This window comes from Streptomyces sp. NPDC046977 (assembly GCF_040644455.1).
In the GTDB taxonomy this organism is placed as follows: domain Bacteria; phylum Actinomycetota; class Actinomycetes; order Streptomycetales; family Streptomycetaceae; genus Actinacidiphila.
Window position 1 is genome coordinate 57672 of the sequence record NZ_JBEYWO010000015.1, and the last position, 57671, is coordinate 115342.

The following is a 57671-nucleotide window of genomic DNA, read 5'->3' on the forward strand; positions in this document are numbered from 1 at the left end:
GGCGGCGCTGAAGGCGTACACCGGGACCCGCTACGGCGTCGACGGGCTGTGGGTGCCGGAGACCATGGGCTGGGACGGCAACGCCCGCGGCACCGTCAACAGCGACTTCACGAAGAACATCTGGTCGACGGGCACCGAGGCCGCGTACAACATGTACCTCCAGTACGCGTACACCAACGACTCCGCCTACCTGCGGAACACCGCCTACCCGTTCATGCGGGACGTGGTGAAGTTCTATGCCGCGAAGCTGTCCTTCGACTCCGCGTCCGGGAAGTACTACGTCGCGAGTTCGAACGCGCACGAGACGTACTGGAACGTGCAGAACGCGATCACCGACCTCGCCGCGGTGCGCACCCTGTTCCCCCTCGCGATCAGCACGTCCCAGTCCCTGGGCCTGGACGCGGACCTGCGGCCGCAGTGGCAGCGGATCGTGGACAACCTGATCGCCTACCCGTCCACCGCGGACGTCTACCTGCCGCACACCCCGCCGCTCGCCCAGACCCGCAACGGGGAGAACGTGGCGGCCGAACTCATCTGGCCCTACGACCGGACCGGCATCGGCGCCCCGGACCAGCAGAAGGCCGTGAACACCTTCAACGCCCGTCCCTTCCCGTACGGCAACGTCTGGGCCAACGACGCCGTGCAGGCGGCCCGACTGGGGCTGGGCGACCAGGCGTACCAGGGCATGAAGACGATGCTCCGCAAGTACCAGACGTATCCCAACGGCATGACCGACAACACCAACGGCGTCTTCGAGTACCTCGGGGTGCACCTCGCGGCCCTCAACGAGTCGCTGCTCCAGTCCTACAACGACAAGATCCGGGTGTTCCCGGCGGTGCCGAGCGACTCCTCGTTCACGGGACGCTTCACCCTGCTCGCCAAGGGCGGCTTCACCGTCAGCTCCGAGCGTGAGGCCGGCGAGGTGAAGTACATCGGCATCAAGAGCCTGTACGGGAAGACGACGCGGGTCGTGAACCCGTGGGGGACCCAGCAGGTGAGGGTCCGCGACGTCACCGGCGGCACGACGGCGCTCACCACGAGCGCCGCCGAGTTCGACCTGCCGACGGTCGCCGGCAGGGTGTACGTGGTGGAGCGCACCGCCAAGCCGCTGTCGTCCTACACCGCCGTCCGCCTCACCGGAACCGCGAACCAGGGGGAGAAGGCGCTGAGCGGCACCACCTCCACCCTGGGCATGGCCCAGACGCCCAACCCCATGGTGAACGACAGTCAGTTGACCTACGACAGCAACTGGTACGGCACCAGCGGGCGGGGTTACGGCGACTACAACGACGACACCCACCACAGCACGACGGTGAACTCCGTAGCCCAGTACACCTTCACCGGAACGGGGGTCGGCTACATCTCCGAACGCAACGGCGACATGGGGCCGGTCGACGTCTATCTCGACGGTGCCCTCCAGGCGACCGTGGACCTGCGGGTCTCCGGCGCGCGCCAGGCGCAGCAGACCGTCTGGCAACGCACCGGACTGACCCGGGGAACGCACACCATCCGCATCGTCAACCGCAGCACCTCGGTGGGGATGGTGGACGCCCTGCGCATCACACCGTAGGACGTCCGCGGCCCGGGGGCGGCAAGCGCCCCCGGCCGGGTGCCATGGGCTGGGCGGAGGTCCGGCCCGGCCCATGGCGCCTCCCGGCTCCGCGTACGGCGCGGTCGATCATGACTTGGATTTCATTTTTAAAGTCAGCTAGTCTGCGTCGCATGTCAGACACACAGCAGTTCCACGTGACCGAGGTGTCGCCGTCCCACTGGGACGTGACCTTCTCCAACGGTCCGGTCAACCTCATCGACGTCGACACCATCGAGCAGCTCGCCGCTCTCGTCGACCGCATCGAGCAGGCGCCCGATCTGACCGTGGTCGTCTTCCGCAGCGACAACCCGGACTTCTTCATGGCGCACTTCGACTTCCTGGCGGACGGGGCCAGGGTGGCCGCCATGAAGCCCGGCCCGACGGGACTCCACCCCTACGCGGACAACTTCGTCCGCCTGGGCAAGGTCCCGGCCGTGACGATCTCCGCGATCAAGGGCCGCGTCCGCGGCGCGGGAAGCGAGTTCGTGCTGGCCACGGACATACGCTTCGCCGGGCACCAGGCGATCCTGGGGCAGTTCGAGGTCGGCGTGGGCGCCGTGCCCGGGGGCAACGCGACGGGGCGCCTGAGCAGGCTCGTGGGCCGGGGCCGCGCGATGGAGATCCTGCTCGGGGCGGACGACTTCACGGCCGAGCTGGCCGCCGAGTACGGCTATGTCAACCGTGTCGTCCCCGACGACGAACTGGACGCCTTCGTCGACGCGTTCGCCCGCCGTATCGCGGGGTTCGACAAGACCGCCGTGGCCCGGATCAAGGCCCTCGTCGACGAGAGCGCCCCGATCTCCGACGAGGAGGCCGGATCGGCGTTGTCGGCCTACTTCCAGACCGCGGGACGGCCGGAGAACGCGGACCGCGTCCGTCGTCTCTTCGAGCGCGGCCTGCAGAAGCCGGACGGCGTCGAACTCGACCTCGGCAAGCGGGTCGCGGAGAACGACTGAACTCCGCGGACGTGCGGGACCCGCGGCGGCCCGGTCCCCGGGGCATCCTGAGCCCCGGGGCCCGGGCCGCCGCGGCGCACGCGAAGCCGGCCCGGTCCTGATCGCTTCGCGACGTCCGTGCCGGACGCCCGGGAGCGAGTAAAAGGATTCAACAATGCCGAAACCCGATATTCGTGGGTTCGGCGGAGTACCGGTTGGATCGTGATATGTCGCCGTCCTGCCCGCGACCGGGAGACCCTTACCGCCGGCTCCGCGGCCCTGTGCCATATCGCTTCGGCCGGCAGCGTCGCCGCGGGGCAGAACGGGTGAGACCCGCCCAGACCCGGCGCGACCTTATCCGGGCATCACGGGCGTTCCGCCTGCTTCAAACACCCTCTTATCCGCCGAACCCGGCACCTTTTCCCGCAGGGTCGCCACCCTTCGCCGTCCATCTGTCCGCCAGGGGTGTTTCGGGCATGTAGGGGTGCCGATTAGGGGTACTCCGCCGCTTGATGCCTCTGCTAGACATGGCGCCGTGAAGGAAACGTGTTCATGCCGTCGCGGCATCGAGCGCGCGATCGCGTCCCGACGTTGAGTGGAAAGTTTCAGTCAGTTGGCAGAAAACATGGCCTCGAGTCGCTGGATCCGCCGCTACCACCCGTCGGAGGGGGGCCAGGTCCGACTGGTCTGTCTGCCGCACGCCGGCGGCTCGGCCTCCTTCTACTTCCCGATGTCGCAGGCGCTCGCTCCGGCGCTGGACGTGCTCTCGGTGCAGTACCCCGGCCGCCAGGACCGCAGGGACGAACCCGGCATCACCGACATGGCCCGCTATGCCGACGAGTTGACCAGGGAACTCCTGCCGTGGCTCGACCGGCCGCTGGCCTTCTTCGGGCACAGCATGGGCGCGGTCCTGGCCTTCGAGGTCACGCGGAGACTGGAGCGCGACCACGGTGTCACCCCCGTGCGGATCTTCGCCTCCGGGCGCCGCGCGCCGTCGAGTCACCGCCACGAGACGGTGCACCTGCGCGACGACGACGGCGTCGTAGCGGAGATGCGTGAACTCAGCGGGACGGATTCGAGGATTCTCGGGGACGAGGAAATCCTCCGCATGGTGCTGCCCGCAATTCGCACCGATTACACCGCGATCGAGAACTACCGGGCCACGCCGGAGGACGTCGTGCGCACGCCCATCACGGTGCTGACCGGAGAAGCGGATCCGAGAACGACCCGCGAAGAGGCGGAGTCCTGGGAAAAGCACACGACCAGTGATTTTGAAATTCACTGTTTCCCTGGGGGTCACTTCTTTTTGGCGAACCATCAGGAGCGCATCATGAGAATTGTTTCAGAGGGGTTGACCGCGGACGCTCGGACGAACTGAACCAAGCGCTTCGGCACAACGGGGGATCGCGTCCGACAGGCCGCGAGTTCGAGTGCCCGCCTCCGCCTGACGGCGGGGGCGGAAAGCCGCCGGACATCGATGTCCTGGCGGACGACCGTATGGGGCAGGGCCGCACAACGGCCTGGGACGAGCCCCGCGGTGCACAGATGACAGGACGGCACTGCACGGGCCCACCGGCACGGCGCGCAGTCGTCACGTCCTCCGTAGACGTGTGGTAGCGGGAGGGGAAACTCCGTGTCGGCAAGGCTGTTCGAGCGCGGGAAGCAGCTGGACACCCTGAGCGAACTCCTCGGCAGCGCGATGCGCGGCCGGGGACGGGTCGCCGTGATCAACGGGGCTGTCGCCAGTGGGAAGACGAGCCTTCTGGAGAGATTCACCGACGAGGCGATCTCCGCCGGCGCACTGGTCCTCGAAGCCTCCGGTTCCCGCTCCGAACGCTTTCTCCCCTTCGGCATCCTGCGCAGGATCCTCGACAGCGCGGGCCACCACTCGCCGGAGGTCCACGCCTACGCCACCGAACTGCTCGACGCCGCCTCGGAGGAGACGGCACAGGCCGCGGACGGCACCGAGGCGGGCATGCGCATCATGCCGCACCTGTCCACCGCGGTGCTGCGACTCGCCCGGAACAGGACCGTCGTCATCGCCGTCGACGACGTCCACCACGGCGACGAGCTCTCCCTGCACTTCCTGCTCTGCCTCGCCCGCCGGGTGCGCCAGGCCCGGGTGCTGATCGTGCTCACCGAGGCGGTGCGGCTGCGACCCGCCCAACTCGCCTTCCACGCCGAGCTGCAGCGCCAGCCCAACTGCACCAGCATCCGGCTCCGCCTGCTCACCCCCGAGGGCACCGCGGGGGTCCTCGGCGACCACCTGCCCGAGGCGGCGGTCGGCCGGCTCGCGCCCGAGATCCACCGGACGACCGGCGGCAACCCGCTGCTGCTGAAGGCACTGCTGGAGGACGGCACCTCCGCCGTCCCCGGTGAGACCTTCCAGCAGGCCGTCCTCAACTGCCTGCACCGCGGCGACCCCGAGATGCTGACCGCCGCCCGCGGCGTCGCCGTCCTCGGCGACGGCTGCTCCGCCGGCCAGCTCAGCCACATCGTCGACCTGCACGTCAAGCCCACCGAACAGGCCCTGCAGGACCTCGAACGCTGCGGCGTCCTCCACAAGGGCGCCTTCCGCACCCCGGCCGCCCGCGAAGCCGTCCTGGACGCGGCGCCGCCCGCCGCGCTGTCCGCACTGCACCTGCGCGCCGCCAAGCTGCTCCACCACGAGGGCGCGGCCGCCCTCGACGTGGCCCGCCACCTCGTGGCCGCCCGCAAGAACGTCGAGGAGTGGGCCATCCCCGTCCTCAAGGAGGCCGCGGAGTACGCGCTCGTCGAGGACGAGGACGAACTCGCCCAGCAGTGCTGGGAACTGGCCGTCGCCTCCTGCCCCGAGGGTCCGCAGCGCGCCGCCCTCAAGTCCCGCCTGGTGAGCCTGGTGTGGCGCAGCAGCCCCGCGGCCGCCGAGAGCCACCTGCGGCAGCTGTGCCGCGAACTCGCCGCGGGCCGGCTCGCCGACCGGGACGTGATCCAGGCCGTGTCGGCGCTGGTGTGGATGGGACAGACCGAGGGCGCGGGCGAGGCCCTGCGGCACCAGATGACCTCCGCGGCCCCTGCCTATGCCCAGGCCAGCATCGCCACCGCCCGGACCTGGCTGACGACGATCAGCCCGCCGCTCACCGCGCTCTTCGCGGACGCGGACATGGAGACGGGTACCGACACCCCTCCGTCCGGTTCCGCACGGCCCGGCGGCGGTACGCACATGCCGACGGCGGTCGCGACGGCGGTGGCCCCCTACGACTCCGCGGACTGCGCCTACGTCCAGGCCGCCGGCGCCGTCCTGACCACCCTGCGGGAGCGCCGGACGGACGCCGCCGTCGCGGAGGCCACCCAGGTCCTGCAGCGCTACCACCTGGGCGACCGGACCATCCAGCCCCTCGTCTTCGCCCTGCTGACCCTCATCTACACGGGCCGCCTCGACCTGGCGCTCGCGTGGTGCGAACGGCTGCTGGGCGAGTGCTCCGCACGCAACGCCCCCGCCTGGCACGCCGCGCTCGGTGTCGTCCGCGCCGAGATCGCCCTGCGCCGGGGCGACCTGCCCGGCGCGGCCGCCCAGGCCCGCCAGGCCCTCTCGCGGATCTGCACGCAGAGCTGGGGCGTCGGCATCGCGCTGCCGCTGGCCATCCTGATCGAGACCGAGGTCCAGATGGGCAACCACGAGGAGGCGATGAACCTTCTCGAACAGCCCGTTCCCGAGGCGATGTTCTCCACGTTCCTCGGTCTGCAGTACCTCAGGGCGCGGGGCCGCTGCCACCTGGCCACCGGGCGCTACCACGCCGCACTGCGCGACTTCCTCACCTGCGGCGAGCTGATGCAGGCATGGGACATGGACGCCGTGGAACTGGTGCCCTGGCGGCTCGACGCCGCCGAGGCCTGGCTGGCCCTCGGCAACACCGGACGCGCCCGCGAGTACGCCGAACAGCAGAGCCAGCGTGACACCGGACTCGAGGGCAGCCGCTCCCGCGGCGCGCTGCTGCTCATGCTCGCCCGCACCGGAGGCGACCTCACGTACCGGCTCAAGCGCCTCACCGAGGCCGTGGACATCCTGGAAGTCGGCGAGGACCGCCTGCAGTTCGCCGTGGCCCTGGGCGAACTGGGCCGCGCCTACCGGGCGCTCGGCGACTTCAACCGCGCCCGGATCCTCGTCCGCAAGGCCTGGCACGTCGCCAAGGCCTGCGGCGCCGAGCCGCTGTGCGTGCAGTTCATGCCCGGCGGCCAGGCCGGCACCGAACCCGCCGAGGCGACCGGCCGAGAGGCGGCCGAACCGCCCAAGGAGACCGAGGTGCTGTCGGAGGCCGAGGCGCGCGTGGCGCTGCTGGCCGCTCGCGGGCACACCAACCGGGAGATCGCGACCAAGCTCTACGTCACCGTGTCGACGGTCGAGCAGCACCTGACCCGCATCTACCGCAAGCTGCACGTGAAGCGGCGCCGGGACCTCCCGGCGCGGCTGTCCGACCTGAGCCTCACCGGGGCCGCCTGAGCCCGCGACCGGCCGAGGAGGCGGAAGCAGTGGACAGCACGCACGACGTCGGGCTCAGGCCCCCGCGCCACCGCGTCGACCGGCGCGCCCTGGGCTGGTGGACGCTCCAGTCCGCCGTGTTCGCCCTCCCGCTGCCCCTGGTCTTCGGAGCGCTGTACCTCTTCATCCCGCCCGCCCGGTTCGTCTTCGTCTGGCTGTTCCTGGCCTTCCTGGTGCCCGGCGTCGCGTACATGGCCGTCATGCCGCTCTGGCGCTACCGGGTCCACCGCTGGGAGGTCACGGACCAAGCCGTCTACGCGGCGTCCGGCTGGCTGTGGCAGACCTGGCGGGTCGTGCCGCTGTCCCGCGTGCAGACGGTGGAGACGCTGCGCGGCCCGATCCAGCAGCTCTTCGGGCTCTCCGGAGTGACCGTCACCACCGCGTCGTCCTCCGGCGCCGTACGGATCAAGGGGATCGACCGGCGGATCGCCCGCGATCTCGTCGAGCACCTCACACAGGCCACGCAGGCCACACCGGGTGACGCCGCGTGAGCCCGCAAGGGGTTGAGCGGGCGGCCTCCGCGGAGGACGGCGGGTGGCGCCGCCTCAGCCCCCGGCTGCTGCTGGTCAACCTCGGCATGCTCAGCGGGCCGCTCGCCCTGTTCGCCCTCACGCTGCTGCTGACCGGCGCGAACCTCCAGGCCCTCATCTCCCTCGGGTCCCTGCTGACCACCTTCCTGGTGATCACCTGGATCGGCACGATGCGGCTGCTCACCACCCGCTTCCGGGTCGCGCACGGCCGCGTCGAACTGCGCTCCGGCCTCCTCTTCCGCAGCCACCGCTCGCTCCCCGTCGACCGGATCCGCAGCGTCGACATCCACGCCAAGCCCTCGCACCGCCTCTTCGGCCTCGCGTCCCTGCGGATCGGCACCGGCGGACAGGGCTCCCCCTCCGGCCGGGAACTGCGGCTGGGCGGCGTCACCCGGAGCCACGCGGAGGACCTGCGCCGGCTGCTGCTCGACCCGCACGGGCGCACCGGCGCCGGATCGCGGACACCGGAATCCGGCGAGGAAGGCGACCGCCTCGTCGCCGAGTTGGACTGGGCCTGGCTCCGCTACGCGCCGCTGAGCCTGTGGGGGCTCGGCGCCGTCCTCGCCGGGGTCGGCACCGTCGCGCGCGTCCTGGGCGAGATGAAGATCAACCCCCTGGACCTCGCCGTCGTCGTGTACGTCCGCGACCGCTTCGGCTCCGTGCCCTGGTGGTTCGGCATCCTCGTGACCGTCGTGGCCCTCCTCGTCGTCGGAGCGGCGCTGTCCACCGCCGCCTTCGTGGAGGGCTGGAGCGGCTACCGGCTGGAGCGGGAGGGGGACGACACGTACCGGGTCCACCGCGGACTGCTCGTCCACCGCTCCGTCACCCTGGAACGCCGCCGGCTGCGCGGCGTCGAGATCATCGAGCCGATGCCGCTGCGCCGGGCCGGTGCCGCCCGCCTCGACGCGGTGGCCGGCGGCCTCGGCAGCAGCGAGGAGAACCGCAGCCGGCGCTCCCTCACCCCGGCCGTTCCGCGGCAGGAGGCCCTGCGCGTCGCCGCCGATGTCCTCGCGGAGGGACGGTCCCCGACGGAGACTGCGCAGTTCCTCGCGCATCCCCGGGTCGCCCTGCGCCGGCGGATCAACCGCGGACTGCTGGTCCTCGCGCCCCTCGTGGCCGTTCTCCTGGGGCTCGGGCCGTGGCTCGGCCCCGCCGTGGTGCACGCGGCCTGGATCACCGCGCTCCTCGGAGTGCCGGTCGTCCTGGCGCTCGCCCACGACGCCTACCGCGCCCTGGGTCACGGCCTGCGCGACCGCTATCTCGTCGTCCGCGCGGGCACGTTCGCGCGCCGCACGGCCGCCGTGCAGCGCGACGGCGTGATCGGCTGGAAGATCACCCGTACCGCCTTCCAGCGCCGCAAGGGGCTGCTGACCCTCGGCGCGACGATCGCCGCGGGCGACGGCTGCTACAAGGTCCGGGACGTCGGGGTCACCGACGGGCTCGCCCTGGCCGAGGAGGTCGTGCCGGGGCTCCTGACCCCGTTCCTCGAACGCGACCCGGAGGGCGGGGCGGGGCCGCGGGGCGAAGGGACGTCCACGGGTAACGGAAGGCGTTCCTGAAGCCCATTTTCCCGTACCCGCGGACACGCCTCGCGGGAATTCCGGCCGCAGTTTCCATTCTTTCTTGCAATTGCCTCCCCTCTCCGCGCATCCTGGTGCAGTCGCACGTCAAACGGCTGTACCCAGGGCCAGGTCAACCGCTTACCGCCTAGGGGCCCGTAGGGGATTGGTAGGGGTTTCTCGCCCCTGTCTCCCATGCGAGAGTGACCCCTGGTCTTGGGTTCTTGTCCGGGGGTAATGGAGCGTGCGATGGTGAATGAGTCCGGAGAATTCCCTTCCGAGATCCACGCCGTTTCCGAATCCGTACCCGATGCCTTCCAGGACGCCTCGCCGGACGTGGAGTCGGACGCGGGGCCGGACGTACGGCCGGACGCCCCGTCATGGCGCGAGCGGCTGACCCTCCTGACCGACGCCGAGCAGCACGCCGCCCTGCTCGAATGGGTCGCCTCGCTGGTCTCCGCCGCGCTCCGCGACTCCGCCCCCGCCGTGCTCGACCCGCAACGGCCCTTCCTGGAACTCGGCTTCGACTCCCTCGCCGCCGTCGACCTGCACGCCCGCCTCACCGCGGGCACGGGCCTGCGCCTCCCCGTCACCCTGGCCTTCGACCACCCCACCCCCGCCGCCCTGACCCGGCACCTGCGGGCCGCGCTCCTCGGCCTGGACGACACCGACGCGTCGCCCGTCACCGCTGCCGTCATCAGCGACGAAGCCATCGCCATCGTCGGCATCGGCTGCCGCTTCCCCGGCGGCGTCCAGTCCCCCGAAGCGCTCTGGGACCTCGTCGCCGCGGGCACGGACGCCGTCTCCGCATTCCCCACCGACCGCGGCTGGGACCTCGACGCGCTCTACGACCCCGACCCCGAGCGGGCCGGTACGAGCTACACCCGCGAGGGCGGATTCCTCCACGACGCCGCCGAGTTCGACGCCGCGTTCTTCGGCATCTCCCCGCGCGAAGCGCTCGCCATGGACCCCCAGCAGCGGCTGCTGCTGGAGACGTCCTGGGAGGCGTTCGACCGGGCAGGCGTCGATCCCGCGGGACTGCGCGGCGGCCAAGTCGGCGTATTCGTCGGCGCGGAGACCCAGGAGTACGGCCCCCGACTCCAGGACGCCACCGACGGCTTCGAGGGCTACCTCGTCACCGGAAACGCGGCGAGCGTCGCCTCCGGCCGCATCGCGTACACCTTCGGCTTCGAGGGCCCGACGGTCACCGTCGACACCGCCTGCTCCTCCTCCCTCGCCGCCCTCCACCTCGCCGTCCAGGCCCTGCGCACCGGCGAGTGCTCCATCGCCCTGGCCGGCGGCGTCGCCGTCATGGCGAGCCCCGGCTCCTTCATCGCCTTCAGCCGTCAGCGGGGCCTGGCCCCCGACGGCCGGTGCAAGCCGTTCGCCGCCGCCGCCGACGGCACGGGGTGGGGCGAGGGCGTCGGCATGCTGCTGGTGGAGCGGCTGTCCGACGCCCGCCGCAACGGGCATCAGGTGCTCGCGGTGGTACGGGGCTCCGCCATCAACCAGGACGGCGCCAGCAACGGCCTGACCGCTCCGAGCGGCCCCTCGCAGCAGCGCGTGATCCGCCAGGCCCTCGCCAACGCCGGCCTGTCGGCAGCCGATGTGGACGCGGTGGAGGCCCACGGCACGGGCACGACGCTGGGCGACCCGATCGAGGCGCAGGCGCTGCTCGCCACGTACGGACAGGGCCGGGGCGACGGCAGCCCGCTGTGGCTCGGCTCCCTGAAGTCGAACATCGGGCACACGCAGGCCGCGGCCGGTGTCGCTGGCATCATCAAGATGATCATGGCGATGCGGCACGGCGTACTGCCGCGGACCCTCCACGTCGACGAGCCCACCCCGCACGTCGACTGGGAGGCCGGAGCCGTCTCCCTGCTCACCCAGCCCGTCGACTGGCCCCGGGGCGACCGCCCGCGCCGCGTCGGCGTGTCCTCGTTCGGCATGAGCGGCACCAACGCGCACACCATCATCGAGGAACCCCCGGCCGAGGACACGGACGCCACCACCACCACCACCGGTAACGGCGTGTCCGGGGACGGCGCCTCACGCCCGCCGGAGCTCCTGCCCTGGGTACTGTCCGCGAAGACCCCCGAAGCCCTGCGCGCCCAGGCCCGGCGGCTCGCCGGCCATGTGAGCGCCGACCCGCGACTCACCCCCGCCGACATCGGCCACTCCCTCGCCACCACTCGCGGCGTCTTCGAACACCGCGCCGTCGCCCTGGGCCCCGACCGCGACGCGCTGCTGCGGGCGCTCGACGCCCTCGCCGAAGGCACCGACACCCCCGCCGCCGTCCACGACGAGCTCGCCCCCGGCCGGCTCGCGTTCCTGTTCACGGGGCAGGGCAGCCAGCGCCTGGGCATGGGCCGTCAGCTGTACGACAGCTGCCCGGAGTTCGCCGACGCCCTCGACGACGCGTGCTGGTACCTCGACGACCAGCTCGAACTCCCCCTTCTCGACGTGCTGTTCGCGGAAGAGGGCACGCCGGAGGCCGCGCTCCTCGACGAGACCGCCTACACCCAGCCCGCGCTGTTCGCGGTCGAGGTGGCGCTGTTCCGGCTCCTGGAGAGCTGGGGGCTGCGGCCGGACCTCGTGTCGGGCCACTCCGTCGGCGAGATCGCCGCCGCGCACGTGGCGGGAGTGTTCTCGCTGGAGGACGCGTGCACGCTGGTCGCCGCCCGCGGACGGCTCATGCAGGCGCTGCCCGGCGGTGGCGCGATGATCGCGCTGCAGGCGTCGGAGGACGAGGTCCTGCCGCTGCTGGACGAGCGCGTGGGCATCGCCGCCGTCAACGGCCCCCGGTCGGTGGTCATCGCCGGTGACGAGGACGCCGCGAAGAACGTCGCCGCCCACTTCGCCGCCCAGGGCCACAAGACCAAGCAGCTCGTCGTCAGCCACGCCTTCCACTCGTTCCACATGGACGGCATGCTGGACGAGTTCCGCCGCGTGGCCCAGGTGATCGAGTACGGCATCCCGACGCTGCCCCTCGTCTCCCTCCTCACCGGACGCGCCGCCGGCGCCGCCGAACTGACCGACCCCGAGCACTGGGTCCGGCACGCCCGCGAGGCCGTACGGTTCCACGACGGCATCCGGACGCTCGAGGACCGCGGCGTCACCACGTACCTCGAACTCGGCCCCGACGCCGTGCTCACCGCGATGGCCCAGGACTGCGTCGACACCCGGGGCACCGCCTTCGCTGCGGCCCTGCGCTCCGGCCGGCCCGAGGCCACCACCCTGCTCACCGCCGTCGCCCGCGCCCACGTCCGTGGCGCGGCCGTCGACTGGAGCCGCCTCTTCACCGGCAGCGGCGCCCGGCGCGTCGACCTGCCGACGTACGCCTTCCAGCGCTCGCGCTACTGGATGGACGCGGGCCCCGGGACCGCCGCCCACGTGGCACACGGCCCGGACACCGCCGACACCGCCTTCTGGGACGCGGTCGAGCAGGAGGACGTGGCCGGACTCGCGACGGCGCTCGGACTCGACCTCGACGGCGACCGTCCGCTCAGCGAACTGATCCCCGCCCTGTCGGCCTGGCGCCGGCGGCGGCGCACGGAGTCGGAGGTGGACGGCTGGCGGTACCGGGTGGTGTGGAAGCCGCTCGCCGAGGCTTCCGGTGCGCGCCTGTCCGGGGCGTGGCTGCTGGGCGTTCCGGCCGGAAGTGACGTCGACGCGCCGGTGATGGACGCGCTGACAGGGCGCGGTGCCGAGGTGCGCCGGGTCGAGGTCGAGCCGGGCATGGACCGGGGCGTGCTGGCGGGACTGGTCGGCGGTGAGTGGGCGGGTGTCGTGTCGATGCTCGGGCTCGCCGACACGGTCGCGTTGGTGCAGGCGCTCGGTGACGCCGGCGTGGAGGCCCGTGTCTGGGGCCTGACCCGGGGTGCGGTGTCCGTGGGCCGGTCCGACCGGTTGGCGTCACCGGTGCAGGCGCAGGTCTGGGGCCTGGGCCGGGTCGCCGCCCTGGAGGTGCCGGAGCGCTGGGGCGGTCTGATCGACCTCCCGGAGGTGCTGGACGAGCGGGCGCTGTCGCGTGTCGTCGGGGTGCTGGCCGGCTCCGGTGAGGACCAGGTCGCGGTGCGGTCGACCGGCGTGTTCGGGCGCCGGCTGGTGCGGGCGTCGCTGCCGGAGAGCACAGGATCGTGGACCCCGTCGGGCACGGTGCTGGTCACGGGTGGCACGGGCGCGCTGGGCGGCCGCGTCGCGCGGTGGCTGGTGGACGCCGGCGCCGAACGGCTGGTGCTGATCAGCAGACGCGGGACGGATGCGCCCGGTGCCGCCGAGTTGGTGGCGGAGCTGGGCGTCGACGTCTCCGTCGTGGCGTGCGACGCGTCCGACCGGGATGCGCTGCGTGCGGTGCTGGCCGAGCACGCGGAGTCCCTGACCGCCGTCGTTCACACGGCGGGCGTCCTGGACGACGGCGTGCTGGACGGCCTGACCGCGGAGCGCATCGAGAGCGTCGTGCGGGCGAAGGCCACGTCGGCGCTCCATCTGCACGAGCTGACGATCGAACTCGGCGTCCAGCTGGACGCGTTCGTGATGTTCTCGTCCATGAGCGGCACCATCGGCGGAGCGGGCCAGGGCAACTACGCCGCCGCGAACGCCTTCCTGGACGCCCTGGCGGAGCAGCGCCGCGCCGACGGTCTGGCGGCGACGTCGATCGCGTGGGGTCCGTGGGCCGAGGGCGGCATGGCCGCCGGCGAGACGATGGACGCCCGCATGCGGCACGAAGGCGTCCCGCCCATGGCGCCCGAGTCGGCCATGGCGGCCCTGGGACCGATCGTCGCCTCGGGCGAGGCCTCGCTGACCGTCGCGGACCTCGACTGGGACCGCTTCGCGCCCTTCATGACGTCCGTCCGACCGCTGCCGCTGATCGGCGACTTCATCACGCAGGCGGAGACCGTCACCGGCGCCGACGTCGCGGGCACCGCGGCCCGCCGCCTCGCGGGTCTGACGGCGGCGGAGCAGGAGCGTGAGCTGCTCACCCTGGTCCGTACGCACGTCGCGGCCGTCCTCGGCCACGGCGGAGCCGAAGCGGTCGGCGCCGACCGCGCCTTCAAGGAACTGGGCTTCGACTCCCTGACGGCCGTCGAACTGCGCAACCGCCTCGGCGCGGCCACCGACCTGCGCCTGCCCACCACTCTCGTCTACGACTACCCGACCGCCACCGCGCTCGCGGCCTTCCTGCGCCACGAACTGCACGGCGCACAGCCGGAGGTGACGGGGCCGGTCACCGCGGCGGCGGCCGCCGACGACGACCCGATCGCCATCGTGGCGATGAGCTGCCGCTTCCCGGGCGGCGTGCGCACCCCGGAGGAGCTGTGGACGCTCCTCGTCGACGGGGCCGACGCGATCGGCGACTTCCCCTCCGACCGCGGATGGGACCTGGCCGGCCTCTACAGCGCCGACCCCGACCGCCCCGGGACGACGTACACCCTGGAAGGCGGATTCCTCCACGACGCCGCTGACTTCGACGCCGACCTCTTCGGGATCTCGCCGCGTGAGGCGCTGGCGATGGACCCGCAGCAGCGGTTGCTGCTGGAGACGTCGTGGGAGGCGTTCGAGCGGGCCGGCATCGCCCCGTCGTCGCTGCGCGGCAGCCAGGCGGGCGTCTTCGTCGGCACCAACGGGCAGGACTACCTCTCGCTCGTCACCGGTGACACGCACGGACTGGAAGGACATGTCGGCACGGGCAACGCGGCGAGCGTCGTGTCCGGCAGGCTCTCCTACGTCTTCGGGCTCGAAGGCCCCGCGATCACCGTCGACACGGCCTGCTCGTCCTCGCTAGTGGCCCTGCACCTCGCAGTGCAGGCGCTGCGGCAGGGCGAGTGCTCGCTCGCCCTGGCCGGCGGCGTCACGGTGATGTCGACGCCCGAGGCCTTCGTGGACTTCAGCCGTCAGCGGGGCCTGGCGGAGGACGGCCGGATCAAGGCGTTCGCCGCGGCGGCCGACGGTACGGGGTGGGGTGAGGGCGTCGGCATGCTGCTCGTCGAGCGGCTGTCGGACGCGCGGCGCAACGGCCATCCGGTGCTCGCTCTTGTTCGTGGCTCGGCGATCAACCAGGACGGCGCGAGCAACGGCCTGACGGCGCCCAACGGTCCCTCGCAGCAGCGCGTGATCCGCGCCGCCTTGGCGAGCGCCGGCCTGTCGGCCGCGGAGGTCGATGCGGTGGAGGCGCACGGCACCGGTACGCGGCTGGGTGACCCGATCGAGGCGCAGGCGCTGGTGGCCACCTACGGTCAGGGGCGTTCGCCGGAGCAGCCGCTGCTGCTGGGGTCCGTGAAGTCGAACATCGGGCACACGCAGGCCGCGGCGGGCGTCGCGGGCATTATCAAGATGGTGCTGGCGATGCAGCACGGCGTGCTGCCCCGGACCCTGCACGTGGACGAGCCGACCCCGCACGTCGACTGGTCCGCCGGCGAGATCGCCCTGCTGACCGAAGCCGTCGACTGGCCCGAGACCGGGCGGCCCCGGCGCGCCGCCGTCTCGTCCTTCGGCCTCAGCGGTACCAACGCCCACACGATCGTCGAACAGGTCCCGGCGCCGGCGCGTGCCGACGCCTCCCAGGCCGGCACGGCACCCTCGGTACTGCCGGTCCTGCTCTCCGCGCAGAGCACGACCGGGCTCCGGGCTCAGGCCGCGCGCCTGGCCGCCCACGTGGCGTCGCAGCCCGAAGCATCCACCCTGGATGCGGCATTCACGCTGGCGACCGCTCGTCCGGCCCTGGAAACGCGCGCGGTCCTGGTCAGCCGCACCGAGAACCACGACGCGCTGCTGGCCGGGCTCAACGGCCTCGCCGCCGGCGAAGCGCCCTCCGGCCTCGTACAGGGCACCGTCACGACCGGCGCACTCGCGTTCCTGTTCACGGGGCAGGGCAGCCAGCGGCTGGGGATGGGACGGGAGCTCTACGAGGCTTATCCCGCGTTCGCGGACGCGCTGGACGCGGTCTGCGCCCACCTGGACGCCCACCTCGATGTGGCGCTGGGGGGTGTGCTGTTCGGGGAGGACGCGGCGGTTCTGGACCGGACGGAGTTCGCGCAGCCGGCGTTGTTCGCGGTGGAGGTGGCGCTGTTCCGGTTGCTGGAGTCGTGGGGTGTGAAGCCGGACTTCGTGTCGGGGCATTCGGTGGGTGAGATCGTCGCCGCGCATGTGGCGGGGGTGTTGTCGCTTGAGGACGCGTGTGCGCTGGTGGCGGCGCGTGGGCGGTTGATGCAGGCGTTGCCGACGGGTGGCGTGATGATCGCCTTGCAGGCCTCGGAGGACGAGGTTCTGCCGTTGCTTGATGGCCGGGTGAGCATCGCGGCCGTGAACGGGCCGGAGTCGGTGGTCATCGCGGGTGACGAGGATGCCGCGGTCGCGATCGTGGAGGCGTTCCCGGACCGGAAGTCGAAGCGTCTGACGGCCAGTCACGCGTTCCACTCGCCGCACATGGACGGGATGCTGGAGGCGTTCCGTGAGGTGGTGTCCGGGCTGTCGTTCGAGGCACCGCGCATCTCGGTGGTCTCGAACCTGACCGGTGCCGTGGTTGCCGACGAGATGGCGTCGGCGGACTTCTGGGTGCGGCATGTGCGGGAGTCCGTGCGCTTCCTGGACGGTGTGCGCGCTCTGGAGGCGGCCGGGGTCACGACGTTCGTCGAGCTCGGACCGGATGGCGTGCTGTCGGCAATGGCGCAGGAGTGCGTGACGGGCGAGGGCGCGGCCTTTGTTCCGGTGCTGCGCAAGGGCCGCCCGGAGGCCGAGAGTGCTGTCACGGCGCTGGCACAGGCACATGTGCGGGGCGTGGAGGTTGAGTGGGCCGGGTACTTCGCCGGCACGGGTGCGCGGCGGGTGGACCTGCCCACGTATGCCTTCCAGCGGACGCGGTACTGGCCGGAGGCCCAGCAGGACGCTACAACTCCCGCCGGGGGGATCGTCGACACCGTCGACGCACGCTTCTGGGATGTCATCGAGCACGAGGACCTGACGACCCTCGAGTCCATGCTCGGCCTTGAGGACACCGCGTCCTGGGGGAACATGGTCACGGCTCTGTCGGCGTGGCGCCGACGTGGTCAGGATCAGGCCCAGGTCGACGGGTGGCGTTACCGGACCAGCTGGAAGCCGGTGAAGGTGACCGCCGAAGCGCGGTTGTCCGGTGCGTGGTTGGTGGTGGTGCCGGCCGGGAGTGACGTTGACGGGCCGGTGGTGGGTGCGCTGGCGGGGCGCGGTGTCGAGGTGCGCCGGGTCGAGGTCGCGGCCGATGTGGACCGGGGCGCGTTGGCGGGGTTGGTCGGCGGTGAGTGGGCGGGTGTGGTCTCGCTGCTGGGGCTCGCTGACACCGTGTGCCTGATCCAGGCGCTGGGTGATGCCGGTGTGGGTGCCCCGCTGTGGTGCCTGACGCGGGGTGCGGTGTCGGTCGGTCGGTCGGATCGGCTGGTGTCGCCGGTGCAGGCGCAGGTGTGGGGCCTGGGTCGGGTGGCGGCGCTGGAGGTGCCGGAGCGCTGGGGCGGTCTGATCGACCTGCCGGAATCGCTGGATGAGCGTGCGCTGTCGCGCGTGGTCGGGATTCTGGCTGGTTCTGGTGAGGACCAGGTGGCGGTGCGTTCGTCGGGGGTGTTCGGGCGGCGGCTGGTGCGGGCCGTGCTGCCGGAGGGCACGGGGTCGTGGGTTCCGTCGGGCACGGTGCTGGTGACGGGTGGCACGGGCGCGCTCGGTGGCCGTGTCGCGCGGTGGTTGGCGGAGGCCGGTGCCGAGCGGCTGGTGCTGACCAGCCGGCGCGGGATGGACGCGCCCGGTGCCGCTGAGCTGGTCGCGGAGCTGGGTGTCGAGGTCTCCGTCGTCGCGTGTGACGCCGCTGACCGGGATGCGCTGCGCGCCGTGCTTGCTGAGCACGCCGAGTCGCTGACCGGCATCGTTCACACTGCTGGCGTCCTGGACGACGGCGTGCTGGATGCGTTGACCCCTGAGCGCCTTGAGACCGTCCTGCGGGCGAAGGCCGTGTCGGCGTTGAACCTGCATGAGTTGACGGTCGAGCTCGGTGTGGAGCTGGATGCGTTCGTGCTGTTCTCGTCGATGAGCGGCACGGTCGGCACATCTGGGCAGGCGAACTACGCGGCTGCGAATGCTTTCCTGGACGCTCTTGCGGAGCAGCGGCGTGCGGATGGCTTGGCGGCGACGTCGATTGCGTGGGGTCCGTGGGCCGAGGGCGGGATGGCGGCCGACGAGGCGCTTGCGGCTCGGATGCGCCGGGATGGTGTGCCGCCGATGCGGGCGGATCTGGCGATCAGCGCGTTGCGGTCGGCGGTCGGTTCCGGTGGGCCTGTGTTCACCGTGGCCGACGTGGAATGGGACCGCTTCCTCGCAGGATTCACCGCCGCACGCCCCAGCTCACTGTTCGGTGAACTGCGGGAAGTGCGGCAGGAGCGCACTGCCCGGACCGCCCTGGCCGGCGCAGTCGCGGACGTCCCGGAATCCGTTTCGTTCGTCGGCCGGTTGTCCGCTCTTCCTGCGGGTGAGCAGGAGCGTGAACTGCTGGATCTGGTCCGGGGCCACGTCGCTGCTGTGCTTGGGCATGGCGGGGTCGATGCGGTGGGGGTCGGGCGGGCGTTCAAGGAGTTGGGCTTCGACTCGCTGACGGCCGTGGAGCTGCGGAACCGGTTGGGTGCGGCGACGGAGCTGCGGTTGCCGGCGACGTTGGTCTACGACTATCCGACGTCCGCTGCGCTTGCGGAGTTCTTGCGGAGCGAACTGCTGGGGACGGTCCGTGTTGCGGATGCGGATCTGCCCGCGGTGGTGGCGACGGATGATGATCCGATCGCGATTGTGGCGATGAGCTGCCGGTTCCCAGGCGACGTGCGGTCTCCTGAGGACCTGTGGCGGCTGTTGGTCACCGGCACGGACGCGGTGGGGGAGTTCCCCGTCGATCGAGGTTGGGACTTGGACCACCTCTACGACCCCGACCCGGAGCGTGCCGGCACCTCGTACACCCGCGAGGGCGGTTTCGTCGCAGGAGCGGCGGAGTTCGACGCGGACTTCTTCGGGATCTCGCCGCGTGAGGCGTTGGCGATGGATCCGCAGCAGCGGTTGCTGCTGGAGACGTCGTGGGAGGCGTTCGAGCGGGCCGGCATCGACCCGTCCTCGCTGCGCGGCAGCCGGACCGGAGTGTTCGTCGGCACCAACGGCCAGGACTACCTCTCCCTCGTCGCCCGTGAGCCGCAGGGCCTGGAGGGCCACATAGGCACGGGCAACGCGGGCAGTGTGATGTCGGGTCGTGTCTCGTACGCGCTGGGGCTGGAAGGCCCTGCGGTGACGGTCGACACGGCGTGCTCGTCGTCGCTGGTGGCCCTGCACTGGGCAGTGCAGGCCCTGCGCAACGGTGAGTGCTCCATGGCGCTGGCCGGTGGCGTGACCGTGATGTCGACGCCTGAGACCTTCGTGGACTTCAGCCGTCAGCGGGGTCTGGCGGCGGACGGTCGGATCAAGGCGTTCGCGGCTGCCGCGGACGGTACCGGCTGGGGCGAAGGCGTGGGCATGCTGCTGGTGGAGCGGCTGTCGGACGCCCGGCGCAACGGGCACCCGGTGCTGGCTCTCGTTCGCGGCTCTGCCGTGAACCAGGACGGCGCGAGCAACGGACTGACCGCCCCGAACGGCCCGTCGCAGCAGCGCGTGATCAGGCAGGCCCTGGCGAGTGCCGGTCTGTCGGCTGCGGATGTCGACGCGGTGGAGGCGCACGGCACGGGCACCCGGCTGGGTGATCCGATCGAGGCGCAGGCGCTGCTCGCGACCTACGGCCAGGAGCGCGCCGAGGGCGGATCGCTGCTCCTCGGCTCGATCAAGTCGAACATCGGTCACACGCAGGCGGCGGCCGGTGTCGCGGGCATCATCAAGATGGTGCTGGCGATGCAGCACGGGGTGCTGCCCCGGACCCTGCACGTGGACGAGCCGACGCCGCATGTGGACTGGTCGGCCGGTGACATCGCGCTGCTGACCGAGCAGCGGGAGTGGCCGGAGACGGGCCATCCGCGTCGGGCCGGTATCTCGTCGTTCGGCATCAGCGGCACCAACGCCCACACGATCATCGAACAGGCCCCGGTCGTCGTCGCCGAGGTCGCTGACGACGCCGAGTCCTTGTCGCGGATGCCCGGGGCTCTTCCGTACGTCCTGTCGGCCAGATCCCCTGAGGCCCTGCGTGACCAGGCAGCCGCCCTCAGCGCCCGACTGGCGATGGCGGGCGCCGCCCCGGGGCCCGTCGACCTCGCGTATTCGCTCGCAACCGGGCGCGCGCACCTGGACCACCGCGCGGTCGTCCCGGCCCGGAGCACGCGTGAAGTTGCTGACCTGCTCACACGGTTGGCCGCCGGTGAGCAGCTTCCCGCCGTCAGCACGGGCACGGTGGACGACGGGCGCGTGGCGTTCCTGTTCACGGGGCAGGGCAGCCAGCGTCCGGGGATGGGCCGGGAACTGTATGAGGCCTACCCCGTGTTCGCGGACGCTTCGGACGCGGTCTGCGCGCACATGGACGTGCACCTCGACAGCCCGCTGCAGGACGCTCTCTTCGGCGAGGCGGACGAGCGTCTGCTGGACCGGACGGAGTTCACCCAGCCGGCGTTGTTCGCGGTGGAGGTGGCGCTGTTCCGGTTGCTGGAGTCGTGGGGCGTGAAGCCGGACTTCGTGTCGGGGCATTCGGTGGGTGAGATCGCTGCCGCGCATGTGGCGGGGGTGTTGTCGCTTGAGGACGCGTGTGCGCTGGTGGCGGCGCGTGGGCGGTTGATGCAGGCGTTGCCGACGGGTGGCGTGATGATCGCGCTGCAGGCCGCCGAAGACGAGGTTCTGCCGCTGCTGAACAAGCGCGTGAGCGTCGCCGCCGTCAACGGGCCTCAGTCGGTCGTCATCGCCGGCGACGAGGACGCCGCGGTCGCGATCGTCGAGTCCTTCGCGGGGCGGAAGTCGAAGCGCCTGACGGTCAGTCATGCGTTCCACTCGCCGCACATGGACGGGATGCTGGAGGCGTTCCGCGAGGTGGTGGCGGGGCTGTCGTTCGAGTCGCCGCGCATCCCCGTGGTCTCGAACTTGACCGGGGCCCAGGTCACCGACGAGATGCTCTCTCCCGACTTCTGGGTGCGGCACGTGCGGGAAGCGGTGCGCTTCCTGGACGGGGTCAGGACATTGGAAGCGGCCGGGGTCACCACGTACGTCGAACTCGGCCCGGACGGCGTGCTGTCGGCTCTGGCCCAGGAGTGCGTCACAGAAGAAGCGGTGTTCGTCCCCGTCCAGCGTGCCGCCCGTCCCGAAGTCGAGAGCCTGGGCGCTGCCCTCGCACAAGCCCATGTCAGGGGCCTCTCGATCGACTGGCGTGCGTACTTCGCCGGCTCGGGCGCTCGACCCGTGGACCTTCCGACCTACGCGTTCCAGCGCCGGCGGTTCTGGTTCGAGCCCTCCACCGCGGCCGGTCGTCACGCGCAGGCCGATGCCCCGGACTCCTGGTTCTGGGACGCGGTGGAGCGAGAGGACCTCGCATCGCTGGCCGCCACTCTCGACGCGGAGGAGGACGAGGCTGCCTGGAGCAGTGTCCTGCCTGGCCTGGCGGCGTGGCGTCGGCAGGGTCGGGAGCGGTCGGAGGTGGACGGCTGGCGGTACCGGGTGGTGTGGAAGCCGCTGGCCGATGCTGCTGCTGGTCAGCTGTCGGGGTCGTGGTTGGTGGTGGTGCCGGCCGGGAGTGACGTTGACGGGCCGGTGGTGGGTGCGCTGGTCGATCGCGGTGTCGAGGTGCGCCGGGTCGAGGTCGCGGCCGATGTGGACCGAGCCACGCTGGCGGGGCTGGTTGGCGGTGAGTGGGCGGGTGTCGTGTCGATGCTCGGGCTCGCTGAGTCGGTCGCGTTGGTTCAGGCGCTGGGTGATGGCGGGGTGGGTGCTCCGCTGTGGTGTCTGACGCGGGGTGCGGTGTCGGTCGGTCGGTCGGATCGGCTGGTGTCGCCGGTGCAGGCGCAGGTGTGGGGTCTGGGTCGGGTGGCGGCGCTGGAGGTGCCGGAGCGTTGGGGTGGTCTGGTCGACCTGCCGGAGGTGCTGGACGAGCGGGCGCTGTCCCGGTTGATGGGTGTGCTGGCTGGTTCGGGTGAGGACCAGGTGGCGGTTCGGTCGTCGGGGGTGTTCGGGCGGCGGCTGGTGCGGGCGTCGCTGCCGGAGGGTGCGGGGTCGTGGGCGCCGTCGGGCACGGTGCTGGTGACGGGTGGCACGGGGGCGCTGGGCGGTCGTGTCGCGCGGTGGTTGGCGGAGGCTGGTGCCGAGCGGCTGGTGCTGACCAGTCGGCGCGGGATGGACGCGCCTGGTGCCGCGGAGCTGGTGGCGGAGCTGGGTGTCGAGGTTTCGGTGGTCGCGTGTGATGTCTCCGACCGGGATGCGCTGCGGGCGGTGCTTGCTGAGTACGCCGAGTCCCTGACCGGGATCGTTCACACGGCTGGTGTGCTGGATGACGGTGTGCTGGATGCGTTGACTCCGGAGCGCCTTGAGACCGTTTTGCGGGCCAAGGCCGTGTCGGCGTTGAACCTGCATGAGTTGACGGTCGAGCTCGGTGTGGAGCTGGATGCGTTCGTGCTGTTCTCGTCGATGAGCGGCACGGTCGGCACGCCCGGTCAGGGCAACTATGCGGCTGCGAATGCCTTCCTGGACGCTCTTGCGGAGCAGCGTCGTGCGGATGGCTTGGCGGCGACGTCGATTGCTTGGGGTCCGTGGGCCGAGGGTGGGATGGCGGCTGACGAGGCGCTGGCGGATCGGATGCGTCGTGATGGTGTGCCGCCGATGCGGGCGGATTTGGCGATCAGCGCTCTGCGGTCGGCGGTCGGTTCCGGTGGGCCTGTGTTCACTGTGGCCGATGTGGAGTGGGACCGCTTCCTCGCAGGATTCACCGCCGCACGCCCCAGCTCGCTGTTCGCCCAGCTGGGCGAGGCGCGCGCAACGCAGCCCGCTGATGCTGGGGCAACCTCCGACGCCAGGAATTCTGGGTCTCTTGTAGCTCGCCTGTCCGCTCTTTCTGCGGGTGAGCAGGAGCGTCAACTGCTGGAACTGGTCCGGGGCCAAGTTGCCGCTGTGCTTGGTCACGGCGGGGTCGATGCGGTGGGGGCCGGTCGGGCGTTCAAGGAGCTGGGCTTTGACTCGCTGACGGCGGTGGAGCTGCGGAACCGGTTGGGTGCGGCGACGGAGCTGCGGTTGCCGGCGACGCTGGTCTACGACTATCCGACGTCGGCTGCGCTTGCGGAGTATCTGCGGGGTGAGCTGCTGGGCACGGTGCGGGTCGCGGATGCCGATCTGCCCGCGGCGGTCGCCACCGACGACGACCCGATCGCGATTGTGGCGATGAGTTGCCGCTTCCCCGGTGGCGTCACCTCTCCCGAAGACCTGTGGCACCTGCTGGTGACGGGCACGGACGCGGTGGGGGAGTTCCCCGTCGACCGTGGCTGGGACCTGGAACAGCTCTACAGCTCCGACCCGGATCGTCAGGGGACCTTCTACGCACGGGGCGGTGGATTCCTCTACGGGGCCGCCGAGTTCGACGCGGACCTCTTCGGGATCTCGCCGCGTGAGGCGTTGGCGATGGATCCGCAGCAGCGGTTGCTGCTCGAGACGTCGTGGGAGGCGTTCGAGCGGGCCGGCATCGACCCGTCCTCGCTGCGCGGCAGCCGGACCGGAGTGTTCGTCGGTACGAACGGCCAGGACTACTACCTCTCCCTCCTCGCCGGGGAGACCGAGGGCCTCGAAGGCCACCTCGGGACGGGCAATGCCGGCAGTGTGATGTCGGGTCGTGTCTCGTACGCGCTGGGGCTGGAAGGCCCTGCGGTGACCGTGGACACGGCGTGTTCCTCGTCGTTGGTGGCGCTGCACTGGGCGGTGCAGGCATTGCGGCAGGGCGAGTGCTCCATGGCGCTGGCTGGTGGCGTGACGGTGATGTCGACGCCTGAGACCTTCGTGGACTTCAGTCGTCAGCGCGGGCTCGCGGAGGACGGCCGGATCAAGGCGTTCGCCGCGGCCGCCGATGGCACGGGCTGGGGCGAAGGCGTCGGCATGCTGCTCGTGGAGCGGCTGTCGGACGCGCGCCGCAACGGGCACCCGGTGCTGGCTCTCGTCCGTGGTTCGGCGGTGAACCAGGACGGTGCGAGCAACGGGCTGACGGCGCCGAACGGCCCGTCGCAGCAGCGCGTGATCCGGCAGGCCCTGGCGAGCGCCGGTCTGTCGGCCACCGATGTGGACGCGGTGGAGGCGCACGGCACGGGCACCCGGCTGGGTGACCCGATCGAGGCGCAGGCACTGCTGGCGACCTACGGTCAGGACCGGATGCCGGAGCGGCCACTGTTCCTGGGGTCGATCAAGTCCAACCTCGGGCACACGCAGGCCGCGGCCGGTGTCGCCGGCATCATCAAGATGGTCATGGCGATGCGGCACGGGGTGCTGCCGCAGACCCTCCACGTGGACGCGCCGACTCCGCACGTCGACTGGTCGGCCGGAGACATCGCCCTGCTCACCCAGCAGCAGGAGTGGCCGGAGACGGGCCGCCCGCGCCGGGCCGGCGTCTCGTCGTTCGGTATCAGCGGCACCAACGCCCACACGATCATCGAACAGGCCACCGAGGTAGCGCAGGCGGACGAAGCGGATGCCGATCGTCCGGCGACATCGGCATGGGTGCTGTCGGGCAAGTCCGAGGACGCCCTGCGTGACCAGGCGGCACGCCTTCACACCCGCCTCGACGCCCACTCCGACCTGTGTCCGGCGGACATCGGGCGTGCGCTGGCGACTGGTCGGGCCGCGCTCGACCATCGCGCCGTCATCGTCGCCGGCGACCGCGACGCGTTCCTCCATCGGCTCGCGTCCGTGGCCGGCGGAGAGTCCGTGGGCGTGGTGACCGGATCCCCGGTCGCGGGCAAGCTCGCGTTCCTGTTCACGGGGCAGGGCAGCCAGCGACTCGGCATGGGGCGTGAGCTGTACGACGCCCATCCGGTGTTCGCGGACGCCTTGGACGCGGTCTGCGCCCGGATGGACGCGTACCTCGATGTGCCGTTGAGGGACGTGGTGTTCGGGGAGGACGCCGAGGTCCTGGACCGGACGGAGTTCACCCAGCCCGCGCTGTTCGCCGTGGAGGTGGCGCTGTTCCGGCTGCTGGAGTCGTGGGGTGTGCGTCCTGACTTCGTGTCGGGGCATTCGGTGGGTGAGATCGCCGCCGTGCACGTCGCGGGGGTCTTCTCGCTGGATGACGCGTGTGCGCTGGTGGCGTCGCGGGGGCGGTTGATGCAGGCGCTGCCGGCCGGCGGCGTGATGATCGCGCTGCAGGCCTCGGAGGACGAGGTCCTGCCGCTGCTCACCGACCAGGTGAGCATCGCCGCCGTCAACGGCCCGCAGTCGGTCGTGATCGCCGGTGACGAGGACGTCGCCACGGCGATCGCGGCGTCCTTCGCGGGGCGGAAGTCGAAGCGGCTGCAGGTCAGCCATGCGTTCCATTCGCCGCACATGGACGGGATGTTGCAGGCCTTCCGTGAGGTGGTGTTCGGGCTGTCGTTCGAGGTGCCGCGTATCCCGGTCGTCTCGAACCTGACCGGTGCCGTGGTCACGGACGAGATGGCGTCCGCGGAGTTCTGGGTGCGGCACGTCCGTGAGGCCGTGCGCTTCCTGGACGGCGTCCGCGCCCTGGAGGACGCCGGGGTCACGACGTACGTCGAACTCGGCCCGGACGGCGTGCTGTCGGCGATGGCGCAGGAGTGCGTGACGGGCGAGGGCGTGGCGTTCGTTCCGGTGCTGCGCAAGGGCCGTCCGGAAGCCGAGACCGCCGTGACGGCTCTGGCGCAGGCACACGTGCGAGGCGTGGCGGTCGATTGGCCAACGTTCTTCGCCGGTGCAGGCGACCGGTACGTCGACTTGCCGACTTATGCGTTCCAGCGACAAAGGTACTGGCCGGAGCCCCTCGGCGCGCCTCAGCCCGGTGCCACCGCCGATGCCTCGGACGCTCACTTCTGGGACGTGGTGGAGCGCGAGGATCTGACCGCGCTGCTGGCCGAGTTGGACGTGTCCGGTGATGCGTCGCTGGGTGAGGTGCTTCCGGCGTTGTCGGCGTGGCGTCGGCAGGGTCGTGAGCGGTCGGAGGTGGACGGCTGGCGGTACCGGGTGGTGTGGAAGCCGCTGGCCGAGGCCTCCGGCGCGCGTCTGTCCGGGTCGTGGCTGGTGGTCGTGCCGGCCGAGGGCGCGGACGACGCACCGGTGGTGGGCGCGCTCGCGGACCGGGGCGCCGACGTCCGGCGGGTCGAGGTCGGCCCGGGCACGGATCGCGCGGCGCTGGCGGATCTGGTCGACGGTGAGTACGCGGGTGTGGTCTCGCTGCTGGACCTCGCCGGCACGGTGGGTCTGATCCAGGCGCTGGGTGATGCCGGTGTGGACGCCCGGTTGTGGTGCCTGACGCGTGGAGCCGTCTCCGCCGGCCGGTCGGACAGATTGACCGCGCCGGTGCAGGCGCAGATGTGGGGTCTGGGCCGGGTCGCCGCGCTGGAGGTGCCGGAGCGCTGGGGTGGCCTGATCGACCTCCCCGGGCTCCTGGACGAGCGGGCGCAGTCCCGTCTGGTGGGTGTGCTGGCCGGTTCCGGTGAGGACCAGGTGGCCGTGCGCTCCACTGGTGTGTTCGGGCGACGGCTGGTCCGCGCGGCGCTGCCGGAGGACACGGAGTCGTGGATCCCGTCCGGGACGGTGCTGGTCACGGGCGGCACGGGGGCGCTGGGTGGTCGTGTCGCGCGGTGGCTGGCGGGTGCCGGTGCCGAGCGGCTGGTGCTGACCAGCCGGCGCGGCATGGACGCGCCCGGTGCCGCGGAACTGGTGGCGGAACTGGTGGCGGAGCTGGGCGTCGACATCTCGGTCGTCGCGTGTGACGCCTCCGATCGTGAGGCGCTGCGGGCGGTGCTCGCTGAGCACGCCGATTCGCTGACCGCCGTCGTGCACACGGCTGGTGTGCTGGACGACGGCGTGCTCGATGCCCTGACCCCGGATCGTGTCGAGACCGTTCTGCGGGCGAAGGCCGCGTCGGCGGCGAACCTGCACGAGCTCACGATCGAGCTCGGCATCGTGCTGGACGCGTTTGTGCTGTTCTCGTCGGTCAGTGGCACGGTCGGCACATCCGGGCAGGCGAACTACGCGGCTGCGAACGCCTTCCTGGACGCCCTTGCGGAGCAGCGTCGTGCGGACGGTCTGGCGGCGACGTCGATCGCGTGGGGTCCGTGGGCCGAGGGCGGCATGGCCGCTGACGAGGAGATGGCGGCCCGCATGCGCCGGGGCGGGGTCCCGCCCATGAAGGCCGGGTTCGCCATCACGGCGATGGGACGCGCCGTCGGCGCCGCGGACGCCACTGTCGTGATCGCGGACTTCGTCTGGGATCGCTTCGCCTCCGAGTTCACCGCCGGGCGCGCCAGCAACCTCTTCGCCGAGTTGGTGGACGCGAGCCCCGTCCCTGCGAACGCCGCCACAACCGATGCGTCGGTCGTCGTGGCGTCGACCTCCCTGGCTGAGCGACTGGCGGCCCTTCCCGCGGCTGAGCGGGAGCGTGAACTGCTCGGACTGGTGCGTGCCCAGGTCGCGGCTGTGCTCGGTCATGCCGGGGTCGATGCGGTGGGGGCCGGGCGGGCGTTCAAGGAGTTGGGCTTCGACTCGCTGACGGCGGTGGAGCTGCGGAACCGGTTGGGTGCGGCGACGGAGCTGCGGTTGCCGGCGACGCTGGTCTACGACTATCCGACGTCTGCTGCGCTTGCGGATTATCTGCGGGGTGAGGTGCTGGGGACGGTGCGGGTCGCGGATGCGGATCTGCCCGCGGCGGTCGCCACCGATGACGACCCGATCGCGATCGTGGCGATGAGCTGCCGCTTCCCGGGCGGCGTGCGGACTCCGGAAGACCTCTGGCACCTGCTGGTGACGGGAACGGACGCGGTGGGGGAGTTCCCCGTCGACCGCGGCTGGGACCTGGAACAGCTCTACAGCTCCGACCCGGATCGTCAAGGCACGTTCTATGCCCGTGGAGGTGCATTCCTCTACGACGCCGCCGAGTTCGACGCGGACTTCTTCGGGATCTCGCCGCGTGAGGCGCTGGCCATGGATCCGCAGCAGCGGCTGCTGCTGGAGACGTCGTGGGAGGCGTTCGAACGGGCCGGGATCGACCCCGCCTCCCTGCGCGGGAGCCAGGCGGGCGTCTTCGTCGGCACCAACGGCCAGGACTACGCCACGGCACTCCAGGCCATCCCTGACGGCATCGAAGGATTCCTGGGCACGGGCAACGCGGCCAGCATCGTCTCCGGCCGGCTCTCCTACGCCTTCGGGCTCGAAGGTCCCGCGATGACGGTCGACACCGCCTGCTCCGCGTCCTTGGTCGCCCTGCACCTCGCCGCTCAGGCCCTGCGCAGTGGCGAGTGCTCACTGGCCCTGGCCGGCGGTGTGACCGTCATGTCGTCGCCGGGAACGTTCATCGACTTCAGCCGGCAGCGCGGGCTCGCGGAGGACGGTCGGATCAAGGCGTTCGCCGCGGCCGCCGATGGTACGGGCTGGGGTGAGGGCGTCGGCATGCTGCTCGTGGAGCGGCTGTCGGACGCGCGCCGCAACGGGCACCCGGTGCTGGCGCTGGTGCGGGGTTCGGCGGTGAACCAGGATGGTGCGAGCAACGGTCTGACGGCGCCGAACGGTCCGTCGCAGCAGCGGGTGATCCGGCAGGCCCTGGCGAGCGCCGGACTGGCGGCCTCGGACGTGGACGCGGTGGAGGCGCACGGCACGGGTACCCGGCTGGGGGACCCGATCGAGGCCCAGGCCCTGCTGGCGACCTACGGTCAGGACCGGATGCCGGAGCAGCCGCTGTTCCTGGGGTCGATCAAGTCCAACCTCGGGCACACGCAGGCGGCTGCCGGTGTCGCGGGCGTCATCAAGATGGTCATGGCGATGCGCCACGGCGTGCTGCCGCAGACGCTCCACGTGGACGAGCCGACCCCGCACGTGGACTGGTCGGCCGGAGACATCGCCCTGCTCACGGAACAGCAGGAGTGGCCCGACACCGGAAGGCCGCGGCGCGCCGGTATCTCGTCGTTCGGGATCAGCGGCACCAACGCCCACACCATTCTGGAGCAGGCCCCGGACGACATCGCCGTCACGGCCGTGGCGGACCGGCCCGCCGTGCTGCCGTGGGTACTGTCGGCGAAGAACGGGACGGCGCTGGGCGTCCAGGCCGAAAGGCTCAGGGCGCACATGGTGGCCCACCCGCTGCTGGACCCGCTCGATGTGGCGTACACCCTTGCCACGTCGAGAGCCGCGCTGGAGCGGCGTGCGGTCGTCGTGGCGGGGGAGCGGGAGGCGTTCCTGACCGCGCTGACTGCCCTGGCCGCCGGCGATGACGTGACCTCGCTCCACCTGGGGACCGCGGCCGACGGCTCGCTCGCGTTCCTGTTCACCGGGCAGGGCAGCCAGCGACTCGGCATGGGACGGGAGTTGTACGACACCCACCTCGTGTTCGCCGACGCGCTGGACGCGGTCTGCGCCCGGATGGACGCGTACCTCGATGTGCCCTTGAGGGATGTGGTGTTCGGGGAGGACGCCGCGGTTCTGGGTCGTACGGAGTTCACCCAGCCGGCGCTGTTCGCGGTCGAGGTGGCACTGTTCCGGCTCGTCGAGTCGTGGGGTGTGACACCGGACTTCGTGTCGGGGCATTCCATCGGTGAGATCGCGGCCGCGCATGTCGCCGGGGTGCTGTCGCTGGACGACGCGTGCGCGCTGGTTGTGGCCCGCGGCCGGTTGATGCAGGCGCTGCCGGGCGGCGGTGTGATGATCGCGGTGGAAGCGGCCGAGGACGAGGTCCTGCCGCTGCTGAACGAGCGGGTGAGCATCGCGGCGGTCAACGGTCCGCGGGCGGTGGTCATCGCGGGTGACGAGGATGCCGCGGTCGCCGTCGCTGCGTCCTTCGAGGGCCGCAAGTCCAAGCGTCTGACGGTCAGTCACGCGTTCCATTCCCCTCACATGGACGGCATGTTGGCGGACTTCCGGAAGGTCGCCGAGGGCCTGTCCTACACCCCGCCCCGTATTCCGTTGGTGTCCAACCTGACCGGTGCCCTGGTCACCGACGAGATGTCCTCGGCGGACTTCTGGGTGCGGCACGTCCGTGAGGCCGTCCGCTTCCTGGACGGCGTCCGCGCGCTGGAGGCCGCGGGCGTCACCACCTACATGGAGCTGGGCCCGGACGGTGTGCTGTCCGCGATGGCCCAGGACTGCGTGACCGGAGAGGGTGCGACCTTCGTCCCCGTCCTGCGCAAGGGCCGTCCCGAGCCGGAGACGGCCGTGACCGCCCTCGCCCGGGCCCACGCCCGCGGCGTCACCGTCGACTGGGCGCGGTTCTTCGCCGGGACCGGCGCCCGCCGCGTCGACCTGCCCACCTACGCCTTCCAGCGCGAGCGCTACTGGCTGGAGGAGGCCGACGCCGTGACCTCCGGCGCGGACGTCGACGGGCGGTTCGGTGCGGCGGACGCACAGTTCTGGGAGGCCGTCGACAACGCGGACCTCGCCTCGCTCGCCGGCACCCTGGGCGTCGACGCCGACCAGCCGCTGAGCGCACTGCTGCCCGCCCTGTCGGCGTGGCGGCGGCAGCGGCAGGAGGAGTCCGTCGTGGACGGCTGGCGGTACGGCGTCACCTGGAAGCCACTGGGCCTTCCCGCCACCGGGGGCACGTTCGGGACGTGGATCGTCGTGAGCACCGCGGAGGACGGGGAGGGAGGCCTTCCCGGTGTCTCCGGTGCCCTGGCGGCGCGCGGGGCGGACGTGCGGAATCTCGTCGTCACGGAGGCCGAGGCCGGCCGGGAGGCACTGGCGGGCCGCCTGCGCGAGATCGCCGGAGCGGGCGGGGCCGGTGGCGTCGCGGGCGTCGTGTCGCTGCTGGCCTTCGCCGAGCAGCCGCATCCCGTGCACGAGGCCGTGCCCGCAGGGCTGTTGCTGACGGGATCGCTGGTGCAGGCGCTGGGCGACATCGGCATCACGGCACCGCTGTGGTGCGTCACGTCGGGGGCGGTGTCGGCCTCGGCGGCGGACCGCCTGACGAGCGTCGCGCAGGCCCAGGTGTGGGGCCTGGGCCGGGTCGTGGCCCTGGAGCACCCCGACCGCTGGGGCGGCCTCGTCGACCTGCCGGGCACCACGGACGACCGGGTCCTCGACCGGCTGCTCGGCGTCCTCGCGAGCAGCGGGGACGAGGACCAGATCGCCATCCGCACAACTGGCTTGCTTGCGCGCCGCATCCAGCACGACCCCGACCGCGCGCCCGCGGCGGAGCGCACGCCGTGGCGTCCCCGCGGCACCGTCCTCGTCACCGGCGGAACGGGCGCCCTCGGCGGCCACGTCGCCCGCTGGCTGGCGGCACACGGCGCGGAGCACCTGGTGCTGGTCAGCCGGCGCGGGCCGCAGGCACCCGGCGCCGCCGAACTGGTCGCCGAGATCGGCGCCTTGGGCGCCCGGGCCACGGCCGTGGCCTGTGATGTGACCGACCGTCAGGCCGTCGCCGACCTGCTGGCGCGGCTGCGCGGACCGCAGGCCGACGGAACGAGCGGGCCGGGCCTCACCGCCGTCTTCCACACGGCGGGCGCCGGGCAGTTCGCGCCGCTGGCCGAGACAGGCCCCGGCGACGTGGCCGACGTCGTCGCAGCCAAGGTCGCCGGCGCCGCCCACCTCGACGAACTGCTCGGCACGGCCGACCTCGACGCCTTCGTCCTCTTCTCCTCCATCGCGGGTGCGTGGGGCAGCGGCGGTCAGGCCGCCTATGCCGCCGCCAACGCCCACCTCGACGCCCTGGCACAGCACCGCAGGGCCCGCGGCCTGACGGCGACCTCGGTGGCCTGGGGACCCTGGGCCGAGGGCGGCCTCGTCGCCGACGACGGCGCGGAGGAGCAGCTGCGCCGGCGCGGACTCCCCGCGATGGCGCCGAACCGGTCCATCGCGGCGCTCCAGCGTGCCCTGGACGGTGACGAGACCACCGTGATCGTGGCCGACGTCGACTGGCACCTGTTCGCCCCGGCCTTCACCGCCGCCAGGCCGCGCCCGCTGATCGGCGACCTGCCCGAGGTGCGCCGCGCACTCGCCGCAGGACAGGAAAGCGTCGCTACGTCCACGGACGAAGCCCCCGACCTCCAGACGCAGTTGCGAGGGTTGCCCGTGGCTGAGGCGGAGCGGGTCGTACTCGACCTCGTCCGCGCGCAGGTCGCGGCCGTCCTCGGTCACCAGGGCGCGGCGTCCGTCGAGGGCGGACGCGCCTTCAAGGAACTCGGCTTCGACTCACTGACCGCCGTCGAACTGCGCAACCGGCTGCAGACCGCCACCGGGCTGCGCCTGCCGGCCGCCCTCGTCTTCGACCACCCGACCCCGGCGGCGCTGGCGGCCCACGTCCGGGCCGAAGTGGTCGGCGAGGACACCACCCCCGCACTGCCCGCCCTCGCGGAGATCGACAAGCTCGAGTTCCTCCTGTCGTCCGTCCCCGAGGACACCACCGAACGCGCCCGCGTCACCGCACGGCTCGAATCCCTCCTGGCGAAGTGGAACAGGGCGGAACGAGCGGCCACCGGAGGGGGCGAGGACGAGGACATCGAAATCGCGTCGGCGTCCGCCGACGACCTCTTCGACCTCATCAACAAAGAATTCGGAAAATCCTGAACCGATGGCTGATCCGACGACCCGACCGATGTCCGTACGGCCGCATTTCGCGATTCCCCAGGGGGTGACGTTCCGGTGACCAGCGCGAACGAAGAGAAGCTTCTCGAAAACCTGAAGTGGATGACGGCAGAGCTGCGCCGGTCCCGCCGCCGTGTCCAGGAGATCGAGGCCGACGCCGCCGAGCCCATTGCCATCGTGGCGATGAGCTGCCGCTTCCCCGGCGGGGTCAGGTCGCCGGAAGACCTGTGGCGACTGGTCGACGAGGGCGGCGACGCCATCTCCGGATTCCCCGCCGACCGCGGCTGGGACGTCGAATCCCTCACCGATTCCGATCCCGACCGCAAGGGTGCCTTCTACAACACCGGCGGTGGATTCCTCGACGACGCGACGCTCTTCGACCCCGCGTTCTTCGGGATCTCGCCGCGCGAGGCGCTGGCGATGGACCCGCAGCAGCGCCAGCTGCTGGAGACCACCTGGGAGGCGTTCGAGCGGGCCGGCATCGACCCCTCGACCGTGCGCGGCAGCCGTACCGGCGTTTACGTGGGCGCGAGCGCGATGGGATACGGGGCCGACCTCAGGGAGGTCCCGGAGGAGCTGGAAGGGCTGCTGCTGACCGGCGGCGCCACCAGCGTCCTGTCCGGCCGTGTCAGTTACGTCTTCGGGCTCGAGGGCCCGGCCGCCACCGTCGACACCGCGTGCTCGTCCTCCCTCGTCGCCCTGCACCTCGCGACCCAGGCGCTGCGCCAGCGCGAGTGCTCGCTCGCCCTGGTCTGCGGCGTGTGCGTGATGCCCAACACCGACGTGTTCGTCGAGTTCAGCCGTCAGCGCGGCCTGGCCCCCGACGGGCGCTGCAAGTCCTTCGCCGCCTCCGCCGACGGCACCGGATGGTCCGAGGGCGTCGGCGTGCTGCTCGTCGAGCGACTGTCCGACGCACGGCGCAACGGCCACCCGGTCCTGGCGGTGGTGCGCGGCTCGGCCGTCAACCAGGACGGCGCCAGCAACGGGCTCACCGCCCCCAACGGGCCCTCGCAGCAGCGCGTCATCCGCCAGGCCCTGGAGAACGCACAGCTCTCCGCCGCCGAGGTCGACGTCGTCGAGGCCCACGGGACGGGCACCCGCCTCGGGGACCCGATCGAGGCGGAGGCCCTGCTGGCCACCTACGGCCAGGACCGCCCCGAGGGCCACCCGCTGCGCCTCGGTTCGCTGAAGTCCAACGTCGGCCACACCCAGGCGGCCGCCGGCGTCGCGGGCGTCATCAAGATGGTCATGGCGATGCGGCACGGCGTGCTGCCGCAGACCCTGCACGTCGACGAGCCCACCCCCGACGTCGACTGGTCGGCCGGCGACGTCGCCCTGCTCACCGAGCGGATGCCCTGGCCCGGGACGGGCGGACCGCGCCGCGCCGCCGTGTCGGCCTTCGGCGTCAGCGGCACCAACGCCCACACGATCATCGAGCAGGCCCCGGAGCCGGAGGAGGCCCCGGAGGCGGAGCCCGCCCCACCGGCGCGCGTGGTGCCGTGGCTGCTGTCGGCGAAGGGGCAGGAGGCTCTGCGCGACCAGGCCCGCCGCCTGTCCGCGTACGTGGGCGAGCACACCGGGCTGCGCGCGGTGGACGTCGCCCACTCGCTGGCGCAGGGACGTGCCGCGTTCGCGGACCGTGCGGTGGTCGTGGCCGGGGACCGCGCGGGCCTGCTGGCCGCGCTGAACGCGCTCGCCGACGGCGACCCGGCCGCCGGTGTGGTGACGGGGTCGCCGGCCGAGGGCAAGGTGGCGTTCCTGTTCACGGGGCAGGGGAGCCAGCGGCTGGGGATGGGGCGGGAGCTGTACGACGCCTGTCCGGTGTTCGCGGAGGCGCTGGACGCGGTGCGTGAGCGGCTGGGTCTGGATGTGCTGTTCGGGGACGACGCTGAGGCGTTGGACCGGACGGAGTTCGCACAGCCGGCGTTGTTCGCGATTGAGGTGGCGCTGTTCCGGCTGCTGGAGTCCTGGGGTGTGCGGCCGGACTTCGTGTCCGGGCATTCGGTGGGTGAGATCGCTGCCGCGCACGTAGCCGGGGTGCTGTCGCTTGAGGATGCGTGCACGCTGGTCGAGGCTCGTGGGCGGTTGATGCAGGCGCTGCCGGGTGGCGGTGTGATGATCGCGGTGCAGGCGTCGGAGGACGAGGTTCTGCCGCTGCTGAACGACCGCGTGAGTATCGCCGCGGTCAACGGGCCGCAGGCGGTGGTGATCGCGGGTGATGAGGATGTCGCGGTCGCGATCGTAGAGGCGTTCCCGGACCGGAAGTCGAAGCGCCTGACGGTCAGTCATGCGTTCCACTCGCCGCACATGGACGGCATGCTGGACGCGTTCCGCGAGGTCGTGTCCGGGCTGTCGTTCGAGGCCCCGCGCATCCCGGTCGTCTCGAACCTGACCGGTGCCGTGGTCACGGACGAGATGACCTCGCCCGACTTCTGGGTGCGCCACGTCCGCGACGCCGTGCGCTTCCTCGATGGCGTCCGCGCCCTGGAGGCCGCGGGCGTCACCACGTACGTCGAACTCGGCCCGGACGGCGTGCTGTCGGCCATGGCCCAGGAGTGCCTGACCGGCGAGGGCGCCGCCTTCGTCCCCGTCCTGCGCAGGGACCGTCCCGAGGCCGAGACCGTCACCTCCGCGCTCGCCCGTGCCCACGTCCGCGGGGTGCCGGTGGACTGGGCGGGGTACTTCGCCGGGACCGGTGCCCAGCGCGTCGACCTGCCCACCTACGCCTTCCGGCGGCAGCGCTACTGGATCGAGCCGCCGGTCCCGGGCGTCGGGGACGTGCGTGCCGCCGGGCTGGAAGCCGTCGATCACCCCCTGCTGGGCGCGACCGTCGCCCTCGCCGACGGTGAGGGGTTCCTGCTCACCGGCCGGCTCTCCCTGGACACGCACCCCTGGCTCGCGGACCACACCGTCTGGGGCTCCGTGATCCTGCCCGGCGCGGCCGTCGTGGAACTGGCCGTACGCGCCGGTGACCAGGTCGGCTGCGACGTGCTGGAGGAGCTCACCCTCCAGGCCCCGCTGGTGCTGCCCGAGCGGGGCGGCGTGCAGGTGCAGATCCACGTGGGCGCGCCTGACGCGGACGGCATGGGCCGGCGCACGTTCACGCTCGCGTCCCGCGTCCAGGGCGGCGCCGGCGACGAGCCGTGGGTGCGGCACGCCGAGGGCGTCCTCGGGCGGGGCGCCGCGCGCCCGGACTTCGAGTTCACCCAGTGGCCCCCGGCGGGGGCCGAACCCGCCGAGTCGGACGACCTGTACGACGTGCTGGCCGGGCTCGGCATGGGCTACGGGCCGGTGTTCCGCGGTCTGACGGCCGCGTGGCGGCGCGGGGAGAGCGTCTACGTCGACGTCGCGCTGCCCGAGGGGTCCGCCCCGGCCGCGCGGGACTTCGGCCTGCACCCGGCTCTGCTGGACGCCTGTCTGCACGCGCTGGCGCTGGGCGGGCTCGGCGGCACCGTGGGCGTGGGACGCCTGCCGTTCTCCTGGACCGGGGTCACCCTGCACGCCGCCGGCGCCGAGGCGCTGCGCGTCCACGTCGCGCGCACGGGCGCGGACGGCATACGCCTGGAGATCGCCGACACCTCCGGCGCACCTGTCGCCACCGTGGACGCCCTCGCTCTGCGCACCGTCTCGGCGGAACAGGTACGCGTCGCCGAAGCAGCGCACCTGGAGTCGCTGTTCGGCGTGGAATGGGCGCCGGTGACCGTTGCGCGCGGTGAGGGCGCGCAGGGACGGCGCTGGGCCGTGCTGGGCCGGGACGAACTCGGTCTGGCTTCCACGGGTGCGGAGGTGGTGGAGTACGCCGGCCTTGCCGCGCTCCGCGAGGCGTTGACGGCGGGGGAGCCGAGCTTCGACTCCGTCTTCGTCCACCTGCCGGCGACGGGTCACGACGGTGTGGCCGACAGAGTGCATGAGGCTGTGCGGGGTGCGCTGGCGACCGTGCAGGAGTGGCTCGCGGACGAGCGCTTCGCGGACACGCGGCTGGTGTGGCTGACGTCGGGTGCCGTGACGACGGTGCCCGGTGGCGCGGTGACGGATCTCGCGGGCGGCGCGGTGCGGGGACTTCTGCGCTCGGCGCAGTCGGAGCACCCCGACAGCTTCGTGATGGTCGACCTCGACGGCGACCCCGCCTCGGCGCAGGCGCTTGCGGCCGCCCTGGCCAGTGGCGAGCCGCAACTCGCCATTCGGCGCGGCATGGTCCAGGCACCCCGGCTGGCCCGGGTCCCCGCCACGACGGCGCTGACACCGCCGGCGGACACCGGCGCCTGGCGCATGGACATCCGGGACAGGGGTACGGTCGACAACCTCGTGCTCGTCCCGAGTCCGGAGTCCGAGGCGCCGCTGGCGCCGGGTGAGGTGCGGGTCGCCGTCCGAGCGGCCGGTCTGAACTTCCGTGACGTCCTGAACGCTCTCGGCATGTACCCGGGTGATGCGGGCCTGATGGGCGTTGAGGGTGCGGGCCTGGTCGTGGAGACCGGTCCGGGTGTCACCGATCTCGCCCCCGGTGACCGTGTGATGGGCATGCTGCCGGGTGCGTTCGGGCCGCTGGCCGTCGTCGACCGGCGCATGGTCGCGCCGATGCCGGACGGTTGGACCTTCGCCGAGGCGGCGTCGGTGCCGATCGTCTTCATGACGGCGTACTACGCGCTCCACGACCTCGCCGGTTTGCGCGGCGGTGAGTCCGTCCTCATCCAGGCGGCGGCGGGTGGCGTCGGTATGGCCGCCGTCCAGCTGGCCCGTCACTGGGGCGCTGACGTCTACGCCACCGCCAGCCCCGGCAAGTGGGACACCCTGCGCGGACTCGGCCTGGCCGACGACCGCATTGCCTCCTCCCGCACCCTCGACTTCGAGGACGCCTTCCGTACCGCCACCGGCGGCCGGGGTGTCGACGTCGTCCTGGATTCCCTGGCGCGGGAGTTCGTGGATGCTTCGCTGCGGCTGCTGCCGCGCGGCGGGCACTTCGTGGAGATGGGCAAGACCGACGTCCGCTCGCCCGAGGACGTCGCCGCCGCCCACCCCGGCGTCACCTACCAGGCCTTCGACCTGACCGAGGCCGGCCTCGACCGCATCCAGGAGATGCTCACCGAGCTGCTGGCTCTGTTCCGGTCCGGTGCCCTGCACCTGCTCCCGGTCTCGGCGTGGGACCTGCGCCAGGCGCCCGAGGCGTTCCGTCATCTGAGCCAGGCACGCCATGTGGGGAAGATCGTGCTCACGGTTCCCCGTGACTGGGACCCGGACGGCACCGTCCTCATCACCGGCGGAACGGGTGCCCTCGGTGGTCTGGTCGCCCGGCACGCCGTCACCGCGCGCGGCGCCCGCCACCTGCTGCTGACCAGCCGCCGTGGCGAGTCCGCCGCCGGAGCCCGCGAACTCGCCGATGAACTGCGCGAGCTGGGCGCCGAGGTCACTGTCGCCGCGTGCGACACCGCGGACCGCGACGCGCTGGCCGCGCTGCTCGACTCCGTACCGGCCGAGCACCCCCTGACCGCCGTCGTGCACACCGCGGGCGTCCTCGACGACGGCGTCATCGACTCCCTCACCCCGCAGCGGCTCGAGAGGGTCCTGCGTCCGAAGGTCGACGCGGCGCTCCACCTGCACGAGCTCACCCGCCGGCTCGACCTCGCCGACTTCGTCGTCTTCTCGGCGATCGCCGCGGCCCTCGGGGCGCCCGGGCAGGCGAACTACGCCGCCGCCAACGCGTTCCTGGAAGGCCTCGCGGAGCAGCGGCGAGCCCAGGGACTCGCGGCCACCGCCCTCGCCTGGGGCCTGTGGGCCCCGCAGGTGGGCGGCATGGCGACGAACCTGGACGAGGGCGATCTCCAGCGCATGGCCAGAGACGGCGTGGGCGCCCTCTCCAGCCAGGACGGCCTTGCCCTCTTCGACACCGCGCTGTCCGTCGGCGCGGCCGTTCTCCTGCCGATGAAGCTCGATCTCGCGGTCCTGCGCGGTCAGGCCCAGGCAGGTGCCCTGGCGCCGCTGCTGCGCGGTCTCGTGGGTGCCCCCACGCGCCGGGCCGCGGCCTCCGCTGGTGGCGGCGGAGGGGAGGACGGGCTGCGGGCGCGTCTGGCGGGGCTCGCACCGGCCGAACGCGACCGTGCCCTGGTGGAGCTGGTCCGCAAGCAGGTCGCCGTCGCGCTCGGCTACCCGGGTCCGGCCTCCGTCGAGCCGGGACGCTCCTTCAAGGAACTGGGCTTCGACTCGCTGACCGCCGTCGAGCTGCGCAACCTGCTCGGTGCCGCGACCGGCCGGCGCCTGCCGGCCACCCTCGTCTTCGACTACCCGACCGCCACCGCGCTCGCCGGCTACTTGCGCGAGGAACTCGTCGGCGATGTCACGGACGGGAACGCGGACCGGGCCGCGACCGCCCTTGTGCCGACCGGATCGCGAACGGTCGGCGCGGACGACGATCCCATCGCGATCGTGGCCATGAGCTGCCGCTACCCCGGCGGCGTCCGCAGCCCCGAGGACCTGTGGCGGCTCGTCGAGGGCGGCGGCGACGCGATCTCCGGCCTTCCCGCCAACCGCGGTTGGGACACCGACGGACTCCTCGCCACCGCCGACGCGCCGACCTTCCAGGGCGGCTTCCTCTACGACGCCGACACCTTCGACGCCGACTTCTTCGGGATCTCCCCGCGCGAGGCGCTGGCCATGGATCCGCAGCAGCGGCTCCTCCTGGAGACCGCCTGGGAGACGATCGAACGCGCGGGCATCGATCCGGTCTCCCTGCGCGGCAGCCGCGCCGGCGTCTTCGTCGGAGCCGCCTACACCGGATACGACTCACAGCTCGAGCAGTTGGGCACCGACGCGGTCCTCGGCCACGTGATGACGGGCAACGCGGGCAGCGTGATGTCCGGTCGCGTCTCGTACGCGCTGGGGCTGGAAGGCCCGGCGGTCACCGTCGACACGGCGTGCTCGTCGTCGCTGGTGGCGCTGCACTGGGCGGTGCAGGCACTGCGGCAGGGCGAGTGCTCCATGGCACTGGCCGGCGGTGTGACGGTCATGTCCACCCCCACCACCTTCAGCGAGTTCAGCCTCCAGGGCGGCCTCTCGCCCGACGGCCGCTGCAAGGCGTTCGCCGCGGCGGCCGACGGCACGGGGTGGAGCGAGGGCGTGGGCATGCTGCTGGTGGAGCGGCTGTCGGACGCGCGGCGCCACGGGCACCCGGTGCTGGCGCTGGTACGCGGTTCCGCCGTGAACCAGGACGGCGCGAGCAACGGCCTGACGGCACCGAACGGCCCGTCGCAGCAGCGCGTCATCCGCCAGGCCCTGGCGAGCGCCGGGCTGGCGGCTTCCGACGTGGACGCGGTGGAGGCGCACGGCACCGGCACCCGGCTCGGGGACCCGATCGAGGCGCAGGCGCTGCTCGCGACGTACGGCCAGGACCGCTCGCCGGAGCAGCCGCTGATGCTCGGCTCCATCAAGTCCAACCTCGGGCACACGCAGGCCGCGGCCGGTGTCGCGGGCATCATCAAGATGGTCATGGCGATGCGGCACGGCGCGCTGCCGCGCACGCTCCACGTGGACGAGCCGACCCCGCACGTCGACTGGTCGAGGGGGGACGTCGCCCTGCTCACCGAGCAGCGGGAGTGGCCCGAGACGGGCCGTCCGCGCCGGGCAGGCATCTCGTCGTTCGGCATCAGCGGCACCAACGCCCACACCATCATCGAGCAGGCCCCGGGCGACGTCGCGGAGGCCTCCGATGCACCCGCACAGGCGCCCGGCGTACTGCCGTACGTCCTGTCGGCCAGGACCCCCGAGGCCCTGCGCGACCAGGCCCGACGCCTGCTGCCGGTGGTCGAGTCCGGCGTCGCGCCCCTCGCGGACCTGGCCCAGTCGCTGGCGACCACCCGGGCGTCCCTCGACGACCGGGCCGCGATCGTCTCCGGCGACGCCGACGGGCTGAAGGACGCCCTCGTGGCGCTCGCCGAGGGGCGGCCGGCCCCCGGCCTCGTCCAGGCGACGGTCACCGCCGGCCCGCTTGCGTTCCTGTTCACGGGGCAGGGGAGTCAGCGGCTGGGGATGGGGCGTGAGCTGTACGCGGCCTATCCGGTGTTCGCGGAGGCGCTGGACGCCGTGCGCGAACGGCTCGGGCTGGATGTGCTGTTCGGGGACGACGCGGAGGCGTTGGACCGTACGGAGTTCGCGCAGCCGGCGTTGTTCGCGGTGGAGGTGGCGCTGTTCCGGCTGCTGGAGTCGTGGGGTGTGCGTCCGGACTTCGTGTCGGGGCATTCGGTGGGTGAGATCGCGGCCGCGCATGTGGCGGGGGTGTTGTCGCTTGAGGACGCCTGCACGCTGGTCGAGGCTCGTGGGCGGTTGATGCAGGCGCTGCCCGGTGGTGGCGTGATGATCGCGCTGGAGGCGTCGGAGGACGAGGTTCTGCCGCTGCTGAGCGAGCGGGTGAGCATCGCGGCGGTCAACGGTCCGCGGGCGGTGGTCGTCGCGGGTGACGAGGATGCCGCGGTCGCCATCGCGGGGTCCTTCGAGGGCCGGAAGTCCAAGCGGCTGACGGTCAGTCACGCGTTCCATTCCCCGCACATGGATGGCATGTTGGCGGACTTCCGGAAGGTCGCCGAGGGCCTGTCCTACACCGCGCCCCGTATTCCGCTGGTGTCCAACCTGACCGGCGGTCTGGTCACGGACGAGGTGACGTCGCCCGATTTCTGGGTGCGGCATGTGCGGGAGGCCGTCCGCTTCCTGGACGGTGTCCGCGCGCTGGAGGCCGCGGGCGTCACTACCTACCTGGAGCTCGGCCCGGACGGTGTGCTCTCCGCCATGGCCCAGGACTGCGTGACCGGGGAAGGCGCCGCCTTCGTTCCCGTCCTGCGCAAGGGCCGTCCCGAGCCGGAGACGGCCGTGACCGCCCTCGCCCGGGCCCACACCCGTGGCGTCACGGTCGACTGGGCGCGGTTCTTCGCCGGGACCGGCGCCCGCCGCCGCGTCGACCTGCCCACCTACGCCTTCCAGGGGCTGCGCTACTGGCCCGAGCCCGCCGCCCTGCGCCCCGCGGCCAACGGCACAGGTGACGCGGTGGACGCCCGCTTCTGGGAAGTGGTCGAGAACGCCGATCCCCAGGGCATCGCCGACGAGTTGGGCATCGACGCCGACCAGCCGCTGAGCGCCCTGCTGCCCGCCCTCTCGCTCTGGCGCCGCGATCAGCAGGCGCGTACCCAGGTGGACGCCCGCCGCTACCGCGTCGCTTGGCATCCGTGGTCGAACGGCCACGGCGACGGCACCCCCACCGGTGTCTGGCTGGTGGCCCTCCCGGCCGCCCACGCCGACGACCCGTGGGTGGGTGCCGTGACGGCGCGCATCGAGGCCGGCGGTGCCCACGTCGTGCCCGTCGTGCTCGACTCCGCCGACGCCGACCCGGACACAATCGCCGTTCGCCTGCGCGGACATGGTGCCGTCGCCGGTGTCCTGTCCCTTCTCGCACTGGACGAGCGACCCCATCCGGAGCACTCCGGAGTCCCTGTCGGCCTCGCGCTGACCTCCGCGCTCGCCGAGGTGCTGACGGGCGGCGCCTCCGGGGTCGACGGGCCGCTGTGGTGTGTGACCCGCGAGGCCGTCGCGGCCGTCGCCGCGGACGGGCTGACCGGCGCCGCCCAGGCCCACGTCTGGGGCCTGGGCCGGGTCGTCGCCCTGGAGCACCCCGACCGCTGGGGCGGGCTCGTCGACCTGCCCGCCGACTGCGACGAGCGGGCGCTGAACCGTCTGGCCGCGCTGCTCGCCGGAGCGGGCGACGAGGACCAGCTCGCCGTCCGCGCATCCGGCACCTTCGTACGCCGCCTGGAGCACGCCGCTTCCCAGGGACCGGCCGCCGGGACCTGGACCCCGCGCGGCACCGTGCTCGTCACCGGCGGCACGGGCGCGCTCGGCCGCCACACGGCCCGGTGGCTCGCCCAGCACGGCGCGCAGCGGCTCGTCCTCGTCAGCCGCAAGGGAGCCGACGCGCCCGGCGCCGCGGAGCTCGAGAAGGAACTGTCCGGGCTCGGCGCCGAAGTGACGCTCGCCACCTGCGACGTCGCCGACCGGTCCGCGCTCGCTGCACTCGTCGACCGGCTGGCCGCGGACGGAACCCCGGTACGCGCCGTCGTGCACGCCGCCGGAGTCTCCCAGCCCCCCGGGGCGCACACCGATCTGCCCGGCCTCTCCCACGTCGTGGCCGCCAAGACCGCCGGAGCCGTGAACCTCGACGCGCTCTTCAGGACGCCGGACTCCCTCGACGCCTTCGTGCTCTTCTCGTCCATCGCCGGTGTCTGGGGCAGCGGCGGACAGGGCGCCTACGCTGCCGCCAACGCCTTCCTCGACGCGCTCGCCGAGCGCCGCAGGGCCCAGGGCCTGCCCGCGACCGCCGTCGCCTGGGGCCCGTGGGCCGACGGCGGCATGGCGGCCGAGGGCGACGCGGAGGAGCAGCTGCGTCGCCGCGGCCTGCCGCCCATGGCCCCGGCCGACAACCTGCTGGCGCTGGAACGCGCCGTCGCCGGCAACGAGGCGGCCGTGACCGTCGCCGAGGTGGACTGGGCGCGCTTCGCACCCGTCTTCACCGCGGCCCGGCCCCGCCCCCTCGTCGCCGACCTCCCCGAGGTCCGGGACGCGCTGCGCGCCGACCCGCCGGCCGCCGCGGACGGCACCGACGACCCGTCCTCCGCGACGCTCCGGCGCCTCGCCGAACTCGCCGGCGACGACCGGCAGGCGGCCCTGCTGGACCTCGTGCGCGAGCACGCCGCCGCAGCCCTCGGACACGCCTCCGCCGACGCGGTCGCCGCCGAACGTGCCTTCAAGGACCTCGGCTTCGACTCCCTGACCGCCGTCGAACTGCGCAACCGCCTGGGCGCCGCGTGCGGGCTGCGGCTGCCCTCCAGCCTCGTGTTCGACTACCCCAACCCCCGCGCCCTCACCGGGCACCTGCTGCACAGCCTCTTCCCCGAGGCCGCCGGCACCACGACCACCCACCCCGTGGACACCGACCCGCAGGACGCCGAACTGCGCCGGACGCTGGCCACCATCCCGCTGGGCCGGATCCGCGAGGCCGGGCTGCTGGACACACTGCTGCGGCTGGCCGCCCCGGACGACGCACCCGCCGGCGCGGCGGACACCGCCGACCCCGCGGACGCCGCGGACTCCATCGACGCGATGGACCTCCAAGCCCTCCTCGACCTGGCACTCGACGGCCACGGCGACCCCGACGGGTCCCACGGCGGCGCCACCGACGACGACAGCAACCGATCCTGACGTGCCCGAAGTGCGGAGTATGTGATGACCACCCCGAACGAAAAAGTCGTTGAAGCGCTGCGGGCATCCCTGAAGGAGACCGAGCGGCTGCGCCGCCGGAACCGGGAGCTGACCGACGCCTCGCGCGAGCCGATCGCCATCGTCGCCATGGGCTGCCGCTTCCCCGGCGGCGTCCGCTCGCCCGAGGACCTGTGGAACCTCGTCGACAGCGGCGGCGACGGCATCACCGGCTTCCCCGTCGACCGGGGCTGGGACATCGAGTCGCTGTACGACCCGGACCCCGACCACGAGGGCACCACCTACGCGCGCCACGGCGGCTTCCTCCACGACGCGGGCGACTTCGACCCCGCATTCTTCGGGATATCGCCGCGCGAGGCGCTCGCCATGGACCCCCAGCAGCGCCTGCTGCTGGAGACCACCTGGGAGACCTTCGAGCGGGCCGGCATCGACCCGGCCACCCTGCGCGGCAGCCGGGCCGGCGTCTTCGTCGGCGCCTCCGCCAACGCGTACGGTGCCGGCGCCGGGGACCTCCCCGACGGCGTGGAGGGCCACCTCCTCACCGGCACCGCCTCCAGCGTCGTTTCCGGCCGCCTCGCCTACGTCTTCGGCCTCGAAGGCCCCGCCGCCACCATCGACACGGCGTGCTCGTCCTCCTCCGTCGCCCTGCACATGGCCGTCCAGGCGCTGCGGCAAGGCGAATGCTCGCTGGCCCTGGCCGCCGGCGTCACCGTGCTCGCCGGGCCCGACGTCTTCGTCGAGTTCAGCCGCCAGCGCGGACTGTCCCCCGACGGGCGCTGCCGGTCCTTCGCCGAGGCGGCCGACGGCACCGGCTGGTCCGAGGGCGTCGGCGTGCTGCTCGTCGAGCGCCTGTCCGACGCGCTCCGCAACGGCCACCCCGTGCTGGCCCTCGTGCGCGGCTCGGCGGTCAACCAGGACGGCGCGAGCAACGGACTGACGGCCCCCAACGGCCCGTCCCAGCAGCGCGTCATCCGCCAGGCCTTGGAGAACGCCCGCCTGACCCCCGCCGACATCGACGCCGTCGAGGCGCACGGCACCGGCACCACGCTCGGCGACCCCATCGAGGCGCAGGCCCTGCTGGCCACGTACGGCCAGGAGCGGCCCGAGGACCGGCCGCTGCTTCTGGGCTCCCTCAAGTCCAACATCGGCCATACCCAGAACGCCGCGGGTGTCGCGGGCATCATCAAGATGGTCATGGCGATGCGGCACGGCGTGCTGCCGCGCACCCTCCACGTCGACCAGCCGACCTCGCACGTCGACTGGTCGTCGGGCGCCGTGTCCCTGCTCACCGACGCCGTGGACTGGCCGGAGACCGGCCGCCCGCGCCGCGTCGGCGTCTCGGCCTTCGGCGTCAGCGGCACCAACGTGCACACCATCATCGAGCAGGCCCCGGAGCCCGAGGAGCCGGACGCCCCGGCGCCCACCGCCCTCGGGGGCGCGGTGCCGGTGCTGCTCTCGGCGAAGGGGCGCGACGCGCTGCGCGAGCAGGCCCGCCGCCTCCACGCGTACGTCGAGAAGAACACCGGGGTGGGCGCGGTGGACGTCGCGCACGCCCTGGCCACGACCCGCGCCGCCTTCGAGGACCGCGCCGTCGTCGTCGCCGAGGACCGCGCCGGCCTGCTGTCCGGCCTCGCCGTCCTGTCCGAGGGCGAAGCCGCGCCGGGCGTGGTGACCGGCTCGCCCGTCGCCGGCAAGGTGGCGTTCCTGTTCACGGGGCAGGGGAGTCAGCGGCTGGGGATGGGGCGTGAGCTGTACGCGGCCTATCCGGTGTTCGCGGAGGCGCTGGACGCCGTGCGCGAACGGCTCGGGCTGGATGTGCTGTTCGGGGACGACGCGGAGGCGTTGGACCGTACGGAGTTCGCGCAGCCGGCGTTGTTCGCGGTGGAGGTCGCTCTCTTCCGGCTGTTGGAGTCGTGGGGTGTGCGGCCGGACTTCCTGTCCGGGCATTCGGTGGGTGAGATCGCTGCCGCGCATGTGGCGGGGGTGCTGTCGCTTGAGGACGCGTGCACGCTGGTCGAGGCCCGTGGGCGGTTGATGCAGGCGCTACCCGGTGGTGGCGTGATGATTGCGCTGCAGGCGTCGGAGGACGAGGTCCTGCCGCTGCTGAACGATAGCGTGAGCATCGCGGCGGTCAATGGCCCGCAGGCCGTGGTCATCGCGGGTGACGAGGATGCCGCGGTCGCGATCGTGGATTCCCTCGGGGACCGGAAGTCCAAGCGCCTGACGGTCAGCCATGCGTTCCACTCGCCGCACATGGACGGGATGCTGGACGCGTTCCGCGAGGTCGTGGCGGGGCTCTCCTTCGAAGCCCCCCGCATCCCGGTCGTCTCGAACCTCACCGGTGCCGTCGTCACCGACGAGATGGCGTCGGCGGACTTCTGGGTGCGGCACGTTCGTGAGGCCGTGCGTTTCCTCGACGGCGTTCGCGCCCTGGAGGCTGCCGGGGTCACCACGTACGTCGAACTCGGCCCGGACGGTGTGCTGTCGGCCATGGCGCAGGAGTGCGTGACCGGCGAGGGCGCGGCCTTCGTCCCCGTCCTGCGCAGGGACCGCTCCGAGGCCGAGACCGTCACCACCGCGCTCGCCCACGCCCATGTGCGCGGGGTGCCGGTGGACTGGGCGGGGTACTTCGCCGGGACCGGCGCCAGCCGCGTCGACCTGCCCACCTACGCCTTCCAGCGGCAGCGCTACTGGATCGAATCGGGCCGCGGCGCCGGCGACCTGCGCGCCGTCGGCCTCGAGCCCGTGGGCCACCCGCTGCTGGGCGCCACCGTCGCGCTCGCCGACTCCGACGGCTTCCTCTTCACCGGACGCCTCTCGCTCGACACGCACCCCTGGCTCGCCGACCACGCCGTCATGGGCTCCGTGCTCCTGCCCGGTACCGCCTTCGTCGAGCTGGCCGTACGCGCCGGTGACCAGGTCGGCTGCGACGTGCTGGAGGAACTCACCCTCCAGGCACCGCTCGTGCTGCCCGAGCGGGGCGGCGTGCAGGTGCAGATCCACGTGTCCGCACCGGACGCCGACGGCACCGGCCGGCGCACCTTCACGCTCTCCTCCCGCGCCGAGGGCGGCGCGTCCGACAAGCCGTGGGTGCGGCACGCCGACGGCGTCCTCGCCCAGGGCGCGGCACGCCCGGACTTCGAGCTCGCCCAGTGGCCCCCGGCGGGCGCCGAGGCCGTTCCGACGGAGAACCTGTACGCGGAGCTTTCCGCGCTCGGCATGGCCTACGGCCCCGTCTTCCGCGGGCTGACGGCCGCGTGGCGGGACGGGCAGAGTGTCTACGTCGAGGTCGAGCTGCCCGAGGGGAACGCCACGGCCGCCCGGGACTTCGGCCTGCACCCCGCCCTGCTCGACGCCGGCCTGCACGCACTCGCCCTCGGCGGGCTCGGCGGCAACGACGGCGAGGGACGCCTCCCGTTCTCCTGGACGGGCGTGACCCTCCACGCCGCGGGCGCCGAGGCCGTGCGCGTCCGCCTCGCACCGGCGGGCACGGACGGCGTGCGGCTGGAGATCGCCGACACCTCCGGCGCGCCCGTCGCCACCGTGGACGCCCTCGTGCTGCGCGCCGTCTCCGCCGAGCAGGTGCGGGCCGCCCGTACCGCCCACCACGAGTCGGTGTTCCGCGCCGAGTGGACCCCCCTGCCGGGTACCCCCGACACCGCCTCCGCGCCGCGGCGTTGGGCCGTCGTGGGCGGGGCCGCCGCTGTCGCCTCGCTGCCGGGGGCACTGCCCGGCGAGGTCGGAGTGCACGCGGACCTCGCCGCCCTCGCCGCGGCGGTCGAAGCCGGGGCGCCCGTGCCGGACGCCGTGGTCGTCGGCTACGGCCCGACGGAGACACTGTCGGCCCAGGCCGTGCACGCCGCCGCCCACGACGCCCTCGCGCTCGCCCAGGCGTGGTGCGCGGACGAGCCCTTCGCGGGCGAGGCCTTCGCCGGCTGCCGTCTGGTCGTCGTCACCCAGGGCGCGGTCACCACCGGCGACGGCGCCGGGAGCACCGACCCCGTCCACGCCGCCGTCGTCGGCCTGCTGCGCTCCGCGCAGTCCGAGTACCCCGACCGGCTGCTGCTCGTCGACACCGACGGACACGAGGACTCCGCCCGCGCCCTGCCGTACGCCCTCGACGCGGCCCTCGCGGCGGACGAACCCCAACTCGCCCTGCGCGGCGGCTCCGTACACGTCCTGCGGCTGGCTCGCGTTGCCCGCGGGGACGACGACGGCGACGCCGCTGTTACCGCGTACGCGCCCGACAGGACCGTGCTCGTCACCGGCGCGGGCGGCATGCTCGGCGGCCTGGTCGCGCGCCGCCTCGTCACCGAACACGGCGTACGCCACCTGCTGCTCGTGGGACGCCGGGGCGGCACCACCCCGGAGGCCGAGCGACTGCGGGACGAACTGACCGCGCTGGGCGCCACCGTCACCTGGGCGGCGTGCGACGTCGCCGACCGCGACGCGCTCGCGGACGTCCTGCGCGGCATCCCCGCCGCACACCCGCTGGGCGCGGTCGTCCACACCGCGGGCGTGCTCGACGACGGCGTCATCACGTCCCTCACCCCGGAGCGGCTCTCCGCCGTCCTGCGTCCCAAGGCCGACGCGGCGCTCAACCTGCACGAGCTCACCCGGGACCTCGACCTCTCGGCCTTCGTCCTGTTCTCCTCCATCGGCGGCGTCTTCGGCGGCCCCGGCCAGGGCAACTACGCAGCCGCCAACGTCTTCCTCGACGCCCTCGCCCACCACCGGCGCGCCCAGGGCCTCCCCGCCACCTCCATGGCCTGGGCCCTGTGGGCCGGCGACGCGGACGACGCAACCGGCGGCGCGGGCATGGCCGGCACCCTGGACGAGGCCGACATCAGCCGCATGCGGCGCGCGGGCCTGCCCCCGCTGACCATCGCGGAAGGCCTCGAACTCTTCGACCTCGCGCACCGCGCCGACGAGGCGACGCCCGTCCTCATGCACGCCGACCTGGCCGCCCTGCGCAACCAGGCCGGCTCCGGCGCCCTGTCGCCGCTCCTGCGCGGCCTCGTCCGGGTGCCCGCCCGCCGGGCAGCCGCCACCACCGGCACCGCAGGAGAGGACGGCCTGCGGCAGCGGCTGGCCGGGCTCGCCCCGGCAGAACGCGACCGCGCCCTGCTCGACCTCGTACGCAAGCAGGTCGCCACCGCCCTCGGCTACCCCGGACCGGCCTCCGTCGAGCCCGGACGCTCGTTCAAGGAGCTCGGCTTCGACTCCCTCACGGCGGTCGAACTGCGCAACCTGCTCGGCGCCGCCACCGGCCGACGCCTGCCCGCCACCCTCGTCTTCGACTACCCGACCGCCACCGCGCTCGCCGGCTTCCTGCGGGAAGAACTCGTCGGCGACCTGACGGACGGCGCCTCCATCACCACCCACCGGGCCGGCGACCCGGCGCCGGCCGGCTCCCGCGCCGGGACGACCCGGACCGGCGCGGACGACGACCCCATCGCCATCGTCGCGATGAGCTGCCGCTTCCCCGGTGGCGTCACGTCCCCCGAGGACCTGTGGGAGCTCCTGGCCGCCGGGCGCGACGGCATCACCGGCTTCCCCGCCGACCGCGGCTGGGACCTCGACCACCTCTACAGCGACGACCCCGACAGCGAGGGCACCAGCTACGCCCGCGAAGGCGGCTTCCTCCACGGCGCCGCCGAGTTCGACGCCGACTTCTTCGGCGTCTCGCCGCGCGAGGCGCTCTCCATGGACCCGCAGCAGCGCCTGCTGCTGGAGACCACCTGGGAGACGTTCGAGCGGGCCGGGATCGACCCCACCACGCTGCGCGGCAGCCGCACCGGCGTCTTCGTCGGCTCCAACGCCCAGGACTACCTGCACCTGTGGCTCAACGACGCCGACGGCCTCGAAGGCCACCTCGGCACCGGCAACGCCGCCAGCGTCGTCTCCGGCCGCATCTCCTACACCTTCGGGCTCGAGGGCCCGGCCGTCACCATCGACACCGCCTGCTCGTCGTCCCTGGTCACCCTGCACCTGGCGGCGCAGGCACTGCGCCGCGGCGACTGCTCGATGGCACTGGCAGGCGCTGTCACCATCATGTCCACCCCGGGCGCGTTCACCGAGTTCAGCCGCCAGCGCGGCCTGGCCGCCGACGGCCGCATCAAGGCCTTCGACGCCTCGGCGGACGGGACGAGCTGGTCCGAGGGCGTCGCCCTGCTCCTCGTCGAGCGCCTGTCCGACGCGCGCGCCAACGGGCACCCGGTGCTCGCTCTCGTCCGTGGTTCGGCGGTGAACCAGGACGGTGCGAGCAACGGCCTCACCGCGCCGAACGGCCCGTCCCAGCAGCGCGTCATCCGGGAAGCCCTCGCCGACGCCGGCCTCGCGGCCACGGACGTCGACGCGGTGGAGGCCCACGGCACCGGTACGACCCTGGGCGATCCGATCGAGGCCCAGGCCCTGCTCGCGACGTACGGCCAGGGCCGCCCCGACGGCCGGGCGGTGTGGCTCGGCTCCGTGAAGTCGAACATCGGCCACACCCAGGCCGTCGCCGGAGCCGCCGGTGTCATCAAGATGGTCATGGCGATGCGCCACGGCGTCCTGCCCCGGACCCTGTACGTGAACGAGCCCACGCCGTACGTCGACTGGACGGCGGGCGACATCGCCCTGCTGACCGAGGCCGTCGACTGGCCGGAGACCGGCCGCCCGCGCCGCGCCGGCATCTCCTCCTTCGGCTACAGCGGCACCAACGCCCACGCGATCATCGAGCAGGCGCCCGATGTCGTCGTGCCCGCTCAGCAGGAGCCGGCCCGCGACCTGCCCGTCGTGCCCTGGCTCGTCTCCGGCCGGACGGCGGACGCCCTGCGCGCCCAGGCCGAGCGCCTGCACCCGACGGCGGCCGGCATCGCGGACACGGGCGAACTCGACTTCGCCTACTCCCTCGCCACCAGCCGCGCCGCCCTGGAACACCGCGCCGTCGTTGTCGCCGGGGACCCGGCCGCCCGACTCGACGCCCTCGCGGCCCTGGCCCGCGGCGACCACGCACCGGGCCTGGTGCAGGGCGCCGTGACGACCGGCGCGCTCGCCTTCCTGTTCACGGGGCAGGGGAGCCAGCGGCTGGGGATGGGGGGTGAGTTGTACGACGCCTATCCGGTGTTCGCGGAGGCGCTTGATGCGGTGCGTGAGCGGCTGGGTCTGGATGTGCTGTTCGGGGATGACGCGGAGGCGTTGGACCGGACGGAGTTCGCGCAGCCGGCGTTGTTCGCGGTGGAAGTTGCCTTGTTCCGGCTGCTGGAGAGCTGGGGCGTGCGTCCGGACTTCGTGTCGGGGCATTCGGTGGGTGAGATCGCGGCTGCGCATGTGGCGGGGGTGCTGTCGCTTGAGGATGCGTGCACGCTGGTGGCGGCGCGTGGGCGGTTGATGCAGGCGCTGCCGGGTGGCGGTGTGATGATCGCGCTGCAGGCGTCGGAGGACGAGGTCCTCCCGCTGCTGAACGAGCGTGTGAGCATCGCGGCGGTCAACGGGCCTTCGTCGGTGGTGATCGCGGGTGACGAGGATGCTGCGGTCGCGATCGTGGATTCCCTCGGTGACCGCAAGTCGAAGCGGCTGACGGTCAGTCATGCGTTCCACTCGCCGCACATGGACGGGATGCTGGATGCGTTCCGTGAGGTGGTGTCCGGGCTGTCGTTCGAGGCACCGCGCATCCCGGTCGTGTCGAACCTGACGGGCGCCGTCGTCACGGATGACATGGGCTCTGCGGAGTTCTGGGTGCGGCACGTCCGTGAGGCTGTCCGCTTCCTGGATGGTGTGCGTGCGCTGGAGGCCGCGGGCGTCACGACGTTTGTGGAGCTGGGTCCGGACGGTGTGCTGTCGGCGATGGCCCAGGAGTGTGTGACGGGCGAGGGCGCGGTCTTCGTTCCGGTGCTGCGCAAGGGCCGACCGGAGGCGGAGAGTGCCGTCACCGCCCTGGCGCAGGCGTACACGCGGGGCGTGGAAGTGGACTGGGCCGGGTACTTCGCCGGCACGGGTGCGCGGCGTGTCGACCTGCCGACGTATGCCTTCCAGCGGCGGAGGTTCTGGCCCGAGACCGTTCTCTGGGCGGCCCCGCAGGTCACGGCGCCGGATCAGGCGAGCGCGGTGGACGCCAGGTTCTGGGACGCGGTGGAACGCGAGGACCTGGTCTCCCTGGCCGCCGAGTTGGACGTCTCCGGCGATGCGTCGCTGGGTGAGGTGCTTCCGGCGTTGTCGGCGTGGCGTCGGCAGGGCCGGGAGCGGTCGGAGGTGGACGGCTGGCGCTACCGGGTGGTGTGGAAGCCGCTGGTCGAGGTTTCCGGCGCGCGTCTGTCCGGGGCGTGGCTGGTGGCCGTCCCGGTCGGGAGCGACGTTGACGGGCCGGTTGTGGATGCGCTGGCTGGGCGTGGTGCGGAGGTGCGCCGGGTCGAGGTCGAGCCGGGCAAGGATCGCGGGACGCTGGCGGGTCTGGTCGCCGGTGAGTACGCCGGTGTGGTCTCGCTGCTGGGGCTGGTCGACACGACGGGGCTGATCCAGGCTCTGGGCGATGCCGGGGTGGATGCACCGCTGTGGTGCCTGACGCGCGGCGCCGTTTCCGTTGGCCGGTCGGACCGGCTGGTGTCGCCGGTGCAGGCGCAGGTCTGGGGTCTGGGCCGGGTGGCGGGTCTGGAGGTGCCGGAGCGCTGGGGCGGTCTGATCGACTTGCCCGAGTCGCTGGACGAGCGGGCGCTGTCGCGTGTGGTCGGGGTGCTGGCCGGCTCCGGTGAGGACCAGGTGGCGGTTCGGTCGTCCGGGGTGTTCGGGCGTCGTCTGGTGCGGGCCGTGCTGCCGGAGGGTACGGCTTCGTGGTCGCCGTCGGGCACGGTGCTGGTGACCGGTGGTACGGGTGCGCTGGGTGGTCGTGTCGCGCGGTGGTTGGCGGAGGCTGGTGCTGAGCGGTTGGTGCTGACCACCCGGCGCGGTATGGAGGCGCCGGGTGCTGCCGAGCTGATGGCGGAGCTGGGTGTCGAGGTCTCCGTCGTCGCGTGCGATGCCTCCGACCGTGATGCGCTGCGGGCGCTGCTTGCCGAGCACGCTGATTCGCTGACCGCTGTCGTCCACACAGCGGGCGTCCTGGACGACGGCGTCCTCGACTCCCTCACGCCGGACCGTCTCGAGACCGTCCTGCGGGCCAAGGCGACCTCCGCCCTCAACCTGCACGAGCTGACGACCGAACTCGGCGTGGAGCTCGAGGCCTTCGTCCTGTTCTCGTCGATGAGCGGCACGATCGGCGCCGCCGGTCAGGGCAATTACGCGGCCGCGAACGCCTTCCTGGACGCTTTGGCCGAGCAGCGGCGTGCGGATGGCTTGGCGGCGACGTCGATTGCTTGGGGCCCGTGGGCCGAGGGCGGCATGGCGGCCGACGAGGCGATGGCCGCCCGGATGCGCCGCGGCGGGGTTCCGCCGATGCGGGCAGACCTCGCCATGGTGGCGATGCACCAGGCCGCCGGATCTGCGGAGGCGGCCCTCCTGATCGCCGACTTCGACTGGGAGCGCTTTGCGCCTGGTTTCACGTCCGCGCGTCCCAGCAGGCTGCTCGTAGAACTCCAAGAGGCCGCCACTGTTGCGTACAAGGAGAACGCGAACGACGTCTCCGAATCTGCTGGTTCGTCGTTTGCTGTGCGGTTGCGGGGGATGGCTGAGGGTGATCGTGCCCCGTTTGTCCTGGAGTTGGTGCGTCGGCTGGTGGCCGAGGTGCTGGGGCATGGCGGCGTGGGGGATGTCGAGGCGGGTCGGGCGTTCAAGGAGTTGGGCTTTGACTCGCTGACGGCCGTCGAACTGCGGAACCGGTTGGGTGCGGCCACGGAGCTGCGGTTGCCGGCGACGCTGGTTTATGACTATCCGACGTCGGCTGCGCTCGCGGATTATCTGCGGGGTGAGGTGCTGGGGACGGTCCGGGTTGCGGATGCGGATCTGCCGGCGGTGATCGTTGCGGATGATGATCCGATCGCGATTGTGGCGATGAGCTGCCGGTTCCCGGGTGGTGTGCGGTCTCCGGAGGATCTGTGGGAGTTGTTGGCGTCGGGGACGGATGCTGTTTCGGGGTTGCCGTTGGACCGTGGCTGGGACGTCGCGGGGTTGTATGACGCTGATCCCGGTGCGCAGGGGACGTCCTATGCGCGCGAGGGCGGCTTCGTTTATGACGCGGCGGATTTCGATGCGGACTTCTTCGGGATTTCGCCGCGTGAGGCGCTGGCGATGGACCCGCAGCAGCGGCTGCTGCTGGAGACGTCGTGGGAGGCGTTCGAGCGGGCCGGCATAGACCCGGCTTCTTTGCAGGGCAGTCAGACGGGTGTGTTCGTCGGCACGAACGGCCAGGACTACCTGTCGGTGCTGCTGGACGATTCCGAGGGCCTGGAAGGCCATCTGGGCACGGGCAACGCGGCCAGCGTCGTCTCCGGACGTATCTCCTACACCTTCGGCCTCGAAGGCCCGGCGGTGACGGTCGACACGGCGTGTTCGGCGTCGTTGGTGGCGTTGCACTGGGCGGTGCAGGCGCTGCGGCAGGGTGAATGTTCGCTGGCGCTGGCCGGTGGTGTGACGGTGATGTCGACGCCGGGCACGTTTGTGGAGTTCAGCCGTCAGCGCGGCTTGGCGGAGGACGGCCGGGTCAAGGCGTTCGCCGCCGCTGCTGATGGCACCGGGTGGGGTGAGGGTGTTGGTCTGCTGCTGGTCGAGCGACTCTCGGACGCCCGCCGCAATGGTCACCCGGTGCTGGCTCTGGTGCGGGGTTCGGCGATCAATCAGGACGGTGCGAGCAACGGCCTGACCGCCCCGAACGGTCCGTCGCAGCAGCGCGTGATCCGCCAGGCCCTGGCCAGCGCCGGCCTGTCCGCCACGGATGTGGACGCGGTGGAGGCGCACGGCACGGGCACGCGTCTGGGTGACCCGATCGAGGCCCAGGCGCTGCTGGCTACGTACGGCCAGAACAGGCCCGAGGACCGGCCGCTGCTGCTCGGCTCGATCAAGTCGAACATCGGTCACACGCAGGCCGCGGCCGGTGTCGCGGGTGTGATGAAGATGGTGTTGGCGATGCAGCACGGGGTGCTGCCGCAGACCCTGCACGTCGACGCACCGACCCCGCACGTGGACTGGACGGCGGGCGACATCGCGCTGCTCACCGAGCAGCAGGAGTGGCCGGAGACCGGACGGCCCCGTCGTGCGGGTATCTCGTCGTTCGGGTTCAGCGGCACCAACGCCCACACCGTCATCGAACAGGCACCGGAAGTCGCCGAGCTCGATGACTCGGAACTGCCCGTCGAAGAACTACCGTTCGTGCCGCTGGCACTGTCCGCGAAGACCGACATCGCCCTGCGTGAGCAGGCGGCGAATCTCCGGGACCTGCTCGTTGCGGCTCCGGAGGTGCGGCTGTCCGATGTGGGGCGGACGCTGACGACGGGCCGCTCGGCCCTCGAACGGCGTGTGGTGGTGACGGCCCAGGGCCGCGACGATGTGCTGGCCGCGCTTGAGGCGCTGGCCGAAGGCGCCCCGGCGCCTGGTGTGGTGACCGGATCCCCGGTCGCGGGCAAGCTCGCCTTCCTGTTCACGGGCCAGGGCAGCCAGCGGTTGGGGATGGGGCGTGAGCTGTACGGCGCGTACCCGGCCTTCGCGGACGCCTTGGACGTGGTGTGTGCGCATATGGATGCGCACCTCGATGTGCCGTTGAGGGGCGTGCTGTTCGGGGAGGACACCGAGCCGCTGGACCGGACGGAGTTCACGCAGCCTGCGCTGTTCGCGGTCGAGGTGGCGCTGTTCCGGCTGGTCGAGTCGTGGGGTGTGAAGCCCGACTTCGTGTCCGGCCACTCCATCGGCGAGATCGCTGCCGCGCATGTGGCCGGCGTGCTGTCGTTGGAGGACGCGTGCACGCTGGTCGCCGCTCGCGGACGGCTGATGCAGGCGCTGCCGGCCGGCGGTGTGATGATCGCGCTGCAGGCGTCGGAGGACGAGGTTCTGCCGCTGCTGAACGACCGCGTGAGCATCGCGGCGGTCAACGGGCCTTCGTCGGTGGTGATCGCGGGTGACGAGGATGCTGCGGTCGCGATCGTGGAGTCGTTTGGGGATCGGAAGTCGAAGCGGCTGACGGTCAGTCATGCGTTCCACTCGCCGCACATGGACGGCATGTTGGACGCCTTCCGTGAGGCGGTGTCCGGGCTGTCGTTCGAGGCCCCGCGCATCCCCGTGGTCTCCAACCTGACAGGCGCCGTCGTCACGGATGACATGGGCTCCGCGGAGTTCTGGGTCCGGCACGTTCGTGAGGCCGTGCGCTTCCTCGACGGCGTTCGCGCCCTGGAGGCTGCCGGGGTCAGCCTGTTCGTGGAGCTGGGTCCGGACGGTGTGCTGTCGGCGATGGCGCAGGAGTGTGTGACGGGCGAGGGCGCGGTCTTCGTTCCGGTGCTGCGCAAGGGCCGACCGGAAGTCGAGACCACCGGCACGGCTCTGGCGCAGGTGCACGTGCGAGGCGTCGAGGTCGACTGGCGGAAGTTCTTCGCCGGGACCGCTACGCGGCGGGTGGACCTGCCGACGTACGCATTCCAGCGGAAGCGCTACTGGCCGGAGGCGGCGCTCCTGGGGAACGCTCTCGCCAGTAGGTCCGTGGACGCCGTGGACGCCCGATTCTGGGACGCCGTCGAGCGCGAAGACCTCACGTCACTGGTCACCGCCCTCGGGACCGATGACGACACCGCTTGGGCGAGCGTCCTGCCTGGTCTGTCGGCGTGGCGTCGGCAGGGTCGGGAGCGGTCGGAGGTGGACGGCTGGCGGTACCGGGCGGTGTGGAAGCCGCTGACCGAGGTTTCCGGCGCGCGTCTGTCCGGGGCGTGGCTGGTGGTCGTGCCGACCGGGAGCGACGTTGCCGGGCCGGTGGTGGATGCGCTGGCGGGGCGTGGCGCCGAGGTGCGCCGGGTCGAGGTCGAGCCGGGCATGGATCGTGTGGCGCTGGCGGGTCTGGGGGCCGGTGAGTACGCGGGTGTCGTGTCGCTGCTCGGGCTCGTTGAGTCGGTCTCGCTGCTGCAGGCCCTGGGCGATGTCGGTGTGGACGCCCGGTTGTGGAGTCTGACGCGGGGTGCGGTCTCGGTCGGCCGGTCGGACCGGCTGGTGTCGCCCGTGCAGGCTCAGCTGTGGGGTCTGGGCCGGGTGGCTGCGCTGGAGGTGCCGGAGCGTTGGGGCGGTCTGATCGACTTGCCCGAGGCGCTGGATGAGCGTGCGCTGTCGCGTGTGGTCGGGGTGCTGGCCGGCTCCGGTGAGGACCAGGTGGCGGTTCGGTCGTCCGGGGTGTTCGGGCGTCGTCTGGTGCGGGCCGTGCTGTCGGAGGGTACGGCTTCGTGGGTTCCGTCGGGCACGGTGCTGGTGACGGGTGGCACGGGTGCGCTGGGTGGTCGTGTCGCGCGGTGGTTGGCGGAGGCTGGTGCTGAGCGGCTGGTGCTGACCAGTCGGCGCGGTATGGACGCGCCCGGTGCTGCCGAGTTCGTTGCGGAGTTGGGCGTCGAGGTCTCCGTCGTCGCGTGCGATGCCTCCGACCGTGATGCGCTGCGGGCGCTGCTTGCCGAGCACGCTGATTCGCTGACCGCTGTCGTCCACACGGCGGGCGTGCTGGACGACGGTGTGCTGGATGCCCTGACG

At 72.5% G+C, this 57671-nt stretch carries 9 protein-coding genes (2 of these 9 cut by a window edge); all 9 read left to right on the forward strand.

Features of this window, described 5'->3' with window-relative positions:
- Positions 1-1570 carry the 3' portion of a glycoside hydrolase family 95-like protein gene (locus ABZ883_RS22735; protein ID WP_360908774.1) on the forward strand. The gene continues 1160 nt to the left of window position 1, outside the view, so 1570 of the gene's 2730 nt are visible here — the last part of the coding sequence; its start codon lies off the left edge, out of view; it ends in the stop codon at positions 1568-1570.
- A 152-nt stretch (positions 1571-1722) separates the two neighbouring features.
- Positions 1723-2547 carry an enoyl-CoA hydratase/isomerase family protein gene (locus tag ABZ883_RS22740; protein ID WP_360908776.1) on the forward strand — a complete coding sequence of 275 codons (825 nt, stop codon included), beginning with the start codon at positions 1723-1725 and terminating at the stop codon, positions 2545-2547.
- Between the two features lie 604 nt (positions 2548-3151).
- Positions 3152-3904: an alpha/beta fold hydrolase gene (locus ABZ883_RS22745; protein ID WP_360908804.1), complete on the forward strand. Its 753-nt coding sequence runs from the start codon at positions 3152-3154 to the stop codon at positions 3902-3904.
- A gap of 255 nt (positions 3905-4159) precedes the next feature.
- Positions 4160-7006 carry an AAA family ATPase gene (locus ABZ883_RS22750; protein WP_360908778.1) on the forward strand — a complete coding sequence of 949 codons (2847 nt, stop codon included), beginning with the start codon at positions 4160-4162 and terminating at the stop codon, positions 7004-7006.
- Between the two features lie 29 nt (positions 7007-7035).
- A complete protein-coding gene (locus ABZ883_RS22755; protein ID WP_360908780.1) occupies positions 7036-7536 on the forward strand; it encodes a PH domain-containing protein in 501 nt (166 codons plus the stop codon).
- The gene (locus ABZ883_RS22760) at positions 7533-9134 is read left to right on the forward strand and encodes a PH domain-containing protein (protein ID WP_360908782.1); all 1602 of its coding nucleotides are present in this window, start codon (positions 7533-7535) and stop codon (positions 9132-9134) included. Before ABZ883_RS22755 ends, ABZ883_RS22760 begins: the two co-directional genes overlap by 4 nt.
- A 249-nt stretch (positions 9135-9383) precedes the next feature.
- Positions 9384-32783: a type I polyketide synthase gene (locus ABZ883_RS22765; RefSeq protein ID WP_360908784.1), complete on the forward strand. Its 23400-nt coding sequence runs from the start codon at positions 9384-9386 to the stop codon at positions 32781-32783.
- A gap of 75 nt (positions 32784-32858) precedes the next feature.
- On the forward strand, positions 32859-44030 hold the full coding sequence (locus tag ABZ883_RS22770; protein ID WP_360908786.1) for a type I polyketide synthase: 11172 nt from the start codon (positions 32859-32861) through the stop codon (positions 44028-44030).
- A 24-nt stretch (positions 44031-44054) separates the two neighbouring features.
- Positions 44055-57671, forward strand: partial view of a type I polyketide synthase gene (locus ABZ883_RS22775; RefSeq protein ID WP_360908788.1) — the 5' portion only. It continues 10956 nt past the right edge of the window; the window shows 13617 of its 24573 coding nt (coding positions 1-13617); the start codon lies at positions 44055-44057; its stop codon lies off the right edge, out of view.

Coding starts and splice junctions, on each gene's coding strand:
- ABZ883_RS22740 (WP_360908776.1), top strand. CDS start 1,723: ATGTCAGACACACAGCAGTTCCACGTGACCGAGGTGTCGCCGTCCCAC.
- ABZ883_RS22745 (WP_360908804.1), top strand. CDS start 3,152: ATGGCCTCGAGTCGCTGGATCCGCCGCTACCACCCGTCGGAGGGGGGC.
- ABZ883_RS22765 (WP_360908784.1), top strand. CDS start 9,384: ATGGTGAATGAGTCCGGAGAATTCCCTTCCGAGATCCACGCCGTTTCC.